Source organism: Colwellia ponticola (assembly GCF_005885605.1).
Lineage (GTDB): Bacteria > Pseudomonadota > Gammaproteobacteria > Enterobacterales > Alteromonadaceae > Colwellia > Colwellia ponticola.
The window spans coordinates 288,358-336,799 of sequence record NZ_SZVP01000003.1 but is presented as its reverse complement, the minus strand read 5'-3'; the positions used below and the strand labels follow the sequence as shown (position 1 = coordinate 336,799).

The following is a 48,442-nucleotide window of genomic DNA, read 5'->3' as shown; positions in this document are numbered from 1 at the left end:
CCAGACATATCTTTCTCTATTGAAATGAATATCTCTGAAGTGTACCAAAACCGGTCAAGTTAATTGTCGCGAGCCGGCCAAGCTAATTGTCGCCTAATAGCATTGTTGCTATGTTGCGACAAACTATGCAACATAGCTTAACCTACTAAGTATATTTCAATAACTATTTGATTTAGAATTGAGTTACCTGATTGGCTTTAAACCAAATATCTTGTCCATCGCGTAATTCCAGCGCAAGAAAGTCAGCTCGTGATAATTCAATTTCTATATCGGTTTTATCCTCTAGAACAACATCTAACCGCGCAGTAGCTCCTACCAACAATGATCGTAACAACGTCGCTGCTTGTGTGTGTGGTTGCGCTTTGTTATAAACGCTAAATTGATGGGGACGACAATATTGCGTTAACGTTTGTTTATCATTTTCAGGAAATTGAAACGACATAGGTAGTTTATTAGTTGTCCCAATAAATTGATAAACAAATTCACTAGCTGGTTGCTCATAGATTTGCTGTGCAGTACCTATCTGCTCAATTTTTCCTTTATTCATTATCACTATTTGATCTGCTACCTCCAGGGCTTCCTCTTGATCATGTGTTACGAATAAGCTGGTGACATGCAGTTCATCGTGCAAACGGCGTAACCAGCGACGCAACTCCTTGCGTACTTTGGCATCTAGCGCCCCAAAAGGCTCATCTAATAATAAAACATTTGGTTCAATCGCTAAAGCTCGCGCTAATGCAACTCGCTGCCTTTGACCGCCAGATAATTGTGCAGGATAGCGATCAGCCAGCCACTCAAGTTGCACAAGCTCTAGCAGATGCATTACTTTAAGATTAATTTCGTCATCAGATGGACGATTGCCTCGCGGCTTTGCCTTGAGTCCAAACGCTACATTTTCAAACACTGACATATGTTTAAATAATGCATAGTGTTGAAAAACAAACCCCACTTGCCGAGAGCGAATATCCTGCCCAGTAGTATGCTTACCGTTAATCAACACTTCGCCGGTATCGGCTTGCTCTAATCCTGCAATAACACGTAGTAGGCTGGTTTTACCGCAGCCAGATGGCCTTAATAAAGCCACTAATGAACCACTTGGAAAGGTAACACTGACATCATTCAAGGCAGCAAAATTACCAAAATGTTTAAATAAATTACTTACTTCAATACTCATGACTTTACTCGTTGATTTTGTAGATTACGATAGAAAATTTCTTTAATAATAAGGGTAATAATGGCTAAAAAAGCCAGTAAAGATGCACAGGCAAATGCAGCCGTAAATTGATACTCGTTGTAAACCACTTCAACATGAAGTGGTAAAGTGTTTGTTACTCCACGAATGTGCCCAGATACCACAGAGACAGCACCAAAATCTCCCATAGCTCGGGCGTTACATAAAATAACACCGTACAACAAACCCCATTTGATATTTGGCAAAGTTACCCTTGTGAAAATAGTCCAGCCAGATGCTCCTAACACTCTGGCAGCCTCTTCTTCATCTGTGCCTTGACTTTGCATTAGCGGGATTAATTCCCTTGCGACAAAAGGAAAGGTAACAAACAGTGTTGCCAAGACAATCCCTGGTACGGCAAAAACAATTTGCCAGCCCATAGCAGTCATTTCATCACCAAACCACCCGCCAGTACCAAACAAGAGTATAAATACCAACCCCGCAATAACTGGACTGACAGAAAACGGTAAATCTATTAGCGTTAATAAGAAGCGCTTACCGAAAAAATCAAATTTAGCTATTGCCCATGAAGCCATCACGCCAAACACGAGGTTAAGCGGTACTGAAATTGCAGCGACCAGTAATGTCAGGCGAATAGCGGCAAGGGCGTCAGGCTCGGTAATAGACGCAAGGTATACATCCCAACCGGATCGAAGCGCTTCATATAGCACCATTAATAACGGTAAAATTAGGCAAGCACTTATAAATGTTAATGCTATGCTCAATAATGCCCTGCGAACCCATTTTTTTTCAGTTACTGCTGGCTGATAAACCGTCATCGTTGGCCGATCATCAAACCATTTTTTCGTTGCTATAATCATTAGGCCATCACTCCTTCAAATTGTTTTTCTCTGCGCTCAAGCCAGCCCTGTAATCCATTAATCACCAGCAACATTAGCAGTGAAAATAAAAGCATGGCGCAGGCAATAGCAGTCGCACCGGCATAATCATATTGCTCAAGCTTGGTGATAATCAGCAAAGGGGTAATCTCAGACACCATAGGGATATTTCCAGCAATGAAGATTACCGAACCGTATTCTCCAACGCCTCTTGCAAATGCGAGAGAAAAACCGGTTAACATAGAGGGAAATAAGTGCGGTAGTATTACCCTACGTATGGTGTACCAGCGACCAGCTCCCAGTGCTGCTGAGGCCTCTTCAAGCTCTTGCTCAAAGTCCTCCAAAATAGGCTGCACGGTACGAACCACGAAAGGAAAACCAATGAAAATAAGCGCCAGCGTAATACCAACAGGGGTATATGCTACTTTTATTCCCCACTCCAGTAACACTGAGCCTAGAGGACCGTTAGGTCCATAGATAGCGACTAGAGCAATACCCGCTACCGCCGTTGGCAGTGCAAAAGGTAGGTCAATTAAGGCATCCACTATCCGCTTGCCTTTAAATTGGTATCGGACCAACACCCATGCGACCAAAGAACCAAATATGAGGTTTACACTCGCTGCGAATAGCGCAGTCCCGAATGTTAACTTATAAGAGGCAACCACCCTGGCATCAGTAATCACGCTCCAGAACTCGCTCCAACTTAGGCTCATGGTTTTTACGACTAGCGCACTTATTGGTAACAGTACAATGAGTCCCAGATAGAAAAGGGTATAACCTAAGCTTAATGAAAAACCGGGTAACACCGAGTATGCTTTCATCTTTCTCAGGGTCATGATTAACGCCCCGGTTGATAAATTTTGTCAAACACACCACCATCATTAAAATGTTTCTTCTGAGCCTGTTGCCAGCCTCCAAACACATCATTAACGGTAAACAAAGTTACATCAGGGAAGCGTTGTAAATCTTTCTTATCAGCAAACTCAGGATGTACTGGTCGATAAAAGTGCTTTGCCGCAAGACGCTGTGCCACAGGACTGTAAAGATATTCCAGATACATGTTAGCTTCTTTAGCGACATTATGATTTTTAGCGTGTTTATGAACAACCGTTACAGGAGGCTGAGCGAGAATACTAAGTGATGGTACAATAATTTCAAATTCTGCTGCATCGCTAAGTTTAGTAGTCGCTAATAACGCCTCGTTTTCCCAAGATAAAAATACATCGCCAATACCATTGCGTACAAAGGTATTAGTTGACCCCCTAGCACCAGAATCCATTACAGGTACATTACGATAAAGCTGACTGACAAACTCAATGGCCTTATCTTCGCTACCATAACGTTGCTCTGCATAGGCCCATGCCGCTAGATAGTTCCATCGTGCGCCGCCAGACGTTTTTGGGTTAGGGGTGATAACCTGCACACCAGGCTTAACCAAGTCATCCCAGTCTTTTATATTTTTTGGGTTTCCTTTACGTACCAAAAACACAATGGTAGATGTATAAGGCGCGCTGCTATAGGGCAAGCGACTTTGCCAATTATTATCAAATAGTCCCGTGCGTTCAGATATTGCGTCTATATCATAAGCCAATGCAAGGGTAAGTACATCAGCTTGTAAACCATCAATTACTGCACGGGCTTGTTTCCCTGCGCCTCCATGAGACTGTCGTACTTTCACATCGATGCCAGTACGGGCTTTATAGAAAGTCGAAAATTCCACATTGTATTCTTTATAAAATTCGCGGGTCGGATCGTAAGATACGTTCAATAATGTTTTGGTTTTGGTTTCGGCTAAGGTCACTGGCAGCTAATGCCACAATACTAAGTAGTTTTTTCATTTTATTTCTCCGTTAGGATTAAAAGATTAAAAGTTTAATTGCAGACGTGCTGAAAGTAGTTTCTCATCAAGACGATCTTGGCCTACTGCATTGCCATCATCAAAATCACTTATTTCATAATTCACCAATACTTTTACTTTGTTATTGACATGCCAATTCAACCCTAAAGTGACAGAATTAATATTACTGATAGAGTGCGTCGAATCGGCGTGAGCAATAAAAACGTCTTCGTCAATATCTAGCTCTGCTAGACGTGCGACCACTTCCCATGCACCATTTTTTGATTTTGGTGTCACCGTCCCCCAGCTGTTTTTCTCTCCACTGAGCATCCAACTCCCGACGAGCTGCCAAGCATTATTGCTTATAACCGCCTGTTGATTCTGGCTGTTGGTTAGTGTTAACGATGACGAAACATACTCTCCAAACGCGCCGAACTGACCTTTGTAATATGTAAAGTGAGGTGCTATGCGGGCTTCTGTACCATCACGCAGTACATCGTTGTTATAGCGAAACACTGTGGCGCGGCTAGACGTTTTATAGGTAGGTAAAGCGCTATTTAATTCAGACCTACCTACGCTACCAGCGATGCCTATCCCTAAACCACCTAGAGACTCTGGCTGCGAGTAAATGCGAGCATAAGCAACTTTGGTATCGTCGTTATCAACGCCAGAGTCGATACGATCTCCGGCATTATTGGCTATGCCAATGGTGACTTGTTGCACTTTATTTTTATAATTCCAAGCAATACCTGCATCACGATTAGGGACTAAATTGTCAGTCAATCCCCGTTCAAGAAACAATAATCTTGAACCCGATTGCACACGCTCCAGACCGAGTGGTGATTTAAATTTACCAATACGCAGTGAAGCACTGTCACCGGTCTTCCAATCAACGTAGGCATCTAATAATTCGCCATTTTTATCATCACCAAATTCCGGCAAAACACGAAAACTAAAGTTATCGTTAATTTTGCCGCGTACATCGATGCGCGCTCGACGGATCAAAAAAGTATCTGTTCCAGTGCCGTCATCACCGAAATAACGAGCATCAGCCTGAATAAACGCACCAATTATTAAGTTATTAACCCAACTTGTTGACGCACGTTTTTCTAACACTGTAAATTTTTGATATAAGTTATTGATTTCTTGAGTTAGTACTTCATCTTGTGAAGTATTTGAGTCTGCGAGTACGGGACTTGAAATTCCTAACAAGAGTAAACTGGTGTTGAATACAGGTGTAATTCGCATTACGTTAAATTCCTAATCTATTAATAAGTTAGTTAGATATTTGCCATATTCGTGCCAAACACTATGGTATTGATTTAATTGCATATTCCAAAATTAATTAAAAAACTATTTTTATATAACAAATAAATTTACTAAATGTGATTAATTCGTTTTATTTAACGACCTGACACTTGATTGAATAAAGTGGACGCTGCATAAATGCTAAATTTCAAAATAGTGAGAGAATGTGCGAGGGTGAACTTATTTCTTATACTGACGAATGTTCAGTGTATTAACAGGTAAATTGCACTTTGATAAAAGGTTAAAAAACGATAGTTAATTAACCGATTACCAAGATAAACAAATAAAACCTGTCTATATTGAGGTTTGGATAACGAAAGGGAAATTGCGCTAATTTGTGTTATGGGGCAAGTAAAGTACCTCCCTTGGCATTAAAAAAATTAAGCCCCCTTGAAAAAGAAGCAAGTGTCTATTTAATTCCAGATATCGCGTAGCAAAAAATATTGTCGTATTGCGACAGCCCAAATTTGTTCAGGTGTGTGCCATCTGAGCATTTAGCGCATCAGCCCATTTAAATAATTCTGGTGACTCTCAGTCAATCCCTGTTACACGCAGACAATTTTCGATTCTGTTTTCAAGCCAATTTTGCTCATGTTGAGGTTCATTATCGCGATAATCTGGCACTATTAATGTAGTAGTTTTCATTACCTCCCCTAATTAAAAGTACAAATACTCAACATGGTTTAGTCAGGTAAATCAAAACTCGCGGCAAAGCATAAGTAATATAATTTTAAATATATCAATTTGATATAAAAAATATTTTTATATACCACTAAGTTATTTAATATTGTGATAAGTTCGTTTTATTTAGTAAGTAAAGGTTATTTGAATGATATTAACACCAGAATTACTTGCCGTTTTTTGGCGAAAGGTTGCAGAAACACCAGAACTGCCAAAGTTACTCGAAGAGTTACTTCCTTTACTTAAGAGAGAATTTTCTGTGAATGAAATAGGGGTATTTAGGTGGCAGCAAAAACCTGAGAAGATTCGTTTTCTGGCAAGCTCATTTTCACAAAGCAAAAGTGTTGAACTCAGTTTATTACGCGCAGAGATCCAACATTGGCTTGTTGATGAACGGTTTAGTACTCAAATAACTCGTGTATTACCACTTCAAGAAGATGAACAACATTGTGTAATATTAAGTAAGTTAACTTGCGCAGCAGACCAGCAATCACTACTTGCATTTATTTGTCGTCGAGAGCAAGTGACATTCGCTTTTAATTACATTGCCGAGTTACTCCCTGTCTTTGCAGTTGCAGCGAACAATCATTTGCAGCATCAAAAATTGCGACAAGCCACTAAAGTTGTGCAATCACAATGTCAAGATCTGTTATCTAAAATGGGCAAGGATAATATGGACAATCAAATCATTGGTGCATCGCATGGGTTAGCTCAAACCATGGAGCAAGTCAGTATCGTGGCGCCATCAGATTTAACAGTTTTGATCCGAGGTGAAACGGGATCTGGAAAAGAAGTGGTGGCCAGAGCCATTCATGAGCAGTCTCCTCGTGCAGATAAAGCATTTATCAGAGTAAACTGCGGTGCTATTTCGCCTCAATTAATTGATTCTGAATTATTTGGACACGAAAAAGGTAGTTTCACGGGAGCCGCAGGCGTTAAGCTTGGTTGGTTCGAACGTGCTGACGGCGGCACATTATTTTTAGATGAGATTGGTGAGTTGTCATTAGCGGCTCAAACAAGACTGCTAAGAGTATTGCAAGAAGGAACCCTTAATAGAGTTGGTGGTGAACATGAAATTAACGTTAATGTTAGAATTATAGCTGCCACACACAGAAATCTTGCAGATATGGTTAATGTAAAACTGTTTCGTGAAGATCTATGGTATCGAATTAATGTTTTTCCAATTTACTTACCAGCACTCAAAGAAAGAAAACAAGATATTACCGCTTTAGCGAACCATTTTTCAAAACGTGCAGCAAAGAAACTAGGTCTGCCTTTTATTCCGATAACCGCAAATCAAATAAGAATGCTGCAAGCTTATAATTGGCCTGGGAATGTACGTGAGTTACAAGTTGTCATGGAACGAGCTGCAATACTTGGTCAAGGAAAGCAGTTAAATATTGAAGCATCACTTGGTCCTACTTTTAAAGGGACAGCACCATTAACTGCTCCAACTTCCTCAGAAAATAACAAAGAGTTAAATTCTATAGATAACAACATATCGATTGAGCCTCTGGAAAAAACCATTGTCTCTTCGATTAATAATGCACTCAAGGTTACCAATGGAAAAATTAGTGGTGAAGGAGGAGCGGCTAGTTTACTCAATATAAACCCCAATACACTACGCTCAAAAATGCGCAAATATCAAATCACCATTAAATATTATCCAAGTGACATACAAGAAGGTCATTAATTTACCGTATTTTCACTCTGTCGAGTAGATATGCTAGGGTTGTAGTGGTCAAGTAAAGTTGTATACAGAACAGACACTTAAAAGTGCCTGCTTAGAGCTTGAAGCGGACATTTTACTTCATTATTCTATGACGGTATGATGCATAATTGAGATTTAACCTTTAATTGTCGAAAAATCTACCTTCACTTCAAATCCATTGGTTTGCCCCGTTGCTGGAGAATTAAACGTCATAGTTGCTCCTACGCCTGATACGACTGCATCGGCAATTGCTAATCCAAGGCCCATACCCTGTACAGAGATGTTAGACCGAACAAAACGTCGCCGCAATTGAGCGAGTGTATCGGCTGGTATAACACTAGAGGCATTGACGATACGTAATATGCCGTTGGTAGAAAAACTGATATCAACCGGTTGATTTCTGTCACCGTGTTTGATGGCATTATCTAGCAAGTTCCTAATCAAAATAGCAAAAGCGTCTGGATCGATGACCGACATATATTCTCTGTTTTTTGGCAATGTCAGTGTAATTTTATTTACAGCGTTTGACCGTTGTGAATCATCGACTATTAATGTTAATAGGCTAATAAGGTTGTGCTGTTCAGCGGCTAAAAGTCCTCCGCCTTCTGCTTTGGCCAGCTGCATAAGTTTTTCTGATAAGTTCGATAGCCCTCGTAAAGTTGTTTCAAGTTTAACCATTTCATCTTGGGTTGTCCCTGCTGAAACCTTTTGTTGTAAGCGCTGAACTTGCGCCAAAGCGGTAGCTATAGGTGTTCGTAATTCATGGGCACTGTTTGCCGTGAACGATCTTTCTGATTCGAGTGCTCGCTGTAAACGGTCCAATAAATTATTGACAGATTCTGCGATTGGGATAATTTCAGTAGGTAAATCTTGTATTTTGACTGAGCTGAGATCGCCACTGCCGCGGGATTCAATTTCATTTCGATAAGCAAGAATATGGCGCAAACTGTAATGAACGAATGCCCAGCTACCGAGAAAACAAAAAGGGATGAGTAACACTAATGGCCATAATAAGGTGACAGCCATTGCAATGATTGCTTCTTGTCTTTGAATAAGAGGCTCCGCAACTTCTATGTGCAATGTATTTTGTACTGCTGAGACGCCATAAAATCGATGTGTCGTTGACGAATTAAACCCGATAAGTAGGGTTTGATTAAAGACAGTTGGATCAGCGTTGTGAGATTGCAATAAAATCTGCCCTAGGTTATTTCTTACAAGGTATACAAGGCGCTCTTCATGGGCTTTAAACGACACGACCTGCTGCGCTTTTTCGGGCTCATCTCTGTTAAGTATTTCAACAACCGCGAGTGGCATTATACGTTGAGCCGTTTCTGCCAGTGCGCTATCGAATAGTTCATTAAGTTTGTTTTGTGACACATACACGCCACCTGATAGGGCAAATATCCACAGTAAAGCCATGCCAATAGTTAAGCCAATTCCTAGTGTTTTCTGAAGGCTTTGTGGTTTCTTTATTTGTACAAAGCTCATCTTCCTTGAGGTCCTGAATATCCCATACGATAGCCTAAACCGCGCACTGTTTCTAACTGATCTTTCCCCAGCTTTTTACGCAGGCGACTGATATAAACTTCAATAGTATTACTTTCTATTTCAGAGCCAAAAGCATACAAATGATCTTCTAATTGTGATTTTGAGAGCAAGGTGCCAGGTCTCTGGATAAAGGCTTCAAGTAATGCCCATTCTCTAGCCGTTAAATTAACCGTTATGCCATCGCGAAAGATGAGATGTTTGGTCATATCCACTTCCAATGCTCCTAGGTGAATTATGGGATTTGGATTGCCGGCATACCGTCTGGAAACGGCTGCTATGCGAGCGCAGAGTTCTGATAGATCAAAGGGCTTTACAAGATAATCATCAGCCCCCGCATTTAATCCATTGATACGGTCAGAAATTTGATCTCTGGCTGTTAAAATAATCACGGGTGTTGTTTCGCCTAGGTTGCGTATTTTCTTTAATAAATCGATTCCATTGCCATCGGGTAGCATTAAATCAAGAAGAATCAAATCATAATCGGTTGTACGGAGGCTGCTATCGGCTTGGGAAATACATTTCACCCAATCAACCGCATGACCTTCATCGGCGACTTGATCCTGTATCACTTCGCCTAAACCTTCGGTATCTTCTACCAATAATATACGCATTTTTACCTCTAGACTTTATCAGAAAAGTTAATCATACCCCAAGTTCCTGACAATAAACTGAAAATAGAATTTAATATACCCCCAAATCACTTCAAGTTGCCAGTGTCAAAAGATTGAGCAAACTATGCTCAATAGATTTATGGATTAACCCTCATTTTGCATTTTAAGGTTGTTGTCAGGAAAGCACGATACAGTGAGTATTAATATACCAATGGGGGATAAAATGAAACAGCATAAACTTAGTATCATGCTCACACTAATAACCGTCTGCATCTTCATTGTTTGGGGGGGGGAGCTATACGATGAACACCAGCCCAATGGCTTCGTTGCCATGGGAAATTTATGATAATAGTCTCTATCTTAGTGGATTGTTAGCCATTGCTTTAATGTCAGTGACCATGATGCTAGCTACTCGCCCGACTTGGCTAGAAGCGCCACTAAATGGACTTGATAAAATGTATCTCCTTCATAAATGGACTGGTATTTTGGCGGTCGTGTTTGCAGCCCTTCATTGGCTGATAGAAATGGGCGATGATGTCATTAAGTCTCTATTTGGGCGAGACGGTCGTTTACCTGAAGAAGACTTTTCAGGGTTTATTGAGATGATGAGAGATGCAGCTGAAGACATAGGGGAATGGGCGGTATATCTTGTTTTTGCCATGCTAGTACTAACCCTGTGGAAACGTTTCCCTTACAACATTTGGCGCTATGTACACCGTGTGATGCCAGTACTTTATTTATTACTAGCATTTCACGCTGTTTTGTTAGCGCCTCTGGTTTGGTGGCAACAACCAATTGGCTTGTTAATGGGGCTGTTGTTAATAGGGGGAAGCGTAGCCGGCATTGTATCACTAAGAGGTGTAATAGGTCAGTCACTACAAGTGAAAGGGAGCATCCATGCCATTTCAACGACGGCTCCGGGTATCACTGAAGTAGAGTGTCAGCTTGATAAAAAGTGGCAAGGACATAGTGCAGGGCAGTTTGCTTTCGTTACTTTTAATCGCATTGAAGGGGCTCACCCTTTTACTATCGCAAGCGCGGATCACGGCGACGGTCAAGTTACTTTTAAGATTAAGGCGCTAGGCGATTATACGAAACGCTTGGATCATAAACTAAAGGTTGGTCAATTAGTCACTGTTGAAGGCCCTTATGGGCGGTTTAATTTCAAACCGAAAAAGCCTACCGCAACACAAATATGGATTGCTGGAGGTATTGGTGTAACCCCCTTTTTAGCAAGGCTTGAAGAGCTGAAAAATCAGCCGGAACAATCTACCATGGTCCAGATGCATTACGCTACCCATGATAGTGCAACAGATCCTTTCGTTAAACGTTTACAACAGGCTTGTATCAGCTTATCCCATATTCAACTGCATATACATGACAGTAATGCAGATAAAAAATGACAACCGATCAGCTGTTAGCTCAAGACGCAAATAAGGGAATGATGGAGGTTTGGTTTTGTGGTCCTACTGGCTGGGCCAAATTATTAGAAAAAGAATTACGAGAAAGATTACAAGGTTCATTACTGTTTCATAAGGAAGCATTTGAACTGCGATAAAACTAAAGCTAGCGCTAAAAGCGGACACTGAAATAATAACGGTATTGCTTTCAGCTTAATGTCAGGAATACTGTTTACAATGATCATAAAACTATAGGAGAGTCATCATGAAAAAAGCAAAAACAGAAACAGAAACAAAAGGAAAAATAATGAAAAATAAACTAGTGATAATGTTAATCGCCTCTTGTTTAGTCAGTGGTACAGCATTGGCTGACGATGATTGCACTGATCCGGTGTCACAGTGGCAGCCTCGAGATCAACTGAGACAGATGATAGAAGACAAAGGTTGGAAGGTTAAGCAAATTAAAGTGGATGATGGCTGTTACAAAGTAAAAGGGGTCGATCGAAAAGGAAATAGAATAAAGGCAACATTTTTCCCCGCCTCACTGAAAATTAGGGAGCTTAAAATTAAGTTTGATCAATCAGCTGATGCCAGTGATTACTTAGATTTAGCGACGCCAATGACGTCAGAAAGTAATAAACAAAAAAACAAACCTAAAGTCACTATCGATTGAATATAAAGGAGATAATAGAATGAAATATTTAACAACGACACTGTGTTTCTTTTGCATATTAGTCATGAGTGCACAAATTTCAGCGCGCGAAATAACCCTCACAACCGAACTGAAAAACTATAGCGGTGATGGAGCTTATCTGGCTATTTATTTAACCAATGCAGAAGGTCAGTATCAGGAAACGCTGTGGGTCGCTGGACAAAAATCAAAATATTATAAACATTTGACTGGTTGGGCGCGTGCTAGTGGTTTACGAGTCAGTGAGTATGACGGGCTAACAGGGGCTAGTGTCTCCAGTGGCAAGACACTATCAGTCACCCTTGACTTAGCTGATGCTTATATTGATCGAGGCTTCCAACTTAAAGTAGATACGTCTGTTGAAGATATGCGCGACAATCGTAATGATGTTGTTGTGCCATTAACCACCGAAGGTGCAGGTAAACTTTCCGCTGGACGAGGCTATGTTAAAGCCTTCACTTACGCATTTTAAACTTTGTTATCTAGGAATTAGCTATGCTACGCAAATTTCACTCTTGGTCTGGGTTAATTGCAACGTTGCTCGTTGTAGTGCTTTCTGTGACAGGCGCAGTTTTATCGATCAACCCTATTTTGGATCGCGCACAAGCCAAAGTAGCCGGTACATCCTCTATAAGCGTTGCAGAGCTAACTGGCAAATTAGCGTCTAGCTACCCTGGTATAGAGCAAATACAGCGTAGTCCTTCAGGAAGCATTATTGTCTATTTTACTGAAAACGGAAAAACGGGTGCTGATTTAATCAATCCAATAACGGGGCAACCTATTGGGCCTTATTCAACGTCTCCTGTTATGGTTTGGTTCAAAAATTTGCATCGTTCATACTTACTTGATACGCCCGGACGTGTTGGGGCAGCTATTTCGGCTTTTCTTATGCTGCTATTAACTATTTCAGGTGCGTTCATGTTGGCCAAACGTCTTGGTAGTTGGCGCCAGATTTTACGACCTATTCAAGGCACTTTTAGGGAGCGCCTTCATTGTCAAGTGGGACGAGTGGCCGTGCTTGCACTCCTACTCTCTGCTATCACTGGCCTGACTATGTCAGCGGTGACTTTTGAATTACTACCGGATTATCAATCGGCTGAACCCGTTTTCCCAGCAAGTGTACAAGGTGATATTCCTGCATCAATCGGCACGCTGGCAGCCTTAAAAGCTATCCCTATGAACGAGTTGAGAGAACTGGTTTATCCATATAAGGATGATCGCAATGATGTTTATTCAATCATTACGCATCAAGGGAGTGGTTTTATCGACCAATCAACAGGTCAATTACTGTCTTTTCAATCTATCAATAACAAACAAAAATTATATGAATTTATCTATATGCTACATACGGGCGAAGGACTTTGGTGGTTAGGATTACTATTAGGTCTAGGTGCACTTACTGTGCCGCTAATGTCGTGGACTGGTATTCAAATTTGGTGGCGTCGTAAACGGTCGATCACGACCATAAAAAACAATACCGCCCCCCGAAGTGCGGATACGATAATACTGGTCGGCAGCGAAGGAAATAGTACTTGGGGCTTTGCCAAAACGTTACATGATGCTCTTAACTTAGCTGGTTATTTGGTTCACACAATGTCAATGAACAGCTTTGTAAATAGCGCTTTGAATAGCTATCCAAATGTGAAGCAGCTATTTATCCTAACCGCTACTTATGGGGATGGCGATGCACCAGCTTCGGCTAGTCGATTCCTGACCCAGCTTGAGCAGATCACTGAGGTACCAAAATTCTCTTTTGCTGTATTGGGGTTTGGTGATCGACAATTCCCTGAATTTTGTCAATACGCAAAAGAGGTAGAAGCAACACTAACCGCCAAAGCTTGGTCGCAGTTACTGCCACTCGATACTATCAACCGACAGTCGTCACAGGAGTTCTCGCGTTGGGGCAATACTGTGGGTATGGCGATGGGTACTGATTTATCATTAGTTCACATTCCTACTCAGCCTAGTTGCACGACACTAGCGCTTATCGAGCGGGTGAATTACGGTGCTAAGGTGAAGGCTCCGACTGCGGTATTACGCTTTAAGCTCCCCGACGGTAGCAACACAGACCTACCCACTTTCGAGGCCGGTGACTTGGTTGGCATCTTAGCGCCAGGCAGCAAGGTGGCAAGATTTTACTCTCTAGCTTCTGAATCAAAGGATGGCATATTAGAGATCTGTGTACGTCATCATCCTAGAGGCCTATGTTCGAGTTTCCTGTATTCACTATCCGTGGGGGATAGTATCGAGGCTTTTATCAAGCCTAATCCTAGTTTTCGCCCTGCCTCTGGTAAAGCACCGATAGTGCTCATTGGTGCTGGCACCGGTATTGGACCTCTGGTCGGCTTTATTCGACACAACAAATCACATCACCCCATACACCTTTATTGGGGCGGGCGTTGTCCAGAGTCAGACTTTCTCTACGAACGTGAGCTAAATACTTATCTTAAGGATAAGCGGCTGACAGCACTTAACGCCGTATTTTCGCGCATAAACGAGCGCTCATATGTGCAAGACAAAATCGTTCTAGATAGTTCGGAATTACGCGGGTTAATAGGAAAAGGGGCACAGTTTTTGGTCTGTGGTGGACGGGATATGGCAAGCAGCGTTATGCTGGCACTCGATGAAGTACTCAAACCACTGGGTATGGACGTGCTAACACTCAAAGCTCAAGGTCGCTACCGTGAAGATGTTTATTAATCTATTTACGGATTAAAGTCATTTATATTTTTACTTTCTCAATTTATTTTTTTAATAGAGTTATTTACAAGAAAGAAAACGTGTATAGAGCGTATGGAAAAAATCAGCGACTAATATCGTTACCAGACTAGAAGAGGCTAAAAGCTCAGGAGTTAGTCATAGCAGTGCTTAGTGACGTGACTTAGTGATGTTATTAGTAGCTAGTAGCTTACCGCTGTAATATTAACACAGTAAGTTAGCCTGAAGTTAATAGAAAAGGACGCTTAACTGCGTCCTTTTCTACTTATTACATGTTACTTGCTATTGCTGGTTAAGCGCCAAAAAGAAAAGCCCGCGACAAAAAATAAAATCATCGGATAAAAGGCATGACTGACTACTGATAAGGGGGAAATATGTAGCGTAGCACCCAATAATAATGCCTGAGCGCCGTAAGGTATTATACCTTGGTTGGTACAAGCAAAAATATCAAGTAAACTGGCTGACTCAGCAGGCGATAATTCGCCATCACTGGCAAGATTTTTTGCGGTATCACCGGTGATAATAATAGACACGGTATTATTTGCAGTAAAAAAATTACAAACGAAGGCGAGACCGGCAATACCTAATCCTGCAGCACGCTTTTTATTATGTGGCGTTACTTTTCTCGCCAGTGTTTTTATAAAACGTGTTAAAGCAGATAAGCCACCTTGTTGACGAACTAGTTCGCTTAAGCCACCAATAAACAAGGATAAAATGAATATATCCTGCATATTAGAAAAGCCGGTGGTTATATCTGTTAACCACGTTGATAGCTGGTAGCCGTTACTGAACATGCCAATACCTGCCGCTAATAATATGCCTAATGTTAACACCAAAAAAACATTCACGCCCATCAACGCTAGTGCCAGAATAACGAGGTAGGGTACTAAGCCTATAACCGCAGCATCATTGTTAAAGGTGTGTGTTACTTCTTCGCCCAGTAATGAAAATATAACTAAACAAATAAGTGCTGCTGGAATAGCAAATTTAAAGTTTACCCTAAATTTATCTTTCATGTGCGCGCCCTGACTTCGGGTAGAAGCGATAGTCGTATCAGAAATGATAGATAAATTATCACCAAAAATTGCCCCTGAAACCAAGCAACCTGCAACTAATGCAGCATCTAAATTGGCTGATTCAATAAAACCAAGCGCAACTGGCGCAATGGCAGCAATTGTCCCCACAGAGGTCCCCATTGCCGTAGAGAGAAAAGCCGCTACCAGAAACAAGCCAGGGAGCAATAAATAATCAGGAAATATCGCTAAACCAAGCTGTACACTGGCATCAACACTACCTGTTGCTTTGGCCACTACCGCAAAAGCACCAGCAAGTAAGTAAATAATGCACATGGTTGTTATATTTTCATGACCAGCACCACGAATAAATTGTGTTATTTGTATATCAATGCTGCTATTAGAGAGGTATTTACCTAACGCAATAGAAGCGATAATTGCAGGTATAATAGCAATACTTGCAGGGAGTTGATAAAAGGCAAAGTCAACCCCTTGTAGCGTTAACATAACACCAGTACCGAGGAATAAGCCTAAAAATATAGCAAAAGGGAATAAGGCGAATAAGTTTTCTTGGGGAGCTTTTCTATTAGTCATCGTTGGCTTGTGTAAAATAGTGTCTTGGTGGGCATTATAAAAGTAAAATCTCAGCTGTCAATATAGATGTTTAGATGGCTAAAACATAAATTGGCTATTCACCGTTAAAAATTGATGTAAATTATTGATATCAATTATGGCTACTTTCAGTAATCGTGGTGGCGTTAGTACTTAATGGTGATGATTGCTAACTGTGATTATTAGCCATGACTAACATAGCAACATGACTAACAATTGCTGTTACTTGCGAATTTTTAACGGTATAGCCTTCACTAGTAAAGATTATTCAATAGCCTGTGTTTGTTCGTCAGCCCAGGCAAGCGCTTCATTATAATGTTGTACTACGTTGTCTTTATCGAGCGCTAATTTATCTATAATTAATTTAGTTTTATCCCACTGCGCTTGTTCGATAAACCCAACTAACTTTATGATGCCGGCCATGACACCTTTTTTGGTTAATAGCGGGTCTTTAATCTCTTTTGACAAAGGAAGTTTTTCTAATACTGTAACCATATCCTCATCTAATAACGCATCAATTATTGATAATAACCCTGTTAAAAAAGCAATGGACACATCTAATTGAACGTTGATGTCTTGTGCAGTTAACTCACAAAATTTAGCTCTGGTCATGGCTAATTTAACTAACTCTGACGGTTTGTCTGGGGTTAGTGTGACCGCAAACATTAAACCAATAAAACGTTTCAACTCACCAGAGCCTAAAATAACTAATGCTTGTTTTATTGTCGATATTTCATTGCGGCGTTTAAAAATTGCTGAATTTGCATAGCGTAATAATTTATAAGAAAGTGAAACATCACGTTCAAAAACACGGGTTATGCTATTTAGATCAAGCTCAGTTTTAGAGGTTTCATACAATAATTCAGCCATAGCTATTTGAGATGGTGATAAGCTTTTAGTTTTTAGCATCTCAGGTTTAGCAAAAAAGTAGCCTTGAAAGTAATCAAAGCCTAGTTGAATCATTGCATTATATTCATCATAGGTTTCTACTTTTTCAGCGAGCATTTTGATATGAGGAAAGTTTTTTATAGCACTGAACACCGTGTTAATATCATCAATACTGCTCAGTTGAATATCTATTTTAATAATTTTAATGTAGGGGTAAAAATGCAACCAAACATTCTGATGTTCGTAATCATCTAAAGCAAGGGTATAGCCTTTGCCATGCAAATCTTTACAAAGAGCTAACAGTTTTTTGCCAGGCTTTATAGTTTCAAGAATTTCAATAACGACTTCTTCAGGAGCAAGAATTTCAGGATAGCCTTGACTTAAGGTTTCTAAGGTAAAGTTAATAAAAGCGGGTTTATTACCGGTAAACTCACTGATACCCATATGAAATTGGCTTGCTTCAACCATTTTACTGGTCGCTTCATCACCATCAATATCAGGAAAAACATTGTCAACACCATCTCGAAAAAGTAATTCATAAGCAAACAGTTTTTTACTTTTATCTAAAATAGGTTGTCTTGCCGCGTAAAAATTCATAAACGTATTGATGAGCTCTGAAAGGGAAAAATAATTACCGTGAATTGAATATAGAAGATAAGTTTTTATTTTGCATTAGTTTTTTTAGATTTCTTATAATTTTAGGACCAATTAACAGCATTTTAGTACCCATTAATAGCATTAAATACTTAGTTTTGTGGTTGTATAGCGGCTAAATAGTGTTTAGTTATAACCCCTTATAAGCTACTAAGGTTTATTTGTTAGGCTAATTTTGATACTTTAACCTGCTTAATCATCAACTAGTTCATAATAAGCAGGTAATTACTTTGGCTTTCGGTACTCTAATTTCTCTCTCTCTCTACTTCATAGTTATGCTCTTAATTGGCTTATACGCCTACAAAAAATCAACCAGTGATGTGTCAGGTTATATGCTTGGCGGACGAAGTTTATCTCCCGGCGTTGCTGCATTATCAGCAGGTGCTTCTGATATGAGTGGTTGGATGCTAATGGGCTTACCTGGCGCCATGTACATCAGTGGGGTAAGTAGCCTTTGGATAGCTATTGGCTTGGTGGTCGGTGCTTTTCTTAATTACTTAATTGTCGCACCTCGTCTTAGGACATATACCGAGATAGCCAATGATTCAATTACGTTACCCGATTTTTTTGAAAACAGGTTTAACGATAAATCACGTCTTTTGAGGATCGTTTCATCGTTAGTGATTGTGGTGTTTTTTACGCTTTACACATCAAGCGGTGTTGTTGCTGGCGGTAAATTGTTTGAAAGCTCTTTTGGTTTAAATTATGAAATTGGCTTATATGTCACAGCCAGTGTTGTCGTTGTATATACCTTATTTGGTGGTTTTTTAGCAGTAAGCTTAACTGATTTTGTTCAGGGTTGTATCATGTTTGTGGCTTTAGTGTTAGTTCCTGTTGTTGCCATTAATGAGGTCGGTGGCATCGCTGAAATGCAACAGAGTATTGCCGCAATAAACCCTGAGTTATTAAATGTTTTTAGTAAAGTGAGCTCCGATGGCACTATTATTAGCGTGAGTGTTATTGGTATTATCTCTGCTTTAGCTTGGGGGCTAGGTTACTTTGGTCAACCGCACATCATTGTGCGCTTTATGGCAATTAGAAGCGTAAAAGATATGCCAACCGCGCGTCGTATAGGGATGAGCTGGATGATTGTTGCCATTATTGGTGCTATGTCAACTGGGTTAGTCGGTATTGCTTATGTAGCTAAAACGGGTATTAAACTTAATGATGCGGAAACTATTTTTATCGTGTTATCACAATTACTATTTAGTCCATTAATTGCAGGTTTCTTATTGGCGGCAATACTTGCTGCCATTATGAGTACTATCTCTTCACAGTTATTGGTTACCTCTAGCTCACTTACAGGTGATTTTTATCAAGCCTTCTTACACCGTGATGCCAGTGAAAAACAATTAGTATTAGTGGGTAGAATTTCAGTTTTCCTTGTTGCCTTGGTAGCCATTTATTTAGCTTACGATCGCAATAGCAGTATCTTAAGCTTGGTTAGTAATGCATGGGCAGGCTTTGGTGCCGCATTTGGTCCTGTCGTTATTGGCTGTTTATATTGGAAGGATATGACTAGAAACGGCGCATTAGCAGGGATACTAAGTGGCGCTATAACGGTACTTATCTGGATTTACGCACCTATTACCATTAATGGTCAATCACTTGGCGCAATAATGTATGAGATAGTACCAGGCTTTATCGTGTGTTCATTAGCCATTTATGTTGTTAGCAAGCTATCACCTAAAGTTGAAGATAGTATCAGTGAGAAATTTGATGAAATGTTAACGCATCATAATTAGCAAGCAGATAACTTATTATTTAAAGTAACGAGTTATCCGCTATTATTAACCGGAATTTATAGTTAACTTTCATAGGGTACTTAATAAATCTGAGTTGTTCGCATTAGCACTTTTATGCTACAATCGCGCTAATTTTAAAGTGACGAGTAATTTAAGTTATCTTGTTAGGCTACCTTAAAAATAATGTTTGCTTTAAAATAAAATTTACCCATTAATCATTAAAAAGACCTTGTAGTCTGGAGTTTATATACCAATGAGTTTTGATACAATTGAACAACGTGTTAGTTATGGCGTAGGACGTCAATTAGGTGACCAACTTCGCAACAACCCTTTCAAAGAGTTTGATATTACTGCAGTACAAGCGGGCATTGCTGATGCACTTGTTAATGCAACTAGCCAGGTTTCTGATGAAGATCTAAACGAAGCATTTGGTATTGTTTCTAAAAAATTACAAGAGTTAGAGCAAGCTGCTGCTAAAGAAGCTTCTGCTGAAGGCGAGAAATTCTTGGCTGAAAATGCAAAGCGTGATGAAGTTACGGTAACTGAATCTGGCTTACAGTACGAAGTAATTACCACTGGTGAAGGCGCTAAGCCATCAGCTGAAAGTACAGTAAGCGTTCATTACCACGGGACATTCGCTAACGGTGACGTTTTCGATAGTTCTGTTGAACGTGGTCAACCGGCTGAATTCCCAGTAAATGGCGTTATCGCTGGTTGGACTGAAGCACTACAGTTAATGACTGAAGGTAGTAAATGGAAATTAACTATTCCTTATGACTTAGCTTACGGCGAACGTGGCTCACAAGGTGCTATCCCTCCTTATGCTACGTTAGTTTTTGATGTTGAATTATTAAGCATCAAGTAAATAGCGTATTATATTGAAAGCCCTCAGTTGAGGGCTTTTTTTTAAGCTAAAGTCGCCAAGAGGCAAACGAAGGTAATCAATGGCTAATATCCAGTTAACAGCACTGTTTAAACAATACCAAAAAGCATTCTTAGCTTATGATATTGATGCCTTAAGCGATTGTTATCACTTACCGTGCACACTAAATACCCCTGATAAAGTGGTCTTACTTGCCAATCTATCTGATTGCCATGAAGAATTTACTACTATTTTCACGCAACTTAAACAGGCAAAAACCAGTAACATTATTGCCAAGCAAGCTTGTTTTGAAAAAATCAGCAAACAGGTCTATTTAGTCTGCATAGATTGGGATTTTATTGATGGGCAGGGAGACGTTTTTGCCGACTTTACTGCTATTTATCATGTATTAGATGATGGTGGCATATTAAAAATTATTAATGTCATTTCTCACGAACTAGATAGCTCGTTAACCTTAACAGAGCCGCTTAGTTGGTAATATCCATTAAGGGTACGTCGATAGTTGAAAATACTAATCGATAAACATAAGTAACATTTATCAGCGGTTTCCGCTCTTTTCAAAAGAACAGTAGAGAACAATATGAAAGTAAAAGTAGCTATTTTGGGTTGTAGCGGCCGTATGGGGCGTAATTTAATTCAGGCAGCTCATGAGCATGCAAGTATAGAGTTAGTTGGTGGTAGTGTTCGTACCAGCTCATCTTTTGTCGATTTTGATTTGGGTGAATTGGCCGGTATTGGTGCTATTGGTATTAAAACGTCCACGACATTAGCGCAATTAGCCTCGGCTGATGTTTTTATCGACTTTACCTCAATAGAAACAACACTAGAGAATCTTGCTTGGTGTAATGACAATAACAAAGCGTTAGTGATTGGTACGACTGGTTTTTCAGATGAACAAGTACGGGTTATTGAACAGGCAGGTAAAACCATGCCAGTGATTTTAGCGCCTAATACCAGTGTTGGTGTTAATTTAATGTTTAAGCTATTGGAAATTACTGCAAAAGCCATTGGTGATTACACCGATATAGAAATATTTGAAGCACATCACCGCTTTAAAAAAGATGCCCCTTCCGGCACGGCTGTTAAAATAGGACAAGTTATTGCTGATACCTTAGGTAGAGACTTAAATAAAGTCGCTGTCTATGGTCGCGAGGGTATTACCCAAGAGCGCGATAGAGAAACCATTGGTTTTGCTACCGTTAGAGCAGGCGATATTGTTGGTGAGCATACTGCCATTTTTGCGGATCTTGGTGAAAGGCTTGAAATTACTCATAAAGCAAGTTCTCGCATGACATTTGCTTTAGGAGCAATGCGTGCAGCTTTTTGGTTAAAAGAAGCCGATGCCGGTTTTTATGATATGCAAGATGTACTTGGCTTGAAAGAGTAAGTCTTTAGGGGGGGAACTCTTTAGCAGATTCATTTTTTTAGGTTATTAATGTCGAACGGTATTTTCGTGCCGACATTAATTTTACCGTACCACTATTAATACTAGTACAACACGGCATATAACTAAGCTAACCATTAACATACACGCATATTGTATAATATTTTATAATTATGCAACTATTATAGATAAGTAGTCTTTTTAGCGCTTTGACAGGTAAATGCTAGTCAAAACTATAAAAGACCATATTTTTTACATTTTATTACTAGACGAAAGTAGAGTACAAGCGTAAAATAAGTGGATTTTGTCAAAAATTAACTGAATAACTATTTCCAATTAACCGACAAGGTTACAGTGGGGATTATTCTCAAGGTTATTTTCGATATTAATCTTTGTACAGGAAGTACAGTAAAAAAGGCAGCTGCACGGAGCACTTGCTGTTATACGCGCGTTCACGTTTATTTCTTCTTTGGAGGTTACATTGGCTACATCTGCTATTTTAGTGCTTGAAGACGGCACTGTTTTTAAAGGCATCGCAATTGGTGCACAAGGATCGGCTGTTGGTGAGGTGGTATTTAATACCTCAATGACAGGTTATCAGGAAATTCTTACCGATCCATCATATGCAGAGCAGATTATTACCCTGACTTACCCGCATATCGGTAACACAGGGACTAATAGCGAAGATAAAGAGTCAAATAGCATTGTTGCTAAAGGCCTCGTTATTCGTGATTTGCCATTATTGGCTAGTAACTTTCGAAATGAACAAAATTTAAGTGATTACTTAATCGAGCATAATATTTTAGGTATTGCTAATATCGATACACGTAAATTAACGCGAATTTTACGTGAAAAGGGTGCTCAAAACGGTTGTATTTTAACGCTTGATGATAGCAGCGATGAAAAATTACATAGCGATGCACTAGCACAAGCGAAAGCGTTTCCAGGCCTTAAAGGTATGGACTTAGCAAAAGTTGTTTCAACCAAAGAAAAATACCAGTGGACAGAGGGTAGTTGGACACTTGATATGAGTAACGGCGAAAACACTGGCACAGGTTTTACTAAACCAGCAAGCTTTGATTACCATGTTGTTGCTTATGACTTTGGTGCAAAGCACAACATCTTACGTATGTTAGTTGACCGTGGTTGTAAATTAACCGTAGTTCCAGCACAAACGCCTGCTAGTGAAGTACTTGCTATGAACCCTGATGGTATCTTTTTATCAAATGGCCCTGGTGACCCTGAGCCTTGTGATTACGCTATAACAGCCATTAAAGCCTTTTTAGAAACAGAAATCCCTGTGTTTGGTATTTGTTTAGGCCACCAATTACTTGGTCTAGCAAGTGGCGCAAAGACAGTAAAAATGAAGTTTGGCCATCACGGTGCTAACCACCCAGTTAAAGATTTTGCCCGTGATGTAGTGATGATTACCTCACAAAACCACGGTTTTGCGGTTGATGAAAAAAACTTACCAAGTAACTTAACAATCACCCATAAATCATTATTTGATGATTCATTACAGGGTATTCATCGCACGGATAAACCAGCGTTTAGTTTCCAAGGTCACCCCGAAGCAAGCCCTGGTCCACATGATGCAGCACCGTTATTTGATCACTTCATCGACTTAATTAATAGCTACAAGTCAAACAACGCTTAAACCGACAGACAAGAGAGATAAAGAAAATGGCAAAACGTACGGATTTAAAAAGTATCTTGATCTTAGGTGCAGGACCAATTGTTATTGGTCAAGCTTGTGAGTTCGATTACTCTGGCGCTCAAGCATGTAAAGCACTGCGTGAAGAAGGTTACCGAGTTATTTTAGTTAACTCTAACCCAGCAACAATCATGACTGACCCAGAAATGGCCGATGCAACTTACATTGAACCTATTCATTGGGAAGTTGTACGTAATATTATTGAAAAAGAACGTCCTTGTGCAGTATTACCTACTATGGGTGGTCAAACAGCATTAAACTGTGCTTTAGAGCTTGAAGCCAAAGGCGTGTTAAAAGAATTTAATGTTGAAATGATTGGCGCAACGGCTGATGCCATTGATAAAGCAGAAGACCGTAGTCGTTTTGATAAAGCGATGAAAGCTATTGGCCTTGATACGCCACGTGCTGAAATTGTTCACACAATTGAAGAAGCACATGAAGCAAGTAAAAGCTTAGGTTTCCCTTGTATCATTCGCCCTTCATTTACTATGGGTGGCACCGGTGGTGGTATTGCTTATAACATCGAAGAGTTCGATGAAATTTGTACCCGTGGTTTAGACCTTTCCCCTACCTCAGAATTATTGATTGATGAATCATTAATTGGTTGGAAAGAGTACGAAATGGAAGTGGTTCGCGACAAAAATGATAACTGTATTATTATTTGTTCAATCGAAAACTTCGACCCAATGGGTATTCATACCGGTGATTCAATTACCGTTGCACCCGCACAAACCTTAACAGATAAAGAATACCAAATTATGCGTAACGCTTCGTTAGCGGTATTACGTGAAATTGGTGTTGAAACCGGTGGTTCAAACGTACAGTTTGGTATTTGTCCTAAAACTGGCCGTATGGTTATTATCGAAATGAACCCGCGCGTATCGCGTTCATCAGCATTAGCGTCAAAAGCAACGGGTTTCCCTATTGCTAAGATTGCAGCGAAACTAGCCGTTGGTTACACTTTAGATGAGTTAACTAATGATATTACGGGTGGCAAAACCCCAGCATCGTTTGAACCAACGATTGATTACGTAGTTACTAAAATCCCACGCTTTAACTTTGAAAAATTTGCTGGTGCAGAAGACCGATTAACCACGCAAATGAAATCTGTTGGCGAAGTCATGGCTATTGGCCGTAACCAACAAGAATCATTGCAAAAAGCATTACGCGGCTTAGAAGTTGGCGTGAATGGTTTTGACCCTATTGTTGATATTACTCAGCCGGGCGCTAAAACTAAAATAATGCATGAGCTTCAAGAAGCCGGCGCTGACCGTATTTTTTATGTTGCAGATGCGTTCCGTTTAGGATTAACGGTTGAAGACGTCTATAGAATGACAATGATTGATCGTTGGTTCTTAGTGCAAATTGAAGATATCGTTTTAGAAGAAGCAAAAGTTAGCGAAGGTGGTTTAAAAATATTAACCCCAGAATACTTACGTCAACTTAAACGTAAAGGTTTTGCTGATTCACGTTTAGCTGCCCTTATTGGTGTATCTGAAGCAGAAACACGTAAAAAACGTCATAACGCTAATATATATCCAGTGTATAAACGTGTTGATACCTGTGCAGCAGAGTTTAGCTCTGACACTGCTTATATGTACTCAACGTACGATGAAGAGTGTGAATCAAACCCAACTGACAAAGAATCTATTATGATTTTAGGTGGTGGTCCAAACCGTATTGGTCAAGGTATTGAGTTTGACTATTGTTGTGTTCATGCGGCATTAGCACTACGTGAAGATGGCTATGAAACTATTATGGTTAACTGTAACCCTGAAACGGTTTCTACCGATTACGATACGTCAGACCGCTTATACTTTGAATCTATTACCTTTGAAGACGTGCTTGAAATTGTTCGTATTGAAAAACCTAAAGGCGTTATCGTGCAATACGGTGGTCAAACACCACTTAAATTGGCCCGTGCTTTAGAAGCTGCTGGTGTACCTATTATCGGTACTTCTCCTGATGCTATTGACCGAGCAGAAGATAGAGAGCGCTTCCAACAAGCGGTAGAGCGTTTAGGTTTATTACAACCTGAAAATGCCACGGTTACGTCATTAGAAGAAGCTATGCTTAAAGCAGACAGTATTGGCTTCCCATTAGTGGTTCGCCCATCTTATGTTTTAGGTGGTCGTGCGATGGAAATTGTTTATGACCTAGACGACTTACGTCGCTACATGACTGAAGCGGTAAGCGTGTCTAATGACTCACCAGTATTACTTGACCGCTTCCTTGATGATGCCATTGAAGTGGATATTGACGTTGTTTGTGATGGTACAGACGTAGTTATTGGTGGCATTATGCAGCATATTGAGCAAGCGGGTGTTCACTCAGGCGATAGTGCTTGTTCATTACCTGCTTATAGCTTAAGCCAAGAAATTCAAGATGTGATGCGCAAGCAAGTAACCGATTTAGCTTTTGAGCTAGGTGTGGTCGGTTTAATGAATACGCAAATGGCGGTTAAAAACAATCAAGTTTATATCATTGAAGTTAACCCGCGTGCAGCACGTACAGTGCCTTTTGTATCAAAAGCAACCTCAGTACCACTGGCTAAAGTCGGCGCTAGAGTCATGGCAGGCAAATCACTAAAAGAGCAGGGCATTACTAAGGAAGTTATTCCAACGTACTTCTCTGTTAAAGAAGTGGTGATACCGTTTAACAAGTTTCATGGTAGTGATCCATTAGTTGGCCCAGAAATGCGCTCAACGGGTGAGGTTATGGGCGTGGGTGATACGTTTGAAGAAGCTTATGCTAAAGCGTGTTTAGGCGCGGGTGTTTCTGTGCCTAAAACAGGTCGTGCTTTAATTTCAGTACGAAATAGTGATAAAGTACGCGTATTAGAATTAGCAAAAATTATGATTGATTTAGGCTATGATATTGATGCAACTCACGGTACTGAACTGATTTTACGTGAAGCAGGCATTCCTGTTCGACGTGTTAATAAAGTTCATGAAGGTCGTCCACATATTCTTGATAGAATCAAAAATAGTGAATACAGCTACATCATTAATACCACTGAGGGGCGTAAAGCCATTGAAGACTCAAAAGTGTTACGTGGCGGAGCCTTACGTTATAAAGTTGCTTACACAACAACATTAAATGCAGCCTTTGCTACTTGCATGGCGCATGCTGCTGATGAGATAACAACAGTACGTACCATACAAGAGCTACATAAAACCTTGTAAAAAATACTACAGCAAGCCTTTATTTCAATGTGAATGTAGGCTTATTTAAAATATAAAGGTGGTTATCTCCTATTCATAGGGGAGTTAACCGCCTTTATTGTTATAAAGAGAAGTTAATAATGACTAAATATCCAATGACCCTTCGTGGTGCTGAGCTATTGAAAGAAGAGCTGAGAGTATTAAAAACAGAGAAACGTCCGCGTATTGTAAAAGATATTGCCGAAGCCCGTGAGCACGGTGATTTAAAAGAAAATGCTGAATACCATGCTGCCAAAGAAGAGCAAGGTTTTTGTGAAGGCCGTATACAAGATATTGAAGGTCGACTATGTAATGCACAAGTCATTGATGTAACGACAATACCTAATCACGGTAAAGTTATTTTTGGGACGACAGTGACGTTATTAAATATTGATACTGAAGTTGAAGTAACTTATCAAATTGTTGGCGATGATGAAGCAGACTTTAAAACAGGTCGTATTTCATTTAACTCACCCATTGCACGTGGGTTAATTGGTAAAGAAGTCGATAGTGAAATAGAAATAACTATCCCTGGTGGTATTGTTGAATATGAAATTGTTGCCGTTGAACATATTTAATATCATTACCTACCGTATATCATAAGATAGGGGTGATAGCGGAAATAAAAATGACCACGATTGTGGTCATTTTTTGTTTGCTTAGTGCAAAAGGATAAATCAAAGGTTGATTAAGCTTTAGGGATTCTAATTTTCTTTTCAGCACTTTCACGATAGATGACTAAAGTTTTGCCAATCACTTGCACTTGAGTCGATTTCGTTTCACGACAAATAGCTTCAACGATTAATGCTTTCGTTTCTTTGTCATCGGTAGGGATTTTCACTTTAATTAATTCATGGTGACTTAGCGCATAATCAATTTCTGCTACAACCGCTTCAGTTAAACCATTATTGCCCAATAAAACGACTGGTTTTAATGGGTGCGCTACACCTTTAAGGTGTTGAATTTGTTTTTTGTTTAAGCTCATTACTAAGTTTCGTTATTTGTTGCCTTGAATTGCTATCATTTTACCCTTATCTTGTGATGATTAATACTAATAGTTAAATAACTCAATATTCTTTATATCCGCTTCACTTGAATTCTGCATCTTCAAGTAAAGCGGTTATTATCAGTAAGCAAATACATGGTAAATATACATGGCAAATAAAAAGCACAAAGGCAGCAGTCAAAAGTGGTTAGATGAGCATTTTGATGATGAATATGTAAAAAAAGCACAACGTTTGGGGTTACGTTCACGGGCTGTGTTTAAATTAGAAGAAATCAATAATAAAGACAAGCTGATAAAACCTGGAATGAAAGTGGTTGATTTAGGCGCAGCGCCTGGTGGTTGGTCTGAATACGCGGTTAAAGCCGTTGGCGATAAAGGCTTAGTTGTTGCCTGTGATATTCTGCCAATGGATGCCATCGTTGGTGTTGACTTTCTTGAAGGAGACTTTCGTGAGGAGGCTGTACTAGAAGCACTGCTAAATCGTATCGGCGGTAAAAATATTGATGTGGTGATGTCAGATATGGCAGCGAATATGACTGGTAATGAAAGTGCTGACTCAGCGCGTAGTATGTATTTGGTCGAACTTGCATTAGAAATGTGTAGAGAAGTGCTAAAAACTAATGGTGCATTCGTAGTGAAAGTTTTCCAAGGTGCTGGTTTCGAGCAATTTATGAAAGAAGTTCGCAGCGTATTTACCACAGTCAAAACCCGTAAACCCGAGTCATCAAGGGCTCGTTCGCGCGAGGTTTATTTAGTTGCCACGGGCTACGAGGGCAACTAGTGGTAGGTTGTCGATAATAGTGAACAAAGCAGAGCTCTATAGCAACTTAGTTAGTTAATTAGTTAATTAGTTAAGAAGCAGTACTTATAATCTAACAATTACCAGGGTGTAATAATGAAAAAAAAATTAAGGTCTGCGCTATTGTTCGCAGCACTTGTTTCAACGAGTGCCTATGCCAACTCAGCAGACGTAACGCAAAACAAAGAGGCAAGTGATGAGATGGCAAGTGTCATTAACGGCGTGGTAATGACTCCTGTATTGACAGGGTCTATGGCGCAGAATATTGTTAATTTAGCAGCCCTACAAGCTCATAAAGATAAGTTAGCCGTATCGATAACGGTTGTTGACAGCTCTGGTCAAACATTAGCCGTGTTAAGAGATCATAAAGCCGGTGTGCATACTATTAGAGCAAGTTATAAAAAAGCCTACACCGCTAACTCACAAAAAAGAGAAACAGCGGTTATTGCAAAGGGGATTAAAGACGGTACTATTCCTGAAGATTTACGATATTTAGATGAAAATATTCTACTGCTTGATGGTGGTGTGCCTATTTATATTAACGGTACGGTCGTTGGCGGTATTGGTGTTGGCGGTGCGCATGGCAGTGAGGATGTACGCATTGCAAAAGCTGGCTTAATGGCTTTAAAGTAGAAGTAAGTAAAGCACCTTACTCAGTATAAATACAGTGATGACAAAGAGTGCACACTGTTTTACCTCTGTTGGTATTTAAATGATAAACTAATAGACTTAATAATTTATTAAGTCCTTATCTGCGAGTTGGCAATAGTTGATTGACTATTAATTACCACATACAAAAGGTAAATAAGTCATAGCCAAAGAGACTATTTAACTGTTTAATGTAACTAGTTGTTACTTACGATTAAAGTTAAATAGCGACTAGCCTTGAATTGTAGTAAGTTAGGCACAATAAACTAGTAAAGATTCATTCTAATAAAGATATTAAATATTACAAGAGGTCAATAAGTTGAGCGATATGGCAAAAAATCTTATTCTATGGTTAGTGATTGCAGTTGTTTTGATGAGTGTATTTCAGAGTTTCTCTCCGGATTCTTCTCAAGATAAAGCAATGGACTATACCCGCTTTATTCAGGATGTTCGTCAAGGGCAAATTCGAGATGCAAATGTCGATAGAAATGGCGTAATTACCGGTGAAAAACGTAGTGGTGAAGCCTATAAAACAGTGGTGCCAGGTGGTTATGACCGCGATTTAATTAATGACCTTGTTAAGCAAGGTGTACGTGCGCAAGGTAAATTACCTGAAGAAACCAGCTTCTTAACTACTATCTTTGTTTCTTGGTTCCCGATGATATTACTTATTGGTGTATGGATTTTCTTCATGCGTCAAATGCAAGGCGGTGGCGGTAAAGGCGCTATGTCTTTTGGTAAGTCAAAAGCACGTCAATTGACCGAAGAGCAGATTAAAACAACTTTCGCTGATGTTGCTGGTTGTGACGAAGCTAAAGAAGATGTTGCTGAATTAGTCGATTATTTGCGTGAGCCTAGTCGCTTTCAAAAACTCGGTGGACGTATTCCTTCTGGTATTTTACTGGTTGGTCAACCTGGTACAGGTAAAACATTACTCGCCAAAGCGATTGCTGGTGAAGCAAAAGTACCGTTCTTTACTATTTCAGGTTCAGATTTTGTTGAAATGTTTGTGGGTGTTGGTGCCTCGCGTGTTCGTGACATGTTCGAACAAGCTAAAAAAGCAGCCCCTTGTATCATCTTTATTGATGAAATAGATGCCGTAGGTCGTCAACGTGGTGCAGGCATGGGTGGTGGACACGATGAACGTGAGCAAACATTAAACCAAATGTTAGTAGAGATGGATGGTTTTGAAGGTAATGAAGGCGTTATTGTTATTGCTGCAACTAACCGTCCAGACGTATTAGACCCAGCATTACTTCGCCCTGGTCGTTTTGATCGTCAAGTAACTGTTGGTTTACCTGACATTAAAGGTCGTGAACAAATTCTTAAAGTACATATGCGCAAAGTGCCATTAGGTGATGATGTTAAAGCTGAAGTTATTGCCCGTGGTACGCCTGGTTTCTCAGGTGCAGACTTAGCAAACTTAGTGAACGAAGCGGCCTTATGTGCTGCTCGTGGTGAACTTCGCTTGGTGAGTATGAAAGAATTTGATGCGGCTAAAGATAAAATTATGATGGGCTCAGAACGTAAGTCTATGGTGATGAGTGAATCTGAAAGAGAAATGACCGCATACCATGAAGCAGGTCACGCTATTATTGGCCGTTTGGTGCCTGATCATGACCCTGTTTATAAAGTGAGTATTATTCCTCGTGGTCGTGCTCTTGGGGTAACTATGTACTTACCAGAGCAAGATAGATTTAGTCATTCTAAGCAGCATCTAGAAAGTAATATTTCTTCTTTATATGGTGGTCGTGTTGCTGAAGACCTTATTTACGGTAGTGACAAAGTGTCTACTGGCGCTTCAAACGATATTGAGCGAGCCACTAATATTGCCCGTAAAATGGTAACGCAATGGGGTCTATCTGAAAAAATGGGTCCTATGCTATTTGCTGAAGAAGAAGGTGAAGTGTTCTTAGGTCGTACGTCGGCAAAATCACTGCATATGTCTGATGAAACAGCTAAAGATATTGATAACGAAATCAAAGACGTTATTCATCGTAATTACCAGCGTGCAGAAAACTTAATTAAAGAAAACATGGATATTTTACATGCCATGAAAGATTGTTTAATGAAGTATGAGACTATTGACGCTTTACAAATTGATGATTTAATGGCAAGAACAACCGTTCGTGCACCAGCAGGTTGGGCAGATAACGACAGTTCCAGTACTAACTCTGACAAGAATAAGGGTAATAAAGGTAATAAAGCGCCTGACGTTGAAAAAACCAGTAAGCCTACAGAAGAGGCTGAGCAGTCTACAGAGGCAAAGCCTGATACGAGTAAGCCAAATGGCGAAACACCGTCAAATTAATATAGGCTTGTTACCTTAGGTAGCATATCTAGCTTGTTAATAAATAGCTTTAATAATAAAACCTCGATATTTACCGCAAGTATCGAGGTTTTTTTTAGCTATAAGTTAGTCATAACAACATAGTTTAAATCAATTAAAAAAAGATTAATTCATGACACAAAATAAAGTACGTTTAGCAAATCCATCGCACAGCGAACAGCAAGGTAAATTTATTAAGCCACAAGTGATGGGGATTTTAAATGTAACCCCTGATTCGTTCTCTGATGGTGGAAAGTTTGCTAACTTTGATAACGCGTTAGCGCAAGTGGAACAAATGATCGTCGACGGCGTTGATATTATTGATATTGGTGGTGAGTCAACACGCCCTGGCGCAGATGCGGTAAGTGAAGCAGAAGAGTTGGCGCGGGTTATTCCGTTACTTAAAGCGATTAAAGCAAGGCTTAATATCAAAGTCTCTATTGATACTAGTAAGGCCGTAGTTATGGCTGAAGCCATTGCTTATGGCGCCGATATTATTAATGATGTCAGGGCATTACAAAATGAAGGTTGTTTAGCCGTATTAGCACAAAGCGATACTCCCGTATGTTTAATGCATATGCAAGGCTTACCTCGTTCGATGCAAGAAAACCCTCACTATGATGAAGTTATTAGCGAAGTTAAACAGTTTTTTATCGAGCGCATTAAGGTGTGTGAGCAAGCGGGTATTAACCGAAATCGACTCATTTTAGACCCCGGTTTTGGTTTTGGTAAAACCTTAGAACAAAATTATCAATTACTTGCCCAATTAAGCCAATTTCAAGATCTCGGTTTACCTTTGTTATCAGGAACCTCGAGGAAATCAATGATTGGTAATTTATTAACGCGCAATGTTAATGAACGTCTTGCAGGTAGTTTAACTACCGCTATAATAGCAGCACAGCAAAATGCACATATTATTCGTGTCCATGATGTTAAAGAAACCGTTGATGCGCTAAACGTGTTATCGATAACCGCTCAGTACCAATGAGGTGCAGTTGTAGCATAAAAATAGATAAAGTTACGCAAACCTAACTGATAGATAATCAATAGCGCTGCAATGACTAAAGCTATAAAAATAAGTATATAAGGAAAGATATGTCAGAACGTAAATATTTTGGTACCGATGGAATACGCGGTTTAGTGGGACAATACCCAATAACCCCTGATTTTGTGATGAAACTAGGTTATGCCGCAGGTAAAGTATTAGCAGGACAAGGTACTAAAAAGGTACTTATTGGCAAAGACACACGAATTTCAGGTTATATGCTTGAATCAGCCCTTGAAGCTGGCTTTTCAGCGGCTGGTATCGACGTAGGACTGCTTGGTCCTATGCCAACACCTGGGATAGCTTATTTAACTAAAACCTTTAGAGCAGAAGCGGGTGTTGTGATTAGCGCTTCACATAATCCGTTTTATGATAATGGTATTAAATTCTTCTCTAATAGCGGCGAAAAACTTCCCGATGATGTTGAGCAAGCGATAGAAGCGCAACTAGATAAACCAATGGGCTGTGTTGATTCAGCAAAATTAGGTAAAGCCACGCGTATCAACGATGCTGCAGGGCGTTATATAGAATTTTGTAAAAGTAATTTTCCTAGCCAAAGCTCATTGAAAGAGTTAACCATAGTGGTTGATTGCGCACATGGAGCAACTTACCATATAGCACCCAACGTATTTCGTGAACTAGGTGCGACGGTTATCGAAATAGGCACAGCACCTAACGGTACCAATATTAATGATGGTTGTGGCGCAACATCGATGGATGCGATCAGCAAAGCTGTTGTTGAGCATAATGCTGACTTAGGTATTGCCCTTGATGGTGATGGCGATCGTATTATGATGGTAGACCATACAGGCTATGTAATTGATGGCGATGAAATTATTTATATTATTGCTTGTAATGATCTAACATCTGGCCGTAAAGACGGTGGAGTAGTGGGTACGTTAATGAGCAACATGGGCTTAGAGTTAGCCTTTGAAGCGCTCGATATTGAGTTTGCCCGTAGTAAAGTGGGTGATCGTCATGTGATGGAGCTATTACGAGAAAAAGGATGGCAGCTTGGCGCAGAAAACTCAGGTCATGTTATTAACCTTAATCATACCTCTACAGGTGATGGTATAATTGCAGCCCTTAATGTACTTACTGCAGTAACTAAACAGAAAAAATCCTTACATGCATTGCGCCAAGGTATTACAATGCTACCGCAACTATTGGTTAATGTACGTTTTTCTGGTGAGAATAATCCATTAAAAGATGCCGATGTATTAGCCGCTGTTGCTGAAGTTAATGAAATACTGACCGGTCGAGGTAGAGTATTACTACGTAAATCGGGTACTGAGCCACTTATTCGAGTTATGGTTGAAGGTCCAGATCTTGATGAAGTCACTTTACTTGCTAACAAAATTGCTGATGTAGTGAAGTGTGTTAAATAATTAAGGTTAGTGGTTATTAATGCTAGTCACAGCGACTCTTAGTTATAGCGTAGTAATAAAATGCCGCGATTAAGTATAAAAAAACTGCAACCAGTAAAAGAACTGTGTTAAACACTTGTATCTTTTGTCTAGGTTAGTTACTATCTCGCGGCTTCATTTTAGCAATGGCCTCAGTTAACTTTTTTATTGATGTCAAAAGATAACATTTATCGACGTTAAAAATAATATTATAGGTTCTGAGGTATAAATGACTAGACAAGCAATTGTAGCCGCAAATTGGAAAATGAACGGAGACTCAGCCCTAGTTAGCTCTATGGTTTCAGCGTTAGCAAGCATTAACTTACCATCTCATGTAGATGTGGTTATTTGTCCAAGCTTTCCTTATTTATCTGAACTTAATCAGAAAATAACAGCGGCTAACTTAAATGACGCTATTCAGGTAGGCTCTCAAAATGTCAGTGAACATGACAGTGGTGCTTACACTGGTGAGGTATCTACAGCTATATTACAAGATTTAGCTATTCATTATGTTATCTTGGGACATTCTGAGCGTAGAAGCTTATATAATGAAACATCGTTACAGGTAGCTAAAAAAGTTCATGTCGCATTAAATGCTGGATTAACACCGATATTATGTATTGGTGAAAGTGAAGCAGAACGAGCAAACGGACAAACCGAATCTGTATTATCAGCACAGATTCAGCCAGTTATCGATGAAATTGGTATAAACAAATTTAATGATGTTGTTATTGCTTATGAGCCAGTTTGGGCCATAGGAACAGGTAAAACAGCATCAAGTGCTATGGCACAAGAAACACATCAGTTTATTCGTCAATTTTTAGCTCAACATAATGAGCAAGTAGCGAATAAAGTACCCTTGCTCTACGGTGGCAGCGTTAATGCAGCTAACTGTGAAGAATTATTTGCACAAGCTGATATAGACGGTGGTCTTATTGGTGGTGCTAGTTTAAAAGCCGAACAATTTAAAACAATTTGTTTAGCAGCTAAAGGAAAATAGAATGTTGTATCAAGTATTAATTATCGTCTATGTACTTATTGCGTTAGCCCTTATTGGCTTAGTATTAATTCAACAAGGTAAAGGCGCAGATATGGGCGCATCTTTTGGCGCTGGCTCTTCTGCAACCGTTTTTGGTTCAGGTGGTTCAGGTAATTTTTTAACTTCAGCAACAACTTACTTAGCCGTGGCATTTTTTGTTATTAGCTTAATATTAGGTAACTTAACCGCTAATAAAACGAAAGCGGTTGATGAGTGGAATAACCTAGCAGTGCCTGCTGAAGAGGCGATTGATGCTATTCCAACTGAAAGCATTGAAACAATGACACTACCGGCTGTTAATAATAGTGATGTACCTGCATCTGACGAGCCTGTTAATGAAGCAGACAATAGCAAGGTTCCAGAATAAAGTTACTTCGATAATTTATTTCGATAATGATAATATAGCTAACTAAGCCTCAACTTAGATAGCTAGAGATAACTAAAAGAGTTTACAAGTTAAGTATTGCGCGGATGTGGCGGAATTGGTAGACGCGCCAGCTTGAGGGGCTGGTGACTTAGGTCGTGGGGGTTCAAGTCCCCCCATCCGCACCACTTAACTTAATACAATAGATAGCTAAAGGCCGATTCGTGATGAATCGGCTTTTTTTTGGGTAATTTTTATATGTTAAAGCCCCATTTAAGCGCTTCGATGATATTCGAGATAAGTCTTTTATTGATTTTGACAAGGGAACAACCCTTGCCTACAATCAATGCCTTGCCTCTAAGCCTTTAAATTCTGGCTAAGAGATCACTTTCTTATGCAGATTGGTATTATTAGGTAATACAGAGGCCTATTTCTTTGAATAATCATTCTTTCCAATCAAAGTCTTGCCTCTAAAGCTTTTAATTCTCGGGGAGTGGCAAAGCACTTAATCAACGTGGTATTATTGAAGGGTGTTGGAGCATAGTGTATTGGCTAACCATTGTGAGCGATAGTGATAGAGTAATCATTGGCATTCACAATTCTTAGTAATTAATACCAACCTCGCGTGGTTAAATTTCCCTAAATAAGCACTGCTATATCGATATAAGAATTAGAAAAACATTGTCAATCTAGCTTAAGGTGTTGATAAATGAAAATAAAGTATAGTTCAAGTCTGTGTTTAGTTTGTTTTTTTACCAGTATTGTTTCGGCCAATTCGGTAAACAAATATTATGAGCAGATTTATGCTTTATCTGTTTTTCTTAGCAATAGTGAAGTAATGACTTTTGGTTTTGCTAACTTTGATCCTAAATATTTAGACCCCAGGAATCACCACTCATCTCAAACAGACTCAAAAATTGAGTCTGAAACAATTCAAAACCGTAATCAACTTAAAGTCATCAACCTACCTTATAATATTGAGTTAGCTGGTAATAACGTTAACTATAGTGATGCAATCAACTTTTCTATTGCGTTTATGGAGCAATCACATAATGTTGATTTTGGTTTTGAGCCTCAAGATAATAATATCAACAGAAACTTTACCGGTTATGCTGCCTTTTCTCGTCATTGGCGCTTAAGCACACATTGGTTGTTACGTACTCGTTTTGGTAATTACCTGACACACCATCGGAATAAGCATGATTATAATAGCCCAGAATTAGTATCAATTAGTGCGCTATTTGATGAGTTAATTTTCAATGTAGATAGTAATGCCTATATTATGGAGCCTAATATTCGTTTTGCTTACCATAAAATGGAGTCTTGGGGACGTTGGGAGTTTAGTAGTGACTATAACTATTTTTATGGTTGGGGCTTTGCGGGACCTAGCTATAATAGAGGGGTAACCCCTGAAGGTTGGCAAGTATCTAATGAGATAAAAGCACATTACCGACTCTACAAAGGGTTATCTCATGCTGAATCTCTTTTTGCCAAAATACAAAGGGTGGATATTGGAGGAGATATTTCACCTTCTTTAGGCACGTCTCATTATTATGAATTTGGTTTAGGTGTTTTATTAAATACTCAAAAAGTAACTAACCTAGTTGATAATATTGGTATCGGCTTAAACATAAATGTTGGTAGTAATTTAAGTGGTGGAAGTTTAGTTATTTATTTTAACGAACTGTAGTGGTGTAAGCCCTCTTTATTTATAAGTTAATTGACTCTAATCAAGAAGGTTTTCAGCGTGTATCAAGGTATAAGCTGTCATGTAGTTCGCAAGCAATACAGCTAATTAAATCGATTGCTATAAGATAGTATCTAACGAGTACTAAGGTGTTAAAAGGGCCTTGTAGGATATTGAATGGCGGCACATAGGTGGCAGTAAAAGTTATATGTTATTTATAACCAGCCACTAAAAAGCAGCGCTAGGCTGCTTTTTAACGTATATCAATAGCGTTGTTATATTGGTGCAGCTATACTGCGCTTATCAACAATCAATCATTGATCTTGCTCTGTGTATGGTGGAATACCTTTAGGTACATAAACTCCTTCCACTTTACTTAAAAACTCATCTTTACGCTCTCTAGGGTTAAAGAATTGTTTATACCAAATTCTCGCTTTCATAAACGGACCGTCGCTAGGTATAAATAAACCATTAAGGCAAGGGGCTTTATTAGTCCAAACCTGGAAGTCTTGCATGAAAGCAAATTTACTTGCATCCTGAAATTGACGTGCCGCAACACCATCTTCTACTGTTGCTACCGCGTTACCACCAGGTGACTTAACCAATAAGGCGTGCCAAACACGTACCGAGCCATCTTCTACTGGCGTATGAGTAATCATCAAATATGATTCATAATAGCCCGTTAGGTGAGAAATCAATACACCAGGACCGTGATACTTAGTAATGGTATGTAGCACAGGGCTAACACCATCGTCACCAACTAAGGTGCGATGAGGACCACATTGACGCTGTATGGCGTAATGACCACTAAATTCATTTTCATAGCGCTCCACGGTAGAGCCATGTATTGGACTTAAGTGGCCATAATCACAAATGTTATCAATAACTTCTTGTGGATGTTGTTCAAGAATACCTAAATCATCAAAACGCCATTGTACCCAAGACTCATCATCCCATTGCGGCAAACTTGGGTGGTCCCACTCTGGCTCACCATTTTCAGGATCATGCCATATCCATATTGCGCCCATACTTTCAGCGACAGGCCATGCTTTAATGCAGGCTGATTTGGGTATCGGTCCTTCATGATAAGGAATATCATCACATTGGCCATCCGGACCAAAGCGCCACGCATGATAAGGGCAGCGAATACTATCACCTTCAATGTTAGTACCACCGCCATCAATAATAACGTAAGAGGTATCATTTTTGGCAGCTAAGTGGGTTTTCATATGAGGGCAATAAGCATCAAGTAATACTACTCGACCAGTTGCTCTGCCACGATATAATGCAAAATCGCGACCAAAAAAACGTACTGCTACAGGCTTGTGAGTGTTGATTTCTTCAGCCGTAGCTATCATGAACCAACCTCTTGGAAACGTATGATCGCCAAGGCGATAGTCTTGTGTAGTGGCCATATGATGCACTCCTTCTATTTAGTTATGGACGTATTAGATTTTCTTCACGATGTTGTGTACTTAGTGTTTTAGCCATTATCTGTTGCTGATAAGGTGATATTGCTCGGTAATAAAACCAAGTAGATAGTAGTAATAAACTGATCATGACGACGATGGCATATTGCAGACCTTCGCCAGGGTTGGTAGAGGCAAATACATCACTTAAAGCGCCCGTTAATAATGGACCAAAGCCTGCGCCAAATAAGGTTAGAAATAGGCTAAGTAACGCTATGCTCGTTGCTCGTTGGCTACTACTTACTAAGTGACTAATAGCGGCGTAGGCAAGTGTTGCCCACCAACTATTAAAAAAACTAAAGCCGGCGGCAAACATAATAGCGTGTGGTATTTTTATGCTACCTAAGAGCCAAAAAGCATCGGCAGGCCAGAGTAAAAAAGCGAAGCCAAACGGCATACTAATTAATACACCTAAAGCAGGCATACGTAATTGCCAGCGGTTATCTGTAGTATTGAGTTTGTCACAATAATAACCGCTAAACATTGAACCCGCGGCGGCAAATATGCCACTAGCAAGACCAAAAGTAAGACCTGCTTGAGCAAGTGGCATATCAAAATTTCGCACCATAAAAGTAGGTGCCCAAATACCGTAACCATAGCCGACCATGCCAGCGACGGCTGTTCCCATGCAGATAAGAAAAAAACCTTTGATGCGCATGATGGTAAACACATCACTAAAAAACTTGCCTTGGGGTAGTTGACGAGCTTTATGCTCTGCTTCGGTATCGTATACGCCAAGACCAGGGTCTCTACCTAACACATATAACAGTAATGCGAGTAATAAACCGGGTGCACCAAAAAAGATAAATACTGCACGCCAACCATGTTCTTGCGCTATCCAGCCTCCTAGCGCCATTGCTGCTAATAAACCGACATGAGGTCCTATCATATATAAGCTAATCGCGAATGAGCGCTTATCGGGAGGGTATAAATCAGACACCATAGAAACAGATGGAGAGGTTCCGCCAGCCTCACCGATAGCTACCGTCATACGAGCGAGGGTAAATTGCCAAAATTGAGTAACAACACCACTAGCCATGGTCGCTAAACTCCACAAGCCACAACAAACCGCAATGATATTTCTGCGGTTAGTGCCTCGATCGGCCATACGACTGAGTGGAAAGCTAACCGCTGAATATAAAACAGCAAAAGCGAGTCCGCTGACCGCCCCCATTACCGTATCTGATACATCAAACTCTTGCTTGATTGGCTCGAGCACAATAGCAATTAAGTTACGGTCGATGAACGAAAAAACGTAAATTACAGATAGTAATAACAACGTCAGTCGAGTTCTGTTTGCACTTAGTGGACTTTTATCTGATTGCATTTACCGCTCTCTATTTTAAACAAGTTTTCATCTACATTAACTTTGCTGAAAAATAGGGCATCGTCCTTTTGGACGTATTACATTATCTTCAAATGGCTTCTTATTAGTGCAAGCATATGTTGAAGCATATCCTGAGGCATAATGATATTAACGATGAACCAAACATTTATTTTTGGAGACCTAATGAAAGCTATGGTGTTACCTGATGAGCGAGATAATCATCAACAATACGGTCTTTTAGAATATCCCATGACGCCACCGCAGGCTAATGGTTCTGTGGTGGAGATCGCTAATGGTATTTTGTGGTTGCGTATGCCTATGCCTATGGCGCTAGATCATATCAATGTTTATTTACTCAAAGATGTTGATGGCTGGTACATTGTCGATACTGGCCTGAACACAGAAAAAACACGTCAGTTATGGCTCCAAGTAATAGAGCAGCATTGCCAAAAAAAAATGATTAAGGGCATTATTTGTACTCATTTCCACTATGATCACAGCGGACTTACTAGCTGGTTAACGCAAACATTTAACGTGCCGTTATATATGACTTATGGTGAATTTTATATGCTCAACACGATTAGTCGCAGTGTTGATACCTTAGGTAATAAACATCAATTAGCCTTTTATCATCGCACCGGTACCCCACGTAGTGAAGTTGACGCTATGATGGATAGTTGTCGTAATGATCCTTTTATAAAACATAGTCCTGAATCATTTACTCGGCTTCGAGGAGGTGATGTGTTAACGATAGGGCAGCGTCGTTGGCAGATTATTATTGGTGAAGGACACTCACCTGAGCACGCTTGTCTTTATTGTGAAGAAGATAAGCTATTGCTGTCGGGCGATCAGTTATTACCCTCGATTAGCTCCAATATTTTAGTTAATGAAATGGAACCTCAAGGTCAGCCACTTAAGCACTGGTTACGCTCTCTTGAGCAATTACAAACACTTGATATAAATACGTTAGTGCTACCTGCTCATGGCCCCGTATTTAGGCAAATGCATTTACGCGTGCAGCAATTAATTGACCATCATGTAGAACAGTTATCGCTGTTAAAATCCTTTGCCTTGCAACAGAAAGAATTCAATACTTATCAGGCGATGAAATATTTATTTAAACGTTCGCGTTCACTTGCGCCTATTGAAAGTATGATGGCTTTGGGTGAAACCTTAGCACACCTTAATTGGCTTGAAGATAACGGTGATTTAATTTGCCAGTCTATGAACGATTCAGGCATTAATACCTATTTACCCACCCCTATAATAAAAAAGACAGGAGGTACTCTATGAACTTACTTAAATTAGTTGCTGATGCTCAATCTCAATTGATGGCACCTGGTGCACCATTTGAGCTTGAGAGTAAGCAAGTGAATGGCCAAACATTGCCAGTGTATCGTAATGCACCAATCAATTTAGCGCAGGTCATTAATGATTCACGTCGTACAGATGAACAAAATTTTTTGGTTTATCAACAGCAACGTTGGAGCTACAAAACATTTTTTAAAAAAGTTGATAGTTTAGCCACCTATATGCATCAAAAAGGCATTGGTAAAGGCGAACACGTAGCAATAGCTATGCGTAATAATCCTGAGTGGGTGGTAGCTTTTTGTGCGACAGCGCTTATTGGTGCTGTGCCTGCGCCGCTTAATAGTTTTGGCTTAGCGCAAGAGTTATTGTCAGCATTAACCGCTATAAAACCTAAGTTATTAATTTGTGATAGCGCTAGGTGGCAACGAATTAATCAAAGTGAGGCATGGTCTAGTGAGACCTTAGTGCTAAATGATAGCGCATCAAGCAGTTTTGTAAACCAGCCAACAGTCACTGATTTATCGGTTGCATTACATCATCAAGCAATACCACTTGAACTACCACAAATAGAAGACACAGACCCAGCCTTAGTATTATTTACTTCAGGCGCAACCAGTGTCGCTAAAGCGGTTTTTTCAAGTCATCTCGCTGTATGTCAGGCACTTTATAATATCGATTTTATTGGGGCAATATCCGTAATGACTTCTCCTGATGCGTTAGCTCGCATTATGGAAAAAGCGCTTGTCCCTACGATTTTAACCGCCGTACCATTATTTCACGTCAGTGGTTTACATGCACAGCTACTGGCTGCTTTACGGGGAGGTCGCCGATTGATTTTTACCCATAAATGGGATCCCGTTGATGCGATTAAGTTAATTAAAAAAGAGCAGGTAACACAGTTTAATGGCGCGCCGTCTATGGTGATGCAATTGTTGCGTGAACCTAGTTTTCATAGCGCTGAGGTCATGAAATCTTTTAGTGGCCTTGGTTTTGGCGGAGCCGGTTTACCTGCCACTTTAATTGACCAAGCATTATCAAAGTTACCTGAGCAAATGATCGGTGCTGGTTTTGGTATGACCGAAAGCAATGGCGTAGGCGCAGCGGCGTCAGGGGATGTGTTTCGCTATGCGCCTAAAAGTTCAGGGCTTGTTTCACCCATTATGGAGGTGAAAATTTGCGGACGCGATGGTCAGCCTTTGCCTGCCAATAGTGTCGGCGAGGTTTGTATGCGTGGTGTTTGTATTATGGATGGTTATGTCGGTAACACCAGTGCTACGCGAGATGCAATACGTTCAGGTTGGTTACACACCGGCGATCTTGGTTATCTTGATGAAGCAGGCTTTTTATATATTGTTGATCGTATTAAAGATGTGATTAATCGTGCCGGTGAAAATATTACGTCGGCTGAAGTTGAATCTTGCTTACTTGAGCAAGCGGCAGTGGGAGAAGTCGCTGTTTTTGGTATTCCGGACGAAGAAACGGGCGAGGCCGTTGTTGCCGTGGTGTGTTTATTAAAAGATGATTCTGTCGATGAAAAGGTTTTGTTAGCACACGTAGCACAGCGACTGGCTAAATATAAAATACCGACAAAAATTCATATCACTAACGAAAAACTCCCGCGTAATCCTGCAGGTAAGTTATTAAGAAATAAACTGAAAAAAGAATTTTATCCCTAATTTAACTTACCGTATACATGAATAAATACAGTAATAACTAGGTTACTAAATGAGTTAATCACGCATAACGTTTTGAAAAGGAGTAGATCGATGACCACAACCAATGATACTGAAAACCAATACGATGTCATTATCGTGGGTTCGGGAGCAGGCGCCATGACAGCTGCTATTTTCGCAGCAGATCAGGGGAATTCAGTGCTTGTTGTTGAAAAAAGCGATAAATATGGTGGTACGTCAGCAATATCTGGTGGTGGTATCTGGATACCCAATAATGATGAATTTAAGGCCCTCGGTGGCACTGACTCTTATGAAAGCGCATTGACGTATATCAAAGCGGCTAGTGCTGGTAGTGTCGATGAATCGCGGATCCGCGCTTATTTAGATAACGCCCCCAAAATGATCCGAGAATTACAAGCTAATAGCCGAGTAAAGTATGCGGTGGCTGAAAAATACCCTGATTATTATCAACATCTTGACGGCTCTTTACCCGCTGGGCGTAGCATGGATCCTGAACTATTTGATACCACAGGGTTGGGGGATGAAATTGAGCACCAGCAACCGGCATCGGGTAATACCTTGTTAATGGGAAAAATGGCGTGGACCGCTCGACAGGCACATAAAGCGGTTGCTAAAGAGCGTGGTTGGATGCTGATGATTATCGGCTTAATGTTACGTTATAAGCTTGATTTTAAACAACGTAAAAAAGGTCGTCGTGACCGACGTGCAGGTTTAGGCGGCAGTTTGGTTGCCTCATTAAGACATTCATTACTCGATCGTAATATTCCATTATGGCGCAGTACAGAGTTTACCGACTTTGTTATGACCGGCGATAAAGTGACCGGCATTAAGGTTATACGCGATGGTCAAACGCTGACACTAAATGCTCGTCATGGCGTTATTATGGGTAGCGGTGGTTTTGAACAAAATCAACAATTGCGTGAAAAATATCTGCCACAACCAACAGAGCAAGCGTGGAGCGCAACACCAAAAGATGGTAATACCGGAGCAGGACTCGAAGCAGGACAAAAAATTGGTGCGGCAACCGATTTACTCGATTGGTGCTGGTGGGCACCAACCTTAAAAGTACCTAAAGAACAGAGTGCTCGAGGGTTATTTGCCGAGCGCGCTTTCCCTGGTGCCATTGTCGTTGATGGCTTAGGTAAACGTTTCTTTAACGAAGCCGCCCCTTATTTAGAGTTTGGTGATGCCATGTACCGTAATCATCAAAAAGCCGGTAATTCCATTCCATCATGGGTGGTTTTTGACAGCCATTTTCGTCAGGAATACGCCATGGGTCCTTTGATGCCAGGAAAAATCATGCCAGATAGCAGAGCGCCGAAAGCATGGCGAGATTCAGTTTATTGGAAGGCCGATACTCTTGATGAACTCGCACAACTGATCAATGTTGATGCCGCAGGTTTAGCTCAAACGGTAACCACCATGAATGGCTATGCAAAAACAGGCGTTGATGAAGACTTTCAACGTGGTGGTAATGTGTTTGACCGCTATTATGGTGATGCAAGTGTAAAACCAAACCCTTGTTTAGCGCCGATTGAAAAAGGGCCATTTTACGCGATGAAAATTCATCCAGGTGATATAGGGACTAAAGGTGGCTTATTGACTAACGACTTCGGTCAAGTAGTACGTCCTTCTGGTGACCCCATTGCTGGACTTTATGCCATTGGTAACTGTTCATCTTCTGTGATGGGAACAAGCTATCCGGGTGCAGGCGCAACGCTAGGGCCCGCAATGACTTTTGGTTATATTGCTGCCAATCATATTACTGTAAACCGAACAGCAACAACGGATTAGATAGAGAGTTTATATGAGCATGAGCAATATATTACAACCTAACGATAATACCATCATCGACAGTATTCCTAAGCTAGTATTTGCTGGCGCAGAGCGTTATGGCGATCTTACTGCTATTGAAGATGCAGAGCTGAGGGTAAGTTACCGTGAGCTACCCAATCGAAGCTTAGCCGTGTGTCGAGCCTTGATTGCCTCTGGTATTCGCCCCGGCGATAGGGTCGCTATTTGGGGAGCTAATTCTGGTCTTTGGGTACTTGCCGCTATTGGTCTTCAAATGGCGGGGGCGGTATTAGTACCTATTAATACCCGAATGAAAGCCGTTGAGGCTGCTGACATTATTAATCGCAGCGGTGCAAAGCTTGTTTTTAGTGTTGGCGATTTTCTTAAAAGTGATTACCCAGCCGATTTAGCTAAATTGTTTACACCCACAGCCCTATCTATCGTGACGTTAACACCTCGACAAGGTGGCGATATCGAGTCATGTTGCGATTGGCAAACATTTTTACAAAAAAGTGAAAGCGTGAGCGAAGCCAGTGCTCGTGACATTGCTAACAGCATTGGCGGCGACGATCTTGCTGATTTGATGTTCACCTCTGGTACTACAGGTAAGCCTAAAGGTGTTATGAGCCGCCACGGTGGTATGATCCGAGCTTTTAGCGGTTATGTCAAAACCATTGGTCTTATTCCTGGCGATCGTTACTTGGTGGTTAATCCGTTTTTTCACTCATTTGGCTACAAAGCGGGTTGGGTTAGCTGTTTGTTAGCGGGCGCTACTATTTTACCGCAAGCGGTATTTGACGCCGATGAAGTCTTTGACCGAATTAATAAAGACAAAATTACCGTATTACCTGGGCCGCCAACGTTGTATTTATCATTACTGGCACACCCAAGCCTTGACAGCGCTGATTTAACCAGCTTACGTGTTGCCGTTACAGGTGCTGCAACAATTCCGCCCGTACTTATTGAACGTATGCGTAATCAGCTAGGCTTTCAAGTGGTGACAACCGCTTATGGCTTAACTGAGTGTGGCGGCTTAGCGACTATCTGCGATACCGATACCGATAATGAAACGATTGCTTCAACTAGCGGCCGTGCTATTGAAGGTACCGAAATTGCTATTATGTCAGCACAAGGCGAAATATTGCCAGCAGGTGAAACCGGCGAAATTTGTATTCGTGGCTTCCATGTTATGAAAGGTTACTTTGAACAACCAGCAGCCACCGCTGAAGCTATTGATGCAGATAACTGGTTACATACTGGCGATGTTGGTCATCTAAATGATAAAGGCTATCTTAGTATTACCGATCGATTAAAAGATATGTATATCTCGGGCGGTTTTAATTGTTATCCAGCTGAAATTGAAGCTGTTTTAACAGAACATCCAGCCATTGCGCAATCAGCCGTTCTTGGCATAAAAGATGAGCGCATGGGAGAAGTCGGCTGTGCTTTTATCACTTTAAAATCAGAGCATTCACTTGATGAGCCAGCACTTATTGCTTGGTGTCGAGAACGTATGGCTAATTACCGTGTTCCTAAGAAAGTGAAAATAATTAAGGCAATGCCAGTCAATGCGTCTAACAAAATTGTTAAAGCAGAGTTGGCTAAAACCGTTGCATAAATACGAGCTAGGCTAAAAGGGGCAAAGATTTTGGAGTTTTCATTTACACAAGAGCAGAAGATGATCCGCGATACTGCGCAAGCCTTTTTAGCTGACGTTTCATCATCAAGCGCAATACGTAATGCTATGGCCAGTGAACAAGGGTTTGAAACACAAATCTGGCAACGTATTTGTACTGAAATGTACTGGCAAGCCATTCATATACCTGAAGAATATGGCGGTATGGGGCTTGGTTATGTTGAGCTCGTTATCATGCTTGAAGAAATGGGGCGCTACTTGTTATGTTCGCCGTTTTTCTCGACAGTATGTTTAGGGACCAATGCCTTAATTGTTGCAGGCACAGCAGCGCAAAAACAGCAATATTTAAGCCAAATTTGTCAAGGTAGCCTAACCGCTACACTGGCTTATACCGGTAACAACGGACGGTGGGATGCTGACGCAGTACAGGCAACAGTGACCACTGATGGTGATCACTATTTACTTAATGGTCGCTATCGCTATGTACCCGATGGCCATAGCGCAGGGTTAATTATCTTTGCAGTGCGTGACGAAGGGAGTACTGGCGTCGATGGCATTAGTTTATTTGCTCTTGATGCGAACACGCCAGGCGTAAAGCGCTCTTGGTTACCGACCATGGATGAAACCCGTAAGCAAGCTGAAATTACCTTAGACCAGGTCTGTGTTACTAAAGCAGATTTAATGGGTGAGCAAGGTAAGGCTTGGCCTCAATTGAATAAAATTATTCAGTTAGCTACGGTAGCCGTTGCGGCAGAGCAAGCCGGTGGTGCTCAGCAGACGCTAGATTTAACGGTCGAATATACCCAAGAGCGTGTTCAGTTTGGTCGCCCTGTTGCAGGTTTTCAAGCAGTTAAACACCAAGCGGCAGACATGATGTTACGTGCTGAAGTTGCCAAGTCAGCGGTTTATTATGCTGCTTGTGTCGCAGAAGAAGCCCTTAATGGCGGTCCGTTAGCTAATGAACTAGCAGAAGCGGCCAGTGTTGCTAAATCGTATTGTTCACAGGGATATTTTAGCAATGCCAGTGATGCCATTCAGCTTCATGGTGGCGTTGGTTTTACTTGGGAGTACGATGTTCACCTGTATTTCAAACGTGCCAAGTCTTCTGAACTATTTTTAGGCAATAGCGCCTATCATCGCGAACTTATCGCACAAATATTATTAGATTAATCGGTTAATAGGGTAGCACCAATGAAAATAAGTTTTAGTCCCGAAGACGAAAAATTTCGCGCTGAAGTGGCGCAGTGGCTAACACAAAACTTAGTCGGTGAATTTGAGCAGCTTAAGTTTCGCGGCGGTCCCGGAGATGAGCATATGTTTCCCCAAGCGCGTAAAAAGTGGGAACAAAAACTCGCTCAAGACGGCTGGACTTGTATCGGTTGGCCAAAAGAATATGGTGGTCGAGGCTGTTCAATTGAACAACAGGTTATTTTTAACGAAGAGTACGCTCGTGCTGGAGCACCCGGACATGTGGGTCATATCGGTGAAGGCCTAGCGGGACCAACGCTTATTGCCTTTGGTAGCGAAGCACAAAAACAAAAATATTTACCTGGTATTGTTGCCGGTACTGAATTGTGGTGCCAAGGTTACTCTGAGCCTGGTGCAGGATCTGATTTAGCGAATGTTAAAACTAAAGCATATTTTGACGAAGCTAAAGGGAAATGGATTATTAGCGGTCAAAAAGTTTGGACATCATTAGCTCATGAGTCTGATTATATTTTTGTCATTGCGCGTACAAACCCTGACTCGATTGCGCATAAAGGTCTTGGCTTTTTCTTGATGAAAATGGACCAGCCTGGCATTGAAGTACGAGGTATTAAGCAGTTAACAGGCACGTCAGAATTTAATGAAGTTTTTTTTGACCAAGCTGAATGTGACGCCGATGATATTGTTGGTAAACCCGGTGAAGGTTGGGCGATTGCCATGGGATTGCTTGGTTTTGAGCGTGGCGTTTCAACGTTGGGACAGCAGATGCAGTTTCACAATGAACTTAATCAAGTGATCGCTATTGCTAAAGCTAATGGCAACGATAAAGACCCCATTATTCGCCAACGTATTGCCGAGGCACATGTTCGTTTGAAAATCATGCGCTATAACAGCATGCGTATGCTGTCTGATGAGGGCGATGGTGGCCTGAAAAAAGAAGCGTTAATTTATAAGTTGTACTGGTCTACTTGGCATCGAGATTTAGGTGAACTTGCCATGGATGTTATGGGA

General features: G+C 40.5%; 39 protein-coding genes and 1 tRNA gene (1 of these 40 cut by a window edge). 28 read left to right on the top strand and 12 right to left on the bottom strand.

The genetic code is table 11. The features are described from left to right. Positions 1 to 172: 172 nt before the first annotated feature. From FCS21_RS06120 to FCS21_RS06100, 5 genes are all read right to left on the bottom strand, one after another. On the bottom strand, positions 173 to 1,174 hold the full coding sequence (locus FCS21_RS06120; RefSeq protein ID WP_138621445.1) for a sulfate/molybdate ABC transporter ATP-binding protein: 1,002 nt from the start codon (positions 1,172 to 1,174) through the stop codon (positions 173 to 175). Beyond that, the gene (cysW, locus tag FCS21_RS06115; protein ID WP_171035643.1) at positions 1,171 to 2,052 is read right to left on the bottom strand and encodes a sulfate ABC transporter permease subunit CysW; all 882 of its coding nucleotides are present in this window, start codon (positions 2,050 to 2,052) and stop codon (positions 1,171 to 1,173) included. The genes FCS21_RS06120 and cysW overlap by 4 nt, the downstream gene beginning before the upstream one ends. Further along, a complete protein-coding gene (gene cysT, locus FCS21_RS06110; RefSeq protein ID WP_138621444.1) occupies positions 2,052 to 2,906 on the bottom strand; it encodes a sulfate ABC transporter permease subunit CysT in 855 nt (284 codons plus the stop codon). Before cysT ends, cysW begins: the two co-directional genes overlap by 1 nt. Before the next feature lie 2 nt (positions 2,907 to 2,908). Beyond that, positions 2,909 to 3,871 (bottom strand): sulfate ABC transporter substrate-binding protein, encoded by a 963-nt coding sequence (locus FCS21_RS06105; protein ID WP_281279959.1) that lies wholly within the window; start codon positions 3,869 to 3,871, stop codon positions 2,909 to 2,911. Between the two features lie 63 nt (positions 3,872 to 3,934). Beyond that, positions 3,935 to 5,155: an OprO/OprP family phosphate-selective porin gene (locus FCS21_RS06100; protein WP_138621440.1), complete on the bottom strand. Its 1,221-nt coding sequence runs from the start codon at positions 5,153 to 5,155 to the stop codon at positions 3,935 to 3,937. Positions 5,156 to 6,044: 889 nt separating this feature from the next. On the opposite strand from FCS21_RS06100, the gene FCS21_RS06095 reads away from it, so the two are divergent. After that, entirely contained in the window at positions 6,045 to 7,589 is a 1,545-nt protein-coding gene (locus FCS21_RS06095; RefSeq protein WP_222927948.1) for a sigma-54 interaction domain-containing protein, read from the top strand. Between the two features lie 153 nt (positions 7,590 to 7,742). On the opposite strand, the gene FCS21_RS06090 is transcribed toward FCS21_RS06095, so the two are convergent. Together FCS21_RS06090 and FCS21_RS06085 are read right to left on the bottom strand one after the other, a co-directional pair. After that, a complete protein-coding gene (locus FCS21_RS06090; protein ID WP_138621438.1) occupies positions 7,743 to 9,095 on the bottom strand; it encodes a sensor histidine kinase in 1,353 nt (450 codons plus the stop codon). Next, positions 9,092 to 9,766 carry a response regulator transcription factor gene (locus tag FCS21_RS06085; RefSeq protein ID WP_138621436.1) on the bottom strand — a complete coding sequence of 225 codons (675 nt, stop codon included), beginning with the start codon at positions 9,764 to 9,766 and terminating at the stop codon, positions 9,092 to 9,094. Before FCS21_RS06085 ends, FCS21_RS06090 begins: the two co-directional genes overlap by 4 nt. A 302-nt stretch (positions 9,767 to 10,068) precedes the next feature. Between FCS21_RS06085 and FCS21_RS06080 the strand changes: the two genes are divergently transcribed. The 5 genes from FCS21_RS06080 (at position 10,069) to FCS21_RS06065 (ending at position 14,557) form a co-directional block, all read left to right on the top strand. Then, a complete protein-coding gene (locus FCS21_RS06080) occupies positions 10,069 to 11,169 on the top strand; it encodes a ferredoxin reductase family protein (RefSeq protein WP_138621434.1) in 1,101 nt (366 codons plus the stop codon). Further along, positions 11,166 to 11,324 carry a hypothetical protein gene (locus FCS21_RS16760; RefSeq protein ID WP_171035642.1) on the top strand — a complete coding sequence of 53 codons (159 nt, stop codon included), beginning with the start codon at positions 11,166 to 11,168 and terminating at the stop codon, positions 11,322 to 11,324. Before FCS21_RS06080 ends, FCS21_RS16760 begins: the two co-directional genes overlap by 4 nt. Before the next feature lie 107 nt (positions 11,325 to 11,431). After that, positions 11,432 to 11,839, top strand: a complete 408-nt coding sequence (locus FCS21_RS06075) for a PepSY domain-containing protein (RefSeq protein WP_246047053.1) — start codon at positions 11,432 to 11,434, stop codon at positions 11,837 to 11,839. Positions 11,840 to 11,858: 19 nt separating this feature from the next. Then, positions 11,859 to 12,329, top strand: coding sequence for a DUF2271 domain-containing protein (locus FCS21_RS06070; protein ID WP_138621432.1), 471 nt, complete (start codon positions 11,859 to 11,861; stop codon positions 12,327 to 12,329). A 23-nt stretch (positions 12,330 to 12,352) separates the two neighbouring features. Continuing rightward, positions 12,353 to 14,557 (top strand): PepSY domain-containing protein, encoded by a 2,205-nt coding sequence (locus FCS21_RS06065; RefSeq protein WP_138621430.1) that lies wholly within the window; start codon positions 12,353 to 12,355, stop codon positions 14,555 to 14,557. 293 nt (positions 14,558 to 14,850) lie between these two features. Here the strand turns inward: FCS21_RS06065 and FCS21_RS06060 are convergent, their stop codons facing one another. Further along, positions 14,851 to 16,182 carry a Na+/H+ antiporter NhaC family protein gene (locus FCS21_RS06060; protein ID WP_138621428.1) on the bottom strand — a complete coding sequence of 444 codons (1,332 nt, stop codon included), beginning with the start codon at positions 16,180 to 16,182 and terminating at the stop codon, positions 14,851 to 14,853. Between the two features lie 282 nt (positions 16,183 to 16,464). Next, entirely contained in the window at positions 16,465 to 17,685 is a 1,221-nt protein-coding gene (locus tag FCS21_RS06055) for an EAL and HDOD domain-containing protein (RefSeq protein WP_138621426.1), read from the bottom strand. 287 nt (positions 17,686 to 17,972) lie between these two features. Between FCS21_RS06055 and putP the strand changes: the two genes are divergently transcribed. The 7 genes from putP to greA all read left to right on the top strand — a co-directional run bounded on the left by putP (position 17,973) and on the right by greA (position 27,249). Beyond that, positions 17,973 to 19,487, top strand: a complete 1,515-nt coding sequence (putP, locus tag FCS21_RS06050; protein ID WP_138621424.1) for a sodium/proline symporter PutP — start codon at positions 17,973 to 17,975, stop codon at positions 19,485 to 19,487. Between the two features lie 247 nt (positions 19,488 to 19,734). Next, the gene (gene bamJ, locus FCS21_RS06045; RefSeq protein WP_138621422.1) at positions 19,735 to 20,352 is read left to right on the top strand and encodes a BamJ family beta-barrel-assembly machinery protein; all 618 of its coding nucleotides are present in this window, start codon (positions 19,735 to 19,737) and stop codon (positions 20,350 to 20,352) included. A gap of 79 nt (positions 20,353 to 20,431) precedes the next feature. Next, the gene (locus FCS21_RS06040; RefSeq protein ID WP_138621420.1) at positions 20,432 to 20,848 is read left to right on the top strand and encodes a DUF6841 family protein; all 417 of its coding nucleotides are present in this window, start codon (positions 20,432 to 20,434) and stop codon (positions 20,846 to 20,848) included. Positions 20,849 to 20,950: 102 nt separating this feature from the next. Continuing rightward, positions 20,951 to 21,757 carry a 4-hydroxy-tetrahydrodipicolinate reductase gene (gene dapB, locus FCS21_RS06035; protein ID WP_138621419.1) on the top strand — a complete coding sequence of 269 codons (807 nt, stop codon included), beginning with the start codon at positions 20,951 to 20,953 and terminating at the stop codon, positions 21,755 to 21,757. A gap of 478 nt (positions 21,758 to 22,235) precedes the next feature. Next, positions 22,236 to 23,411 (top strand): glutamine-hydrolyzing carbamoyl-phosphate synthase small subunit, encoded by a 1,176-nt coding sequence (gene carA, locus FCS21_RS06030; RefSeq protein ID WP_138621417.1) that lies wholly within the window; start codon positions 22,236 to 22,238, stop codon positions 23,409 to 23,411. A 26-nt stretch (positions 23,412 to 23,437) separates the two neighbouring features. Continuing rightward, a complete protein-coding gene (gene carB / locus FCS21_RS06025; RefSeq protein ID WP_138621415.1) occupies positions 23,438 to 26,653 on the top strand; it encodes a carbamoyl-phosphate synthase large subunit in 3,216 nt (1,071 codons plus the stop codon). A gap of 119 nt (positions 26,654 to 26,772) precedes the next feature. Continuing rightward, positions 26,773 to 27,249 carry a transcription elongation factor GreA gene (greA, locus tag FCS21_RS06020; RefSeq protein ID WP_138621413.1) on the top strand — a complete coding sequence of 159 codons (477 nt, stop codon included), beginning with the start codon at positions 26,773 to 26,775 and terminating at the stop codon, positions 27,247 to 27,249. Positions 27,250 to 27,359: 110 nt separating this feature from the next. On the opposite strand, the gene yhbY is transcribed toward greA, so the two are convergent. Then, positions 27,360 to 27,656: a ribosome assembly RNA-binding protein YhbY gene (gene yhbY, locus FCS21_RS06015; RefSeq protein WP_138621411.1), complete on the bottom strand. Its 297-nt coding sequence runs from the start codon at positions 27,654 to 27,656 to the stop codon at positions 27,360 to 27,362. Positions 27,657 to 27,825: 169 nt separating this feature from the next. Here yhbY and rlmE point away from each other — a divergent pair, with 169 nt between their 5' ends. The 9 genes from rlmE (at position 27,826) to FCS21_RS05970 (ending at position 36,997) form a co-directional block, all read left to right on the top strand. Continuing rightward, on the top strand, positions 27,826 to 28,458 hold the full coding sequence (gene rlmE / locus FCS21_RS06010) for a 23S rRNA (uridine(2552)-2'-O)-methyltransferase RlmE (RefSeq protein WP_138621409.1): 633 nt from the start codon (positions 27,826 to 27,828) through the stop codon (positions 28,456 to 28,458). A 114-nt stretch (positions 28,459 to 28,572) separates the two neighbouring features. After that, complete coding sequence (locus FCS21_RS06005) at positions 28,573 to 29,109, top strand: GlcG/HbpS family heme-binding protein (protein ID WP_222927947.1); 537 nt, start codon at positions 28,573 to 28,575, stop codon at positions 29,107 to 29,109. Between the two features lie 334 nt (positions 29,110 to 29,443). Beyond that, positions 29,444 to 31,435: an ATP-dependent zinc metalloprotease FtsH gene (gene ftsH, locus FCS21_RS06000; RefSeq protein ID WP_138621407.1), complete on the top strand. Its 1,992-nt coding sequence runs from the start codon at positions 29,444 to 29,446 to the stop codon at positions 31,433 to 31,435. 226 nt (positions 31,436 to 31,661) lie between these two features. Then, positions 31,662 to 32,441 carry a dihydropteroate synthase gene (folP, locus tag FCS21_RS05995; RefSeq protein WP_246047061.1) on the top strand — a complete coding sequence of 260 codons (780 nt, stop codon included), beginning with the start codon at positions 31,662 to 31,664 and terminating at the stop codon, positions 32,439 to 32,441. A gap of 107 nt (positions 32,442 to 32,548) precedes the next feature. Further along, positions 32,549 to 33,886: a phosphoglucosamine mutase gene (gene glmM, locus FCS21_RS05990; RefSeq protein WP_138621404.1), complete on the top strand. Its 1,338-nt coding sequence runs from the start codon at positions 32,549 to 32,551 to the stop codon at positions 33,884 to 33,886. 247 nt (positions 33,887 to 34,133) lie between these two features. Beyond that, entirely contained in the window at positions 34,134 to 34,904 is a 771-nt protein-coding gene (tpiA, locus tag FCS21_RS05985) for a triose-phosphate isomerase (RefSeq protein ID WP_138621402.1), read from the top strand. 1 nt (position 34,905) lies between these two features. Then, positions 34,906 to 35,310 carry a preprotein translocase subunit SecG gene (secG, locus tag FCS21_RS05980; RefSeq protein WP_138621400.1) on the top strand — a complete coding sequence of 135 codons (405 nt, stop codon included), beginning with the start codon at positions 34,906 to 34,908 and terminating at the stop codon, positions 35,308 to 35,310. 100 nt (positions 35,311 to 35,410) lie between these two features. Then, positions 35,411 to 35,495: transfer RNA gene (locus FCS21_RS05975), tRNA-Leu, on the top strand. 521 nt (positions 35,496 to 36,016) lie between these two features. After that, positions 36,017 to 36,997 (top strand): Solitary outer membrane autotransporter beta-barrel domain, encoded by a 981-nt coding sequence (locus FCS21_RS05970; protein WP_138621398.1) that lies wholly within the window; start codon positions 36,017 to 36,019, stop codon positions 36,995 to 36,997. 311 nt (positions 36,998 to 37,308) lie between these two features. Here the strand turns inward: FCS21_RS05970 and FCS21_RS05965 are convergent, their stop codons facing one another. Both FCS21_RS05965 and FCS21_RS05960 read right to left on the bottom strand, forming a co-directional pair. Continuing rightward, complete coding sequence (locus FCS21_RS05965; protein ID WP_138621396.1) at positions 37,309 to 38,409, bottom strand: Rieske 2Fe-2S domain-containing protein; 1,101 nt, start codon at positions 38,407 to 38,409, stop codon at positions 37,309 to 37,311. A 22-nt stretch (positions 38,410 to 38,431) separates the two neighbouring features. Beyond that, on the bottom strand, positions 38,432 to 39,790 hold the full coding sequence (locus FCS21_RS05960; protein WP_138621394.1) for a spinster family MFS transporter: 1,359 nt from the start codon (positions 39,788 to 39,790) through the stop codon (positions 38,432 to 38,434). A 183-nt stretch (positions 39,791 to 39,973) separates the two neighbouring features. On the opposite strand from FCS21_RS05960, the gene FCS21_RS05955 reads away from it, so the two are divergent. The 6 genes from FCS21_RS05955 to FCS21_RS05930 all read left to right on the top strand — a co-directional run. Next, complete coding sequence (locus FCS21_RS05955; protein ID WP_138621392.1) at positions 39,974 to 41,083, top strand: MBL fold metallo-hydrolase; 1,110 nt, start codon at positions 39,974 to 39,976, stop codon at positions 41,081 to 41,083. Continuing rightward, entirely contained in the window at positions 41,080 to 42,777 is a 1,698-nt protein-coding gene (locus FCS21_RS05950; RefSeq protein ID WP_138621390.1) for a class I adenylate-forming enzyme family protein, read from the top strand. The genes FCS21_RS05955 and FCS21_RS05950 overlap by 4 nt, the downstream gene beginning before the upstream one ends. A gap of 90 nt (positions 42,778 to 42,867) precedes the next feature. Then, positions 42,868 to 44,589: an FAD-binding protein gene (locus FCS21_RS05945; protein WP_138621388.1), complete on the top strand. Its 1,722-nt coding sequence runs from the start codon at positions 42,868 to 42,870 to the stop codon at positions 44,587 to 44,589. Positions 44,590 to 44,608: 19 nt separating this feature from the next. After that, complete coding sequence (locus tag FCS21_RS05940) at positions 44,609 to 46,207, top strand: FadD3 family acyl-CoA ligase (RefSeq protein ID WP_246047051.1); 1,599 nt, start codon at positions 44,609 to 44,611, stop codon at positions 46,205 to 46,207. A 30-nt stretch (positions 46,208 to 46,237) separates the two neighbouring features. Further along, entirely contained in the window at positions 46,238 to 47,395 is a 1,158-nt protein-coding gene (locus FCS21_RS05935) for an acyl-CoA dehydrogenase family protein (RefSeq protein ID WP_187695296.1), read from the top strand. Between the two features lie 21 nt (positions 47,396 to 47,416). After that, a protein-coding gene (locus FCS21_RS05930) for an acyl-CoA dehydrogenase family protein (RefSeq protein ID WP_138621384.1) crosses the window boundary here: on the top strand, positions 47,417 to 48,442 show its 5' portion. The gene runs 171 nt beyond the window's last position; the window shows 1,026 of its 1,197 coding nt (coding positions 1-1,026); the start codon lies at positions 47,417 to 47,419; the stop codon falls past the right edge of the window.

Excerpts from the sequence above, each read along its gene's own strand:
- FCS21_RS06070 (WP_138621432.1), top strand. The coding sequence starts at position 11,859 with ATGAAATATTTAACAACGACACTGTGTTTCTTTTGCATATTAGTCATG.
- FCS21_RS05950 (WP_138621390.1), top strand. The coding sequence starts at position 41,080 with ATGAACTTACTTAAATTAGTTGCTGATGCTCAATCTCAATTGATGGCA.
- carB (WP_138621415.1), top strand. The coding sequence starts at position 23,438 with ATGGCAAAACGTACGGATTTAAAAAGTATCTTGATCTTAGGTGCAGGA.
- FCS21_RS05945 (WP_138621388.1), top strand. The coding sequence starts at position 42,868 with ATGACCACAACCAATGATACTGAAAACCAATACGATGTCATTATCGTG.
- cysW (WP_171035643.1), bottom strand. The coding sequence starts at position 2,052 with ATGATTATAGCAACGAAAAAATGGTTTGATGATCGGCCAACGATGACG.
- FCS21_RS06080 (WP_138621434.1), top strand. The coding sequence starts at position 10,069 with ATGAACACCAGCCCAATGGCTTCGTTGCCATGGGAAATTTATGATAAT.
- FCS21_RS06075 (WP_246047053.1), top strand. The coding sequence starts at position 11,432 with ATGAAAAAAGCAAAAACAGAAACAGAAACAAAAGGAAAAATAATGAAA.
- FCS21_RS05955 (WP_138621392.1), top strand. The coding sequence starts at position 39,974 with ATGAAAGCTATGGTGTTACCTGATGAGCGAGATAATCATCAACAATAC.
- FCS21_RS06065 (WP_138621430.1), top strand. The coding sequence starts at position 12,353 with ATGCTACGCAAATTTCACTCTTGGTCTGGGTTAATTGCAACGTTGCTC.
- glmM (WP_138621404.1), top strand. The coding sequence starts at position 32,549 with ATGTCAGAACGTAAATATTTTGGTACCGATGGAATACGCGGTTTAGTG.
- FCS21_RS05965 (WP_138621396.1), bottom strand. The coding sequence starts at position 38,409 with ATGGCCACTACACAAGACTATCGCCTTGGCGATCATACGTTTCCAAGA.
- secG (WP_138621400.1), top strand. The coding sequence starts at position 34,906 with ATGTTGTATCAAGTATTAATTATCGTCTATGTACTTATTGCGTTAGCC.
- FCS21_RS16760 (WP_171035642.1), top strand. The coding sequence starts at position 11,166 with ATGACAACCGATCAGCTGTTAGCTCAAGACGCAAATAAGGGAATGATG.
- FCS21_RS06005 (WP_222927947.1), top strand. The coding sequence starts at position 28,573 with ATGAAAAAAAAATTAAGGTCTGCGCTATTGTTCGCAGCACTTGTTTCA.
- FCS21_RS06055 (WP_138621426.1), bottom strand. The coding sequence starts at position 17,685 with ATGAATTTTTACGCGGCAAGACAACCTATTTTAGATAAAAGTAAAAAA.
- FCS21_RS05960 (WP_138621394.1), bottom strand. The coding sequence starts at position 39,790 with ATGCAATCAGATAAAAGTCCACTAAGTGCAAACAGAACTCGACTGACG.
- FCS21_RS06120 (WP_138621445.1), bottom strand. The coding sequence starts at position 1,174 with ATGAGTATTGAAGTAAGTAATTTATTTAAACATTTTGGTAATTTTGCT.
- tpiA (WP_138621402.1), top strand. The coding sequence starts at position 34,134 with ATGACTAGACAAGCAATTGTAGCCGCAAATTGGAAAATGAACGGAGAC.
- yhbY (WP_138621411.1), bottom strand. The coding sequence starts at position 27,656 with ATGAGCTTAAACAAAAAACAAATTCAACACCTTAAAGGTGTAGCGCAC.
- FCS21_RS06060 (WP_138621428.1), bottom strand. The coding sequence starts at position 16,182 with ATGACTAATAGAAAAGCTCCCCAAGAAAACTTATTCGCCTTATTCCCT.
- rlmE (WP_138621409.1), top strand. The coding sequence starts at position 27,826 with ATGGCAAATAAAAAGCACAAAGGCAGCAGTCAAAAGTGGTTAGATGAG.
- greA (WP_138621413.1), top strand. The coding sequence starts at position 26,773 with ATGACTAAATATCCAATGACCCTTCGTGGTGCTGAGCTATTGAAAGAA.
- dapB (WP_138621419.1), top strand. The coding sequence starts at position 20,951 with ATGAAAGTAAAAGTAGCTATTTTGGGTTGTAGCGGCCGTATGGGGCGT.
- FCS21_RS05940 (WP_246047051.1), top strand. The coding sequence starts at position 44,609 with ATGAGCAATATATTACAACCTAACGATAATACCATCATCGACAGTATT.
- FCS21_RS06095 (WP_222927948.1), top strand. The coding sequence starts at position 6,045 with ATGATATTAACACCAGAATTACTTGCCGTTTTTTGGCGAAAGGTTGCA.
- FCS21_RS06040 (WP_138621420.1), top strand. The coding sequence starts at position 20,432 with ATGGCTAATATCCAGTTAACAGCACTGTTTAAACAATACCAAAAAGCA.
- FCS21_RS06100 (WP_138621440.1), bottom strand. The coding sequence starts at position 5,155 with ATGCGAATTACACCTGTATTCAACACCAGTTTACTCTTGTTAGGAATT.
- FCS21_RS06090 (WP_138621438.1), bottom strand. The coding sequence starts at position 9,095 with ATGAGCTTTGTACAAATAAAGAAACCACAAAGCCTTCAGAAAACACTA.
- FCS21_RS06085 (WP_138621436.1), bottom strand. The coding sequence starts at position 9,766 with ATGCGTATATTATTGGTAGAAGATACCGAAGGTTTAGGCGAAGTGATA.
- folP (WP_246047061.1), top strand. The coding sequence starts at position 31,662 with ATGGGGATTTTAAATGTAACCCCTGATTCGTTCTCTGATGGTGGAAAG.
- cysT (WP_138621444.1), bottom strand. The coding sequence starts at position 2,906 with ATGACCCTGAGAAAGATGAAAGCATACTCGGTGTTACCCGGTTTTTCA.
- FCS21_RS05970 (WP_138621398.1), top strand. The coding sequence starts at position 36,017 with ATGAAAATAAAGTATAGTTCAAGTCTGTGTTTAGTTTGTTTTTTTACC.